At 44.7% G+C, this 57671-nt stretch carries 55 protein-coding genes (1 of these 55 running past the window's edge); 27 read left to right on the top strand and 28 right to left on the bottom strand.

The genetic code is table 11. The annotated features are described in order from the left end of the window. The 5 genes from Xinn_RS09185 to acuI form a co-directional block, all read right to left on the bottom strand. On the bottom strand, window positions 1-117 hold the 5' end (the start) of the coding sequence (locus Xinn_RS09185) for a YhdT family protein (protein ID WP_086954522.1). It extends 126 nt beyond the left edge of the window; only the first 117 of its 243 coding nucleotides appear in the window; its start codon is at window positions 115-117; its stop codon lies beyond the left edge, outside the window. Between the two features lie 191 nt (window positions 118-308). Continuing rightward, window positions 309-1658, bottom strand: coding sequence for an acetyl-CoA carboxylase biotin carboxylase subunit (accC, locus tag Xinn_RS09180; RefSeq protein ID WP_086954521.1), 1350 nt, complete (start codon window positions 1656-1658; stop codon window positions 309-311). A gap of 22 nt (window positions 1659-1680) precedes the next feature. Beyond that, window positions 1681-2133, bottom strand: coding sequence for an acetyl-CoA carboxylase biotin carboxyl carrier protein (gene accB / locus Xinn_RS09175; protein WP_086954520.1), 453 nt, complete (start codon window positions 2131-2133; stop codon window positions 1681-1683). 30 nt (window positions 2134-2163) lie between these two features. Continuing rightward, complete coding sequence (gene aroQ, locus Xinn_RS09170; RefSeq protein ID WP_086954519.1) at window positions 2164-2616, bottom strand: type II 3-dehydroquinate dehydratase; 453 nt, start codon at window positions 2614-2616, stop codon at window positions 2164-2166. 222 nt (window positions 2617-2838) lie between these two features. Beyond that, a complete protein-coding gene (gene acuI, locus Xinn_RS09165) occupies window positions 2839-3813 on the bottom strand; it encodes an acrylyl-CoA reductase (NADPH) (protein ID WP_086954518.1) in 975 nt (324 codons plus the stop codon). Between the two features lie 756 nt (window positions 3814-4569). On the opposite strand from acuI, the gene mreB reads away from it, so the two are divergent. The 10 genes from mreB (at window position 4570) to Xinn_RS09115 (ending at window position 16536) form a co-directional block, all read left to right on the top strand. Then, a complete protein-coding gene (gene mreB / locus Xinn_RS09160; protein ID WP_086954517.1) occupies window positions 4570-5613 on the top strand; it encodes a rod shape-determining protein MreB in 1044 nt (347 codons plus the stop codon). 120 nt (window positions 5614-5733) lie between these two features. Further along, the gene (gene mreC / locus Xinn_RS09155) at window positions 5734-6777 is read left to right on the top strand and encodes a rod shape-determining protein MreC (protein ID WP_086956515.1); all 1044 of its coding nucleotides are present in this window, start codon (window positions 5734-5736) and stop codon (window positions 6775-6777) included. Continuing rightward, window positions 6774-7262, top strand: coding sequence for a rod shape-determining protein MreD (gene mreD, locus Xinn_RS09150; RefSeq protein WP_086954516.1), 489 nt, complete (start codon window positions 6774-6776; stop codon window positions 7260-7262). Before mreC ends, mreD begins: the two co-directional genes overlap by 4 nt. A 78-nt stretch (window positions 7263-7340) precedes the next feature. Then, the gene (locus Xinn_RS09145) at window positions 7341-7928 is read left to right on the top strand and encodes a Maf family protein (protein ID WP_086954515.1); all 588 of its coding nucleotides are present in this window, start codon (window positions 7341-7343) and stop codon (window positions 7926-7928) included. Beyond that, window positions 7925-9394 carry a ribonuclease G gene (gene rng, locus Xinn_RS09140; protein WP_086954514.1) on the top strand — a complete coding sequence of 490 codons (1470 nt, stop codon included), beginning with the start codon at window positions 7925-7927 and terminating at the stop codon, window positions 9392-9394. The genes Xinn_RS09145 and rng overlap by 4 nt, the downstream gene beginning before the upstream one ends. 88 nt (window positions 9395-9482) lie before the next feature. Then, window positions 9483-13316 carry an AsmA2 domain-containing protein YhdP gene (yhdP, locus tag Xinn_RS09135; protein ID WP_086954513.1) on the top strand — a complete coding sequence of 1278 codons (3834 nt, stop codon included), beginning with the start codon at window positions 9483-9485 and terminating at the stop codon, window positions 13314-13316. Beyond that, window positions 13313-14173: a deaminated glutathione amidase gene (gene nit1, locus Xinn_RS09130; protein WP_086954512.1), complete on the top strand. Its 861-nt coding sequence runs from the start codon at window positions 13313-13315 to the stop codon at window positions 14171-14173. Before yhdP ends, nit1 begins: the two co-directional genes overlap by 4 nt. 5 nt (window positions 14174-14178) lie before the next feature. Then, window positions 14179-15624: a metalloprotease TldD gene (gene tldD, locus Xinn_RS09125; RefSeq protein WP_086954511.1), complete on the top strand. Its 1446-nt coding sequence runs from the start codon at window positions 14179-14181 to the stop codon at window positions 15622-15624. A gap of 167 nt (window positions 15625-15791) precedes the next feature. Beyond that, the gene (locus tag Xinn_RS09120) at window positions 15792-16262 is read left to right on the top strand and encodes a ribonuclease domain-containing protein (RefSeq protein ID WP_086954510.1); all 471 of its coding nucleotides are present in this window, start codon (window positions 15792-15794) and stop codon (window positions 16260-16262) included. 4 nt (window positions 16263-16266) lie between these two features. Continuing rightward, window positions 16267-16536 carry a barstar family protein gene (locus tag Xinn_RS09115; protein WP_086954509.1) on the top strand — a complete coding sequence of 90 codons (270 nt, stop codon included), beginning with the start codon at window positions 16267-16269 and terminating at the stop codon, window positions 16534-16536. Window positions 16537-16603: 67 nt separating this feature from the next. Here Xinn_RS09115 and Xinn_RS09110 read toward each other — a convergent pair whose 3' ends face one another. Next, the gene (locus Xinn_RS09110) at window positions 16604-17557 is read right to left on the bottom strand and encodes a D-2-hydroxyacid dehydrogenase family protein (RefSeq protein ID WP_086954508.1); all 954 of its coding nucleotides are present in this window, start codon (window positions 17555-17557) and stop codon (window positions 16604-16606) included. Between the two features lie 320 nt (window positions 17558-17877). Between Xinn_RS09110 and Xinn_RS09105 the strand changes: the two genes are divergently transcribed. Next, complete coding sequence (locus Xinn_RS09105; RefSeq protein WP_086954507.1) at window positions 17878-19578, top strand: FAD-binding protein; 1701 nt, start codon at window positions 17878-17880, stop codon at window positions 19576-19578. 63 nt (window positions 19579-19641) lie between these two features. Here Xinn_RS09105 and yjgA read toward each other — a convergent pair whose 3' ends face one another. Then, entirely contained in the window at window positions 19642-20178 is a 537-nt protein-coding gene (gene yjgA, locus Xinn_RS09100) for a ribosome biogenesis factor YjgA (RefSeq protein ID WP_086954506.1), read from the bottom strand. A 232-nt stretch (window positions 20179-20410) separates the two neighbouring features. Here yjgA and pmbA point away from each other — a divergent pair, with 232 nt between their 5' ends. After that, entirely contained in the window at window positions 20411-21754 is a 1344-nt protein-coding gene (pmbA, locus tag Xinn_RS09095) for a metalloprotease PmbA (protein ID WP_086954505.1), read from the top strand. A 50-nt stretch (window positions 21755-21804) separates the two neighbouring features. Here pmbA and rnk read toward each other — a convergent pair whose 3' ends face one another. From rnk to Xinn_RS09025, 13 genes are all read right to left on the bottom strand, one after another. After that, window positions 21805-22215: a nucleoside diphosphate kinase regulator gene (gene rnk, locus Xinn_RS09090; RefSeq protein WP_086954504.1), complete on the bottom strand. Its 411-nt coding sequence runs from the start codon at window positions 22213-22215 to the stop codon at window positions 21805-21807. Between the two features lie 184 nt (window positions 22216-22399). Continuing rightward, window positions 22400-23632 carry an alanine racemase gene (gene alr / locus Xinn_RS09085; protein ID WP_086954503.1) on the bottom strand — a complete coding sequence of 411 codons (1233 nt, stop codon included), beginning with the start codon at window positions 23630-23632 and terminating at the stop codon, window positions 22400-22402. Between the two features lie 402 nt (window positions 23633-24034). Next, entirely contained in the window at window positions 24035-24307 is a 273-nt protein-coding gene (npr, locus tag Xinn_RS09080) for a PTS phosphocarrier protein NPr (protein ID WP_086954502.1), read from the bottom strand. Between the two features lie 172 nt (window positions 24308-24479). Continuing rightward, on the bottom strand, window positions 24480-25331 hold the full coding sequence (gene rapZ / locus Xinn_RS09075; RefSeq protein WP_086954501.1) for an RNase adapter RapZ: 852 nt from the start codon (window positions 25329-25331) through the stop codon (window positions 24480-24482). 113 nt (window positions 25332-25444) lie between these two features. Continuing rightward, window positions 25445-25912, bottom strand: a complete 468-nt coding sequence (gene ptsN, locus Xinn_RS09065; protein WP_086954500.1) for a PTS IIA-like nitrogen regulatory protein PtsN — start codon at window positions 25910-25912, stop codon at window positions 25445-25447. A gap of 168 nt (window positions 25913-26080) precedes the next feature. Beyond that, the gene (gene hpf / locus Xinn_RS09060) at window positions 26081-26368 is read right to left on the bottom strand and encodes a ribosome hibernation promoting factor (RefSeq protein WP_086954499.1); all 288 of its coding nucleotides are present in this window, start codon (window positions 26366-26368) and stop codon (window positions 26081-26083) included. Between the two features lie 21 nt (window positions 26369-26389). Beyond that, a complete protein-coding gene (rpoN, locus tag Xinn_RS09055) occupies window positions 26390-27829 on the bottom strand; it encodes an RNA polymerase factor sigma-54 (RefSeq protein ID WP_086954498.1) in 1440 nt (479 codons plus the stop codon). Between the two features lie 229 nt (window positions 27830-28058). Further along, the gene (lptB, locus tag Xinn_RS09050) at window positions 28059-28784 is read right to left on the bottom strand and encodes an LPS export ABC transporter ATP-binding protein (protein ID WP_086954497.1); all 726 of its coding nucleotides are present in this window, start codon (window positions 28782-28784) and stop codon (window positions 28059-28061) included. A gap of 6 nt (window positions 28785-28790) precedes the next feature. Further along, window positions 28791-29354: a lipopolysaccharide ABC transporter substrate-binding protein LptA gene (lptA, locus tag Xinn_RS09045; RefSeq protein WP_086954496.1), complete on the bottom strand. Its 564-nt coding sequence runs from the start codon at window positions 29352-29354 to the stop codon at window positions 28791-28793. Beyond that, entirely contained in the window at window positions 29335-29928 is a 594-nt protein-coding gene (lptC, locus tag Xinn_RS09040; RefSeq protein WP_086954495.1) for an LPS export ABC transporter periplasmic protein LptC, read from the bottom strand. The genes lptA and lptC overlap by 20 nt, the downstream gene beginning before the upstream one ends. Window positions 29929-29947: 19 nt before the next feature. Then, window positions 29948-30511: a 3-deoxy-manno-octulosonate-8-phosphatase KdsC gene (gene kdsC / locus Xinn_RS09035; protein ID WP_086954494.1), complete on the bottom strand. Its 564-nt coding sequence runs from the start codon at window positions 30509-30511 to the stop codon at window positions 29948-29950. 70 nt (window positions 30512-30581) lie between these two features. Continuing rightward, window positions 30582-31550, bottom strand: a complete 969-nt coding sequence (kdsD, locus tag Xinn_RS09030) for an arabinose-5-phosphate isomerase KdsD (RefSeq protein ID WP_086954493.1) — start codon at window positions 31548-31550, stop codon at window positions 30582-30584. Between the two features lie 102 nt (window positions 31551-31652). Next, window positions 31653-32621, bottom strand: coding sequence for a calcium/sodium antiporter (locus Xinn_RS09025; protein ID WP_086954492.1), 969 nt, complete (start codon window positions 32619-32621; stop codon window positions 31653-31655). 227 nt (window positions 32622-32848) lie between these two features. On the opposite strand from Xinn_RS09025, the gene mlaF reads away from it, so the two are divergent. From mlaF to murA, 7 genes are all read left to right on the top strand, one after another. Beyond that, window positions 32849-33670 carry a phospholipid ABC transporter ATP-binding protein MlaF gene (gene mlaF / locus Xinn_RS09020; RefSeq protein ID WP_086954491.1) on the top strand — a complete coding sequence of 274 codons (822 nt, stop codon included), beginning with the start codon at window positions 32849-32851 and terminating at the stop codon, window positions 33668-33670. 10 nt (window positions 33671-33680) lie between these two features. Beyond that, window positions 33681-34463 carry a lipid asymmetry maintenance ABC transporter permease subunit MlaE gene (mlaE, locus tag Xinn_RS09015; protein ID WP_086956514.1) on the top strand — a complete coding sequence of 261 codons (783 nt, stop codon included), beginning with the start codon at window positions 33681-33683 and terminating at the stop codon, window positions 34461-34463. Window positions 34464-34467: 4 nt separating this feature from the next. Next, window positions 34468-34980 (top strand): outer membrane lipid asymmetry maintenance protein MlaD, encoded by a 513-nt coding sequence (gene mlaD / locus Xinn_RS09010; protein ID WP_086954490.1) that lies wholly within the window; start codon window positions 34468-34470, stop codon window positions 34978-34980. 33 nt (window positions 34981-35013) lie between these two features. Further along, complete coding sequence (gene mlaC, locus Xinn_RS09005; RefSeq protein WP_086954489.1) at window positions 35014-35643, top strand: phospholipid-binding protein MlaC; 630 nt, start codon at window positions 35014-35016, stop codon at window positions 35641-35643. 15 nt (window positions 35644-35658) lie between these two features. Beyond that, complete coding sequence (gene mlaB, locus Xinn_RS09000) at window positions 35659-36030, top strand: lipid asymmetry maintenance protein MlaB (protein WP_244590174.1); 372 nt, start codon at window positions 35659-35661, stop codon at window positions 36028-36030. Between the two features lie 309 nt (window positions 36031-36339). Then, window positions 36340-36594 carry a BolA family iron metabolism protein IbaG gene (gene ibaG / locus Xinn_RS08995; RefSeq protein WP_086954488.1) on the top strand — a complete coding sequence of 85 codons (255 nt, stop codon included), beginning with the start codon at window positions 36340-36342 and terminating at the stop codon, window positions 36592-36594. A gap of 57 nt (window positions 36595-36651) precedes the next feature. Further along, window positions 36652-37908 (top strand): UDP-N-acetylglucosamine 1-carboxyvinyltransferase, encoded by a 1257-nt coding sequence (murA, locus tag Xinn_RS08990; RefSeq protein WP_086954487.1) that lies wholly within the window; start codon window positions 36652-36654, stop codon window positions 37906-37908. Window positions 37909-38024: 116 nt separating this feature from the next. Here murA and degS read toward each other — a convergent pair whose 3' ends face one another. The 3 genes from degS to zapG form a co-directional block, all read right to left on the bottom strand. After that, the gene (gene degS / locus Xinn_RS08985; RefSeq protein WP_086954486.1) at window positions 38025-39083 is read right to left on the bottom strand and encodes an outer membrane-stress sensor serine endopeptidase DegS; all 1059 of its coding nucleotides are present in this window, start codon (window positions 39081-39083) and stop codon (window positions 38025-38027) included. Between the two features lie 112 nt (window positions 39084-39195). Beyond that, window positions 39196-40578 (bottom strand): serine endoprotease DegQ, encoded by a 1383-nt coding sequence (gene degQ / locus Xinn_RS08980; RefSeq protein ID WP_086954485.1) that lies wholly within the window; start codon window positions 40576-40578, stop codon window positions 39196-39198. Between the two features lie 286 nt (window positions 40579-40864). Further along, window positions 40865-41269: a Z-ring associated protein ZapG gene (gene zapG, locus Xinn_RS08975; protein WP_086954484.1), complete on the bottom strand. Its 405-nt coding sequence runs from the start codon at window positions 41267-41269 to the stop codon at window positions 40865-40867. Window positions 41270-41486: 217 nt separating this feature from the next. On the opposite strand from zapG, the gene zapE reads away from it, so the two are divergent. The 5 genes from zapE (at window position 41487) to sspB (ending at window position 45362) form a co-directional block, all read left to right on the top strand. Beyond that, on the top strand, window positions 41487-42623 hold the full coding sequence (zapE, locus tag Xinn_RS08970; RefSeq protein WP_086954483.1) for a cell division protein ZapE: 1137 nt from the start codon (window positions 41487-41489) through the stop codon (window positions 42621-42623). A 409-nt stretch (window positions 42624-43032) separates the two neighbouring features. Then, a complete protein-coding gene (rplM, locus tag Xinn_RS08965) occupies window positions 43033-43461 on the top strand; it encodes a 50S ribosomal protein L13 (protein WP_086954482.1) in 429 nt (142 codons plus the stop codon). A gap of 15 nt (window positions 43462-43476) precedes the next feature. Continuing rightward, window positions 43477-43869, top strand: coding sequence for a 30S ribosomal protein S9 (rpsI, locus tag Xinn_RS08960; protein ID WP_012990148.1), 393 nt, complete (start codon window positions 43477-43479; stop codon window positions 43867-43869). 359 nt (window positions 43870-44228) lie between these two features. Beyond that, on the top strand, window positions 44229-44870 hold the full coding sequence (gene sspA / locus Xinn_RS08950; RefSeq protein WP_086954480.1) for a stringent starvation protein SspA: 642 nt from the start codon (window positions 44229-44231) through the stop codon (window positions 44868-44870). Between the two features lie 3 nt (window positions 44871-44873). Beyond that, window positions 44874-45362: a ClpXP protease specificity-enhancing factor gene (gene sspB / locus Xinn_RS08945; protein WP_086954479.1), complete on the top strand. Its 489-nt coding sequence runs from the start codon at window positions 44874-44876 to the stop codon at window positions 45360-45362. Between the two features lie 50 nt (window positions 45363-45412). Here the strand turns inward: sspB and Xinn_RS08940 are convergent, their stop codons facing one another. The 4 genes from Xinn_RS08940 to gltB all read right to left on the bottom strand — a co-directional run bounded on the left by Xinn_RS08940 (window position 45413) and on the right by gltB (window position 53062). Next, entirely contained in the window at window positions 45413-45922 is a 510-nt protein-coding gene (locus tag Xinn_RS08940; protein ID WP_244590173.1) for a hypothetical protein, read from the bottom strand. 373 nt (window positions 45923-46295) lie between these two features. Then, complete coding sequence (locus tag Xinn_RS08935; protein ID WP_086954478.1) at window positions 46296-46805, bottom strand: hypothetical protein; 510 nt, start codon at window positions 46803-46805, stop codon at window positions 46296-46298. Window positions 46806-47176: 371 nt separating this feature from the next. Then, window positions 47177-48595: a glutamate synthase small subunit gene (locus Xinn_RS08930; protein WP_086954477.1), complete on the bottom strand. Its 1419-nt coding sequence runs from the start codon at window positions 48593-48595 to the stop codon at window positions 47177-47179. Window positions 48596-48604: 9 nt separating this feature from the next. Then, window positions 48605-53062, bottom strand: a complete 4458-nt coding sequence (gene gltB / locus Xinn_RS08925) for a glutamate synthase large subunit (protein ID WP_086954476.1) — start codon at window positions 53060-53062, stop codon at window positions 48605-48607. Between the two features lie 663 nt (window positions 53063-53725). Between gltB and arcB the strand changes: the two genes are divergently transcribed. The 3 genes from arcB to Xinn_RS08905 all read left to right on the top strand — a co-directional run bounded on the left by arcB (window position 53726) and on the right by Xinn_RS08905 (window position 57205). Further along, window positions 53726-56065 carry an aerobic respiration two-component sensor histidine kinase ArcB gene (gene arcB, locus Xinn_RS08920; RefSeq protein WP_086954475.1) on the top strand — a complete coding sequence of 780 codons (2340 nt, stop codon included), beginning with the start codon at window positions 53726-53728 and terminating at the stop codon, window positions 56063-56065. A 236-nt stretch (window positions 56066-56301) separates the two neighbouring features. After that, window positions 56302-56955 carry an isoprenoid biosynthesis glyoxalase ElbB gene (elbB, locus tag Xinn_RS08910; protein WP_086954474.1) on the top strand — a complete coding sequence of 218 codons (654 nt, stop codon included), beginning with the start codon at window positions 56302-56304 and terminating at the stop codon, window positions 56953-56955. A 37-nt stretch (window positions 56956-56992) separates the two neighbouring features. Further along, window positions 56993-57205 carry a hypothetical protein gene (locus Xinn_RS08905; protein WP_086954473.1) on the top strand — a complete coding sequence of 71 codons (213 nt, stop codon included), beginning with the start codon at window positions 56993-56995 and terminating at the stop codon, window positions 57203-57205. Window positions 57206-57355: 150 nt separating this feature from the next. Here Xinn_RS08905 and Xinn_RS08900 read toward each other — a convergent pair. Next, the coding region (locus tag Xinn_RS08900) for a transposase (RefSeq protein WP_211285986.1) at window positions 57356-57671 on the bottom strand (316 nt) is incomplete at its 5' end.

The following is a 57671-nucleotide window of genomic DNA, read 5'->3' as shown; positions in this document are numbered from 1 at the left end:
TAACCCGCTTGCATTACCGGGTAAATAGGCACTCAGTAGCCAACCCACAAGATAAGCTAACGTCAGGAATACGGCCCAGCGAGCTTCTTTATGAGATTGAACAAATCGTCTGTCCATTCATTCTCCGGGGAAAGTTGATATAAAAATAAAGGAAGGAATTGTACGGTAACAGCCAGATTTATTCAGAAGAAAATGTGCCGTAGTCATGAGAAAACAGCCTGCTACATATGTCATCAAAAATAGGTTATAAAAAATCCCATCCTGAAAAGATGGGATTTTATGCAGAATGGTGAGATCAGAAAAGAGCCTTACTTATCATGTAAACCCAGTTTCTTCTCCAGATAGTGGATATTAGTTCCGCCTTTCTGGAAGTTTTCATCATTCATGATGGACAGTTGCAGATCGATATTGGTTTTAATGCCGTCGATGATCAGCTCTGCCAGAGCATTTTTCATACGTGCAATCGCCACTTCACGGGTTTCTCCATAAGTGATCAGCTTGCCGATCATGGAGTCATAATAAGGCGGTACGGTATATCCGGCATAAATATGGGATTCCCAACGTACGCCAAACCCACCCGGAGAGTGGAAATGGGTGATTTTACCCGGACTTGGCAGGAATGTTTTGGCATCTTCGGCATTAATACGGCATTCGATAGCGTGGCCTTCGATGACAATATCTTCCTGTGTGATGGACAGCGGCAGACCGGAAGCAATACGTAGCTGCTCTTTGATCAGGTCAACGCCGGTAATCATCTCGGTAACAGGATGCTCAACCTGAATACGGGTGTTCATCTCAATGAAATAGAACTCGCCGTTTTCATACAGGAACTCAAACGTACCCGCTCCGCGATAGCCGATTTCGACACAGGCGTTGGCACAGCGTTCACCGATACTGCGACGCAGTTCAGCAGAAATGCCCGGTGCTGGTGCTTCTTCCACAACTTTCTGGTGACGACGCTGCATGGAGCAGTCACGTTCAGCAAGATAGAGAGCATTGCCCTGACCATCAGCCAGTACCTGAATTTCAACGTGACGCGGATTCTCAAGGAATTTTTCCATGTAAACCATGTCATTATTGAAAGCGGCTTTAGCTTCTGCTCGCGTCATGGCAATAGACTGTTCCAGCTCTTTATCACTGCGAACAACACGCATACCACGTCCGCCACCGCCGCCGGAAGCTTTGATGATTACCGGATAACCGATGCGCTGTGCAATGGCCTTGTTCTTTTCAGTATCATCGCCCAATGGGCCGTCAGATCCGGGAACACAAGGGACACCGGCTTTTTTCATGGCGCTGATAGCCGAGACTTTATCACCCATCAGGCGGATAGTTTCTGCTTTCGGGCCGATAAAGATGAAGCCGGAACGCTCCACCTGTTCAGCAAAATCAGCGTTTTCAGACAGGAATCCATAACCCGGATGGATTGCCTGTGCACAGGTGATTTCAGCCGCAGAAATGATAGCCGGAATATTCAGGTAACTTTTTGCTGATGCAGCCGGGCCGATACAGACCGTTTCATCTGCCAGCAGGACGTGTTTCAGATCACGGTCTGCGGCAGAGTGCACAGCAACAGTTTTGATCCCGAGTTCTTTACAGGCTCTCAGGATACGCAGTGCAATTTCACCGCGGTTAGCTATGACTATTTTCTCAAGCATGGGTTTTTCCCGCGTGATGCGCTTATTCGATGATGACCAGTGGCTCGTCAAATTCAACAGGTTGACCGTCTTGTGCCAGAATTGCCTTCACGACACCCGTTTTGTCGGCTTCGATCTGGTTCATCATTTTCATGGCTTCAACGATGCACAGGGTATCGCCCTGATTAACGTGCTGACCGACTTCGATGAAAGGTTTCGCATCCGGGCTTGGAGAGCGGTAGAACGTACCAACCATTGGGGAACGAACGGTATGACCGCTGATTTCTGCTGTAGCTGGTGCTGCTGGCGCAGCCGGTGCCGCAACTTGTGCAGGCTGTTGAACAGGAGCAGAGATGTACTGCTGAGTGATCGGCATGCCCTGAGGAGCCATAGTACGGCTGATGCGAACGGATTCTTCACCTTCGGAAATTTCCAGTTCAGAAATGCCAGATTCTTCAACCAGCTCGATCAGTTTTTTTATCTTACGAATATCCATGAGTGTGATTCCGTACTCTATTTATGTAAATTAGTTGGATTTTGACAAGCGGTTGACCGCTGCCTGTAATGCGAAACTATAACCATCAGCACCCAAACCGCAGATCACGCCAACGGCAATATCAGAAAGATATGAATGATGGCGGAACGGCTCACGAGCATGCACATTAGAGAGGTGGATCTCAATAAAGGGGATATCTACCGCCAGAAGTGCATCACGTAGCGCTACGCTGGTGTGCGTGAATGCCGCAGGATTAATCAGAATAAAATCTGTATTCCCCCGCGCAGTATGAATTCTCTCAATCAGTTCAGACTCTGCATTGGATTGCAGATGGAATAATTGAATATCCGATTGGCGAGCTTCTTTTGACAGTTTGCTGACGATGTCATCAAGCGTTAACTTGCCGTAGGTCTCCGGCTCTCGTGTTCCCAACAGATTCAGGTTGGGGCCATTCAAGAGTAAAATGCGAAACTTGTCTGCCATTGTGCGGGTATCTCCGGCAATCTGTCAACAATCGTTCACGATAACTCGATGACAGCAGTTTGTCATCTTTTTCTATTATCAATATTTGTAAATTTGACGATAAAGCCCGACATTATAAACATATCGTGGCATTTAGCAGCAAAATACTGGTCTTATCAGCTTTCAGGCTTGATTTTATTAGACTTAGTTTTATCGGCATAGTTTCAGGTTATCGGTATAGTTTCAGTGAATCTTTACCACTGCTCTGCCTGTTGCCTGATTGTTGACCAGTTTATTAGCGTATTCGAGCGCCTGATCTAATGAGATTTCGTTTGCAGTCTGTTGATAAAACGATCCCGGCAGCAATTTCTGTAAGCGTTCCCAGATCTCTGGTCTTTTGGTCATCGGCACGATTGAGGATTCAACACCCTGCAAGCGGACATTACGCAGAATAAATGGCATAACAGTGGTAGGCAGGTTGATATCGCTTGCCATACCGCAAGCGGCTACTACGCCGTTGTACGATACCTGAGCCAGCAATTTAGCCAGAATTGTCCCGCCCACTGTATCAATAACACCAGCCCAGCGCTGTTTTTCCAGCGGACGTGTGGGTTGATTGAAGTCTGAAACCGGCAGAATTTCTTTTGCCCCCAGAGAAAGTAAATATTCCTGACTTTCAGGTTTACTGCTGATGGCGACAACAGAGTAACCCAGAAGAGAGAGAAGAGTAATCGCTGTACTGCCTACTCCACCACTGGCACCTGTGACTGCAATTTCACCGCTTTCAGGTGTTACCCCTCCTTGTTCCAGCGCCATAACACATAGCATGGCGGTAAAACCGGCTGTACCGATAATCATGGCCTGTCTGGTACTTAACCCTTCTGGCAATGGTGTCAGCCATTCACCGGAGACTCTGGCCTGCTCTGCCAGCCCGCCCCAATGATTTTCACCTACGCCCCAGCCGGTTAATAAAACCTGTTGACCAACGTGAAAGCGCGGATCTTCCGAGTGGTGAACAACACCAGAAAAGTCGATCCCCGGTATCATCGGAAATTGACGGATGATTTTCCCTTTGCCGGTGATAGCAAGTGCGTCTTTATAGTTGAGGGCTGACCAGTGAATATCGACGGTGACATCACCGGGCGGAAGTTGAGCGGTCTCAATATCCTGAATAGAAGCTGATAATGTATCGTGCTGTTCAAGCAATAACGCTTTCATATTTTCTCCCTTTGAAGATTTTATGTCTGACACCATCTGACTCTTATAATTTGATTTTTTGTGACACTCTCAATATAGATAAAATTGAAAATGCAGAAACGGGCAGTCTGCAATATTGTGATGAGTAGTCGCAAAACAGCGACTCCTTATTTTATTCGGGATAGCATGATGAAAGAATAAAATATCCATGATAATAATTACGATATTTATAATTCATTAATTAATAATATCTTTTTTTATATCTTGTTGGCTCAATAATCAACAGATTTATCTACCGATCATAAGCTTATAATATCGACGAAGAACGATTTCCCTTTCAGTCTCTGAAGAGATCATTGATATTTAATGAGTTTTTTGGTCGGGATTATTTAGCTGTGATAGCAAGGAAAATCAAAATATTTGAGAAAAAATTAATTTTTGTTGAACTTGCTGAAATCATTATAGGTCAACATAGAAAAAGTGAATCAGGAACATCGCGGGACGCACTATATACACTATAATGTTGGTTTTTAGGACATTTGGACATTTTAAGGTTCAGTGACCGGGTTATTGGTCGAATTAACCCATTTTTATGCAGTTTTTTTCTGCTCTGTCAGAAAAAAGTAACGTAGAATATCGTGTTTCTGATGTGAATAACGTAGCCACTTTCATTGAAGTAGTAAAAGTTAGTGAATGATGCGCCTTGTCGCTGCTTCATGTGGTTGGTAGAGTAGACGGAAAACATCCGTCCCCAGCTTGCAGGATTATCCTTTCGTTATGTTAAAGAAATTTCGTGGCATGTTTTCCAATGATTTGTCCATTGACTTGGGTACTGCCAATACCCTTATTTATGTCAAAGGTCAGGGAATTGTCTTGGATCAACCCTCTGTTGTTGCTATCCGACAAGACAGGGCCGGTTCACCAAAAAGCGTTGCAGCCGTAGGGCTGGAAGCAAAACAGATGTTGGGGCGTACTCCGGGCAATATCGCAGCCATCCGTCCAATGAAAGATGGTGTTATTGCTGATTTTTATGTCACGGAAAAAATGTTGCAGCATTTTATTAAACAGGTTCATAACAACAGCTTTATGCGCCCAAGCCCGCGTGTACTGGTTTGTGTGCCGGTCGGTGCAACACAGGTTGAACGCCGGGCCATTAAGGAATCAGCACAAAGTGCTGGTGCCCGTGAAGTCTTTTTAATTGAAGAACCCATGGCAGCCGCAATCGGTGCGGGTTTACCTGTTTCTGAAGCAACGGGTTCTATGGTTGTTGATATCGGTGGTGGTACAACTGAAGTTGCCGTTATCTCCCTCAATGGTGTTGTTTACTCCTCTTCTGTCCGTATTGGTGGGGATCGCTTTGATGAAGCGATTATTAACTATGTCCGCCGCAACTACGGTTCACTGATTGGTGAAGCGACAGCAGAACGTATTAAACATGAGATCGGTTCTGCTTACCCGACAGATGAAGTCCGGGAAATTGAAGTACGTGGCCGTAACCTTGCTGAAGGTGTACCGCGCAGTTTTACACTGAATTCCAATGAAATTCTGGAAGCTCTGCAAGAGCCGCTGACAGGCATCGTCAGTGCCGTTATGGTTGCACTGGAACAGTGTCCGCCAGAACTGGCTTCTGATATTTCAGAACGGGGCATGGTGCTGACTGGTGGTGGAGCACTGTTACGCAATCTTGATCGCCTGCTGATGGAAGAAACCGGCATTCCCGTTATTGTGGCGGAAGATCCACTTACCTGTGTTGCCAGAGGTGGCGGTAAAGCACTGGAAATGATCGACATGCACGGTGGTGATTTATTCAGCGAAGACTGAAAGTAACTCTGCGAGCTGGGGGGCGTTTTTATCGGTGCCTCCTTGCTGTTTATCCGGAAGTGTATCGTTTATGACTCTTTCATTGTTTATGACGCGAAACCGCTCAATAATGCGCAACTTATGAAGCCAATTTTCAGCAGAGGGCCTTCCCTACAATTACGACTCTTTTTTGCTGTTGTTATTGCCATTATTCTGGTTTTGGTAGACAGCAGGTTTGATTTTTTTAATAAAATCCGTAGTCATATGGATACGGCAGTGAGTCCTTTTTATTTTCTTGCCAACGGTCCCCGCCAGTTTTTAGATGGTATTTCTGATTCTTTGACTGCCCGTAAACATCTCGAATTGGAAAATTATTCCCTGCGTAATGAATTGCAGTTGAAGGACAGTAAATTGTTACTTCTGGGCCAATTGAAACATGAAAATGCCCGTTTACGAGAATTACTGGGTTCACCCTTGCGCCGTGATGAACACATGATGGTGACGCAGGTGATCGCCCGTGGTCTGGACCCTTATCGCGATCAAATTGTTATTGATAAAGGCGCGAAAGATGGGGTTTATGAAGGGCAGCCGGTTATCAGTGATCGGGGTGTTGTCGGGCAGGTCGTTTCAGTCAGCCAGCTAAGTAGCCGGGTGTTACTGATTTGCGATCCGATTCACGCCCTGCCGGTTCAGGTATTACGCAATGATATTCGGGTGATTGCCGGTGGCACAGGCTGTACCGATGATCTGCACCTTGAACCCTTACCGAGTGACACGGATATCCGTGTCGGTGATGTACTGGTGACATCGGGTCTGGGAGGGCGATTCCCGGAGGGGTATCCCGTCGCTGTAGTTTCTTCTGTCAGGATAGACAACCAGCGCGCTCATACTGTTATTCACGCCCGTCCTTTAGCTGAATTACGTCGCCTGCGTTATCTTCTGTTGTTATGGGGGGCGGATAATAACCCATCTGAACCGTTGCCGCCTTCCGAAGTATACCGGGCCGCAAATGAGCGAATGATGCAGATGTTGCCACAGGTGTTACCAAATCCGGCGGATGAAAACCCTCATTCTTTGCCAGAGGGTTCAGGCGGAGAAGGCAATGGAAATAAGCCAGTAACCAAACAGCTATCTCCGGCTCCCCCGTCAGGTAATAAACCACTCGTTACGGAGAACCGCCGATGAGTCAGTATCAAGGGCGTGGCCTCTGGGTAGTCTGGTTATCTTTTTTGATAGCAATGGTTTTGCAGAGTATGCCGTGGCCGGAACAAGTCGATATATTCCGGCCGACTTTGCCTGTGCTATGCCTCATCTATTGGCTGCTGGCGATTCCCCATCGTGTCAGTGTCGGTACTGGTTTTATTCTGGGTATTCTGATTGATTTATTACAGGGCAGTATCCTTGGTGCGCATGCACTGGCTTTTAGCCTCGTGAGTTTTTTGGTTGCGTTCAAATTTCAGCTCATTCGCAATATGGCACTCTGGCAACAATCACTCATTGTGATGGTACTCTCAACATTGATAAACCTCTGTGTTTTTCTGGCGCATGTGCTGGTTCTACAGACGGTTTTCCATTCGGAAGTATTCTGGAATGGCCTGGTCAATGGTATTCTCTGGCCCTGGCTATTCTTATTAATGCGGAAAATCCGCCGTCAATTTTCAGTTCGTTAAAGGCGGGTTCTACTTTTTAATGAACAGCTTTTATATAAATGAACCGCTTTTAAATGAACTGATAAAGGATGACTCACTATGAAAACTCTTTACTTGGCTTCTGGCTCACCACGGCGGCGTGAGCTGGTGGCACTGCTGGATTTTAATTTTCAGATCCTGACACCACAGGTTGAAGAGAAATGGCAGGAAGGAGAGTCTCCGCAGCAGTATGTCGAACGATTAGCCAGAGAAAAATCAAAAGCGGGTGTGGCAATTGCACCGGACGACTTCCCTGTTCTGGGCGCTGATACGATTGTTGTGCTGAATAATCGTATTCTGGAAAAACCCCATAATGAACAACATGCAGCTGAAATGTTACAGGCGTTATCAGGCCAGCATCATCAGGTCATAACGGCTGTTGCTTTATCGAACAGTCAGCATATCTTAAGTGAGTTAGTCATTACAGATGTGATATTTCGCCATTTATCTCAGCGTGAAATACAGGAATATATTGCAACTGGGGAACCAATGGATAAAGCCGGCGCTTACGGTATTCAGGGTAAAGGCGGTTGTTTTGTCAGAAAGGTTAACGGCAGTTACCATGCTGTTGTCGGCTTGCCACTGGTGGAAACGTATGAATTAATCACACGGTTTTTAGCGTTAGCTGATGGGAAGGAGTACTCATGACAGCAGAGTTATTAGTCAATGTAACACCATCCGAAACGCGCGTTGCTTATGTTGATGGCGGTATTTTGCAGGAAGTTCATATCGAACGGGAAGCTAAACGGGGAATCGTCGGTAATATATATAAAGGCCGTATCAGCCGGGTTCTTCCCGGTATGCAGGCGGCTTTTGTTGATATCGGGCTGGAAAAAGCCGCCTTTCTGCATGCTTCAGATATTATGCCTCACACGGAATGTATCGCCGGTGAGGAACGGAAAAACTTTAACGTCAGAGATATTGCTCAACTGGTCAGTCAGGGGCAGGATCTGCTTGTTCAGGTTGTCAAAGATCCTCTCGGTACTAAAGGGGCACGTCTGACAACCGATATCACTCTGCCTTCACGTTATCTGGTTTTTATGCCGGGGGCTTCCCATGTTGGTGTTTCTCAGCGAATTGAGAGCGCAGAAGAGCGTGATCGTCTGAAATCCATCGTGATGGATTATTGTGATGAACATGGCGGGTTTATTATCCGCACTGCCGCAGAAGGGGTAAGAAAAGAGGAAATTGCGCAGGATGCTGCATTTTTGAAGCGCCTGTGGGGCAAGGTCATTGAACGTAAAAAACGGAATATCACTAAAACTAAAGTATATGGTGAGCTGGCATTAGCGCAGCGTATTTTACGTGATTTTGCCAGAGATTCTCTTGACCGCATCCGGGTTGATTCCCGCCAGACTTATTTGCAGGTTCAGGAATTTATTGATGAATACATTCCTGAAATGACCGCTAAACTGGAACATTATCAGGGCAATCAGCCCATATTCGATCTCTGCGGTGTGGAACATGAAATTCAGCGCGCACTGGAGCGCAAAGTAGAATTAAAGTCGGGTGGCTATCTGATTATTGATCAAACCGAAGCCATGACGACCATTGATATTAATACCGGCGCTTTTGTTGGGCACAGGAATTTAGAAGAGACTATCTTTAATACTAATATTGAAGCGACTCAGGCAATTGCCCGTCAGTTGAGGCTGCGTAATCTGGGCGGGATTATTATCATCGATTTTATCGACATGGGGGATGGGGAACACCGCCGCCGTGTACTGGCTTCTTTGGAGCTGGCACTCAGTAAAGACCGCGTAAAAACGACCATTAATGGTTTTTCTCAGCTTGGGCTGGTGGAAATGACACGTAAACGCACCCGGGAAAGCCTTGAACATATTTTATGTGACAGTTGCCCGACTTGTCAGGGGCGCGGCACAGTGAAATCGGTTGAAACGGTATGTTATGAAATTTTACGGGAAATTGTCCGTGTTCATCGTGCCATTAATGCAGATCGTTTTCTGGTCTATTCTTCCCATGCCGTGAGTGAATCCCTGAAAGGGGAACACGCTCATGCTCTGGCTGAGGTGGAGATCTTTGTTGGGAAGCCGGTAAAAGTACAGGCTGAACAGTTCTACAGTCAGGAACAATTTGATGTTGTGATGATGTGACCGAATGTAGCCAACAAAGAGGCAATTTGAAATACGAAGTGTATAAACCTTTTGAGTAAATAGCGTGCTGACAATCAAGGAGAAATGAGTGAGGCGACTGCTCGGGATATTATTAGCGACAGCCGCAATAATCATTATCATTGTGGCTTTGTTTGTCAGCGGGTTACGTTTTTTCCTGCCTCACATTAATGATTATCGCCAGCAACTGGCCCGCCAGATCTCAGCCGTGACAGATGTTTCCGTCAATATAGGCTATATCAGCGGTAGCTGGGAGCCATTTGGCCCGCAGTTGGAAATCCGGGATCTTCACGCAACAACCGAAGAAACCGACATTAAAGCGAAGAAAGTGATGCTTTCTCTGGATGTCTGGCGCTCGTTGTTACAACGACGCTGGCATTTCCGTGACCTCTCTTTTTATCAGCTTCAGGTTGATTATGATAAGCCGTTGTTTGACGGCGAAAGTGAACACCAGTTCCCCAAACCAGACAAGTTATCTTCCCTGTTTCTCGAACGTTTTAATTATTTTGATTTGCATGACAGCAGCCTGACTTTCCCGACGCCATCGGGAGAGAAAGTCACGCTGGTATTGCCGCAGCTGGCATGGCTGAATAAAGACAACCGCCATCGTGCCGAGGGGCATATTAACCTGTCTTCGATTAATGGGCAGGAAGGTGTTGTCCAGATTAAGTTTGACCTGAAAGATATTAACCGTGTTTTAGATAGCGGCACTATTTATCTACAGGCTGACGATATTGATATGCGGTTGTGGTTCAGCCGATGGTTAAAAGACAGTACCGGGCTGGAAAATGCCCGTTTTAGTCTGGCGAACTGGTTTACCCTGAAAAACGGCAGAATCGAGAGCGGGCATTTACAACTTAAGCGCGGGCATGCCAACTGGCATGTGGGGGCTGAAAAACATCAACTCACCGTTCATGACTTACTTTTGCAAATGCGTCGTCAGGGAGAAGGGTGGCTGTTCGATATTCCGACTCTGGAAAGCCTGAAAACTAATGGTGAACAGTGGCCCGCAGGCCGTATTGCCGCTTTATATATTACAAAGGCCAAGCAATATCAGGGCAAAGATCACTGGCGTATTCGTGCTGAAAATATTCAGCTTGAACGGCTGAATGGTATGTTGCCGGTCATTTCGTCTGTGACTCCTGAGATCGTCAATGACTGGCAGCACCGGCAGCCAAAAGGAATAATTCACAGCTTTGCCCTTGATGTCACGCCTGAACTGGCTGACAGCATGAATATTGCTGCCAAATGGCAGGATGTCAGTTGGTCTCGCTGGAACGAACTGCCTTCAGTTAATGATTTTAGCGGCATGCTGGTGGGTAATAAGCAGAAAGGAAACTTCATCTTTGAATTGAAAAACAGCCGTATTGATTACCGGACAATGTTTCAGGCACCCTTCGATATTGCCAGTGGGGCAGGGAAAATCGAATGGAAAAATGATCAGGATGGTTTGAAAATATGGAGTCAGGGGCTGGATGTACAGGCCAATTCATTGTGGGTTAATGGTGATTTTAATTATACAGAACCCCCGAATAAACCGCCGATGCTGGAAATGCTGGCAGGAGTCCGCCTTGATGACGCTGGCGAAGCATGGCGTTATTTTCCCAAACCCCTGTTGGGAGAATCGCTGACAAATTATCTGACGGCAGCGTTAATTAAGGGAAAAGTAGATAATGCCACGCTGATTTTTCAGGGTAATCCTCATGACTTCCCCTTCATGCATAACAATGGTCAGTTTCAGGTATGGGTTCCTCTGCGCAACGCAACATTTCAGTACCAACCTGATTGGCCAGCCCTGTTTGACCTGAATGTTAACCTTAATTTCCGCAATAACGGATTATGGATACAGGCAGATAAAGCGAAACTGGGTAACGTTGATGCCTCCCGGATCTCTGCGGTGATTTCTGATTACAATAAAGAAAAACTTTTAATTGATGCTGAAATCGCCGGAGACGGGAAAGATATTCACGAGTATTTTCATCGCAGTTCATTGTCTGAAACAGTCGGAAGTGCGCTGGATAATTTACAGATTAGTGGCAAGGTTGATGGCAGGCTTCACTTGGATATCGATCTGGCTGATGGCACAACTGCTGCCCGTGGCGAGGTGGCGTTGAAAGACACGGAACTGTTTATTAAGCCACTGAACAGCAGAATGGAGCATCTTAGCGGGAAATTTCGTTTTGATAACGGTGACTTGCAAAGTGATAGCCTCGCCACGGACTGGTTTGGTCATCCTTTATCATTGCGGTTTACGACGCAGGATTTACCGGAACATTATCAGGTCAATATCGATCTGAATGCTGGCTGGCCTGTGGCAACACTACCGGAATTACCGGCAGAAATTCGTCATCAGCTATCGGGGCAGCTCAACTGGCAGGGAAAAGTGAATGTTACTATCCCTTCGCACGATGAAGTTTTACAACATGAATCATCGCAGCCGGGGGCAAAATATCAGGTTGCAATAAACGCTGATTTGTCACACATCAACAGTACACTGAACGGGCTGGAAACAGCATCTTTGCAGGAATTGAATGACATCAATATTCAGGCCGAAGGAGATACTAATCAGTTCCGGCTTACGGGTTCATTAGGGGACAGATATAGGTTCAACAGCCAATGGTTACTGGGGAAAGATTATACCCGTTTACAGCGTGGTATTCTGAAGACGGACAATAGTGGCATACCGGCGTTACCTGAAAAATCACGGCTGGTGCTTAACTTGCCCGATATTGAGGGGGATAAATGGCTGGCACTGTTTGGAACACTGGGAAAACAATCTGGAACGGGTGGTGCGTTCAGGTGGCCTGAATCATTTGAAATAACAACCCCCGCTTTGGATATCGGCGGACAGCGTTGGCATAATCTTATACTGAGTATTACCGAGCAATTTGATAGTTTGCATATTAATGCGCTTGGAGCAGAAATTGACGGTGATTTGCGGATTTATACCGATGGGATATGGCAGGGAGCGCTTAATTATCTCTATTATAATCCGATGTTGCCGGGTCACTCTGCTGATGATAATAACTCGCCGACTTCAACCACAATGGATAAGCCAAAATATGATTTGAGCCATTGGCCAACGCTTAATGTGAGATGTAATGAATGCTGGTTGGCCGGATTAAATATCGGAAAGATTTCAGGCACAGTAAAACCGGAAGGCAATTCACTGGTACTGACTGATGGTCGGGTAGAAAATAGTGCCGGTAAATTGACATTATCCGGTCATTGGCGTGAAAGTAATGCAGGAAACTATACCTGGGCTAAAGGCCAGATATCAGGGGGAAGTTTCGATGATATGGCAGCCTATCTCGGGCTTGTTGTTCCCATTACAGGCGCCCCATTTAAGTTTGATTTTGATCTGAACTGGAAGGATACGCCGTGGACTCCCGATATCAAAACGCTCAATGGCAGCCTGACGGGAGCGCTGGGGAAAGGCGCAATAGCTAAACTGGGCGCTGGCAGAGCAGGGCAATTGCTGAGGCTGGTCAGCTTTGATGCTCTGTTACGTAAATTACAGTTGGATTTCAGTGACACATTCAGTGATGATTTTAACTTTGATTCTATACGTGGCGATGCACAGCTAAAAAATGGGGTTATGCATACCGATAATTTCCATATTGATGGGCTGGAAGCGGATATTGATGCAAAAGGCCAGATAAACTTTATTCAGCGTCAGCTCAACATGGAGTTGGTTATCACGCCGGAAATCTCAGCAACCGTAGGCGTGGCGACAGCTTTTGCAGTTAACCCTATGGCAGGTGCTGCGGTGTTTGCTGCGGCGAAAGTGTTAGGCCCGTTATGGAGCAAGATCTCAGTCATTCGCTATCGGCTAACAGGTAGTCTGGAACAACCTAAAATTGATGAAGTCTTACGTCAGCTTAAGGAGAATAAAGGGTCATGAGAAATGTCAATGTTGCACTCTTACAATTATGCAGTGGTACAAACATCAAACATAATTTAGCGCAAATTGAACAGCAAATTAAGCAATTACCTAAAACTGTCAAGTTGGTTCTGACCCCGGAAAACGCCCTGCTGTTTGCAGATGCTGATGCTTATCGCGAACATGCAGAAGAGCAGGGAGAAGGCCCGTTACAGCAGGCAGTGCGTGAACTCGCACAGCATTATGGTATCTGGTTATTGATTGGCTCAATGCCGATGATCAGCCGGGAAGATCCGAACCGTATTACCAGCAGTAGCTTATTATTTGATGATCAGGGTGAAATCCGCGCCCGTTATGACAAAATCCATATGTTTGATGTCGATATCAAGGATGAACACGGTTCTTATAACGAATCCTCCATTTATCAACGTGGGGAGCACATCACGGTTGTTGATACACCTGTGGGCCGTTTGGGTATGACTATCTGCTATGATCTGCGTTTTCCCGGCCTGTTTCAGGCGCTGCGGGAGCAGGGCGCAGAACTGATTTCTGTGCCAGCCGCTTTTACCCGACTGACGGGGAAAGCGCACTGGGAGCCACTTTTGCGCGCCCGCGCAATTGAGAATCAATGTATCATACTGGCTCCTGCACAGGTCGGTGTGCACGGTACCCGCAGAACATGGGGGCACTCGATGGCGGTGAGCGGCTGGGGTGAAATTATCAAGAAAAATTCTTTGAGTGTCAGCGCATTACAGCTCAATATCCGGCGGGACAGTCTGACTCTCATGCGTGAACAAATCAGAGTAGTGAAACATAATCGCTTCCGTCCACAACTGACTTCTTTGATAAAAAAGAATACAAATTTAGATAAAGAGTAGACACTATGAGTTTAACTGATGTCAGTGAACATTTACTGACTAACAATGGCCTGAATCATAACGACTTGTTTTCTGTATTGGGGCAACTGGCAGAACGCCGCCTCGATTATGCTGATCTCTATTTCCAGTCCAGCTACCACGAAACATGGGTATTGGAAGATCGCATCATCAAAGATGGCTCCTATAATATTGATCAGGGGGTAGGCGTCCGGGCAGTCAGCGGAGAGAAAACCGGTTTTGCCTATGCTGATCAGATCACCCTGAATGCTTTGCAGCAAAGTGCTCAGGCGGCGCGCAGTATTGTAAGAGAAATGGGAAATGGCACTGCACATACACTGGGAGCCGTAACACATCATGCTTTGTATCCGACGGTAGATCCGCTGCAAAGCATGAGTAGGGAAGATAAAATCGCCCTGCTGCATCATGTGGATAAAATTGCCCGTGCGGAAGACCAGAGAGTACAGGAAGTTAATGCCAGCCTGAGCGGCGTTTATGAACAGGTATTGGTTGCTGCAACAGATGGCACACTGGCTGCTGATATTCGTCCGCTGGTGCGTCTTTCTGTCAGTGTATTGGTCGAAGAAGATGGCAAACGCGAGCGTGGCTCCAGTGGTGGCGGTGCCCGCTATGGTTATGAATATTTTCTGCAAGCGACTGACGGACAGACACTGGCAGAACAGTTTGCCCGTGAAGCGGTTCGTATGGCATTAGTGAATCTTTCTGCTGTTGCTGCTCCGGCGGGAACAATGCCGGTTGTACTGGGCGCAGGCTGGCCGGGTGTTTTATTACATGAAGCGGTTGGTCATGGTCTGGAAGGTGATTTCAACCGTCGTGGCACATCGGTTTTCTCTGGGCAGATTGGGCAGAAAGTTGCCTCTGAACTCTGTACGGTGGTTGATGATGGTACGATTGAAGGCCGCCGTGGTTCATTATCTATTGATGATGAGGGCGTTCCGGGACAATACAATGTTCTGATTGAGAACGGCATTTTAAAAGGTTACATGCAGGACAAACTTAATGCACGTCTGATGGGAGCCGCTCCGACGGGGAACGGGCGTCGTGAATCTTATGCTCACTTGCCTATGCCACGTATGACTAATACCTATATGCTGGCGGGTAACTCTACACCAGAAGAAATCATTGCCAGTGTTGATCGTGGCCTGTATGCGCCGAACTTTGGCGGTGGTCAGGTGGATATCACATCAGGTAAGTTTGTATTCTCAACATCAGAAGCGTATTTGATTGAAAATGGCAGGATCACCAAACCGGTAAAAGGTGCAACTCTGATTGGCTCAGGTATTGAGGCGATGCAGCAGATTTCAATGGTTGGTAATGATTTAGCCCTTGATAAAGGTGTTGGTGTATGTGGTAAAGAGGGTCAAAGTGTTCCCGTAGGAGTTGGGCAGCCTACATTGAAACTGGATAACCTGACCGTAGGCGGAACAGCTTGACACTTTTTTGAGTGATTTAATCAATTAAGTGTATACACAATGGGTTTCAAGATGCATCGCGGCGGCAAGGGAGTCAATCCCCGGGAGCATAGATCACTATGTGACCGGGATGAACGAGCGTAGCCAACAAAGAGGCAGCTTGAAAGACGAAGTGTATAGAGGTCGTTATGAAAAAGAGCGCACAGATAGGTTTATTGCTGCTTCTGGCTGTTATCTTGATTGTTTTTATGAAAGATACAGGGCTACCCGGTGGTAAAGATACACCAAAAAATACGGTAGTAGCAGAAGAGAGCGCCTCTCAGCAGATTGATGTTCTGACTGAACAGCACCGGGTTGTGGATTATCTGCATCAGCATCACAAATTGCCTGATTATTACATTACGAAAAAACAGGCCCGTCAGCTTGGCTGGGAACCTCGTAAAGGGAATTTATGTGAAGTTATACCGGGAAAAGCCATTGGTGGGGATCGGTTCACCAACCGTGAACATAAGCTACCCGATGAAGCCGGACGCCAGTGGTTTGAAGCAGATGTGAATTATAACTGTGGGCATCGGGGTAGTGACCGATTAATCTATTCTAGCGATGGTCTTATCTACCTGACGCTTGATCATTATAACAATTTCACAAGGCTGGAATGATCATATGAAAAAAGTGGAATTCGATTTTGACCATATCCCTGATTTAGCAACTTTCTATAATCAGTTCAAGGAGCGTTTCGAACTTAGCGACTATTTCGGTGCTAATCTGGATGCTCTATGGGATGCGGTAACAAGTGAAATTGAGTTGCCTGTTGATATTTCCTTTATCCATCTGGATGTGCAGAAACAGCCACATTTTGCAGCATTGGTGCTTTTATTTAAAGAAGCCGAAGAAGAGTTGGAAGGAGAGCTACAGTTTAATGTGGTGAATTAATTTCTTCCTTCTCATTATGCCGCTACATTTCAGTCAATGTAGCGGCGTTTTTATGGAGATTCATCCGTTATTTATTAACAACATGGCTTTCATCGCCAGAAAAATATTTCTCAACATTCTTAAATGCACTGTCAAAATAGATGTCATAACAGCTTTTTGTAACATAGCCAATATGCGGACTACACAGAACATTATCCCGTCCTAATAGTGTGTGGCTGGCATCCCAAATCGGTTCCACATCAAAAACATCCAATGCAGCAAAACCCGGAGTACCCACATCGAGGGCTTTCTCCAGCGCTCCAGCTTCTATCAGCGCAGATCTGGCTGTATTCACTAATACCGCACTGTTTTTCATATGGGTAAGATCAACAAATGTGACATTACCTGTCGTTTCTTTAACCAGACGCTGATGCAGGGTAATAACATCCGATGTTTTAAAGAAATCTTCCCGTGAGTGAGGAACAATCAAACCATCCTGACGAGCCTGTTCCCGCGAGCGTTCTGAACCCCATACCTGAACCTTCATACCAAATGCGCGTGCATATCCGGCAACCATCTGGCCTATTTTTCCATAGCCGAGAATACCAAGGGTCTTACCGGCTACAGTATCACCAAGTTCAGTCTGCCAGTGGCCTTGCTTCATCGCCTCGACTAACACAACGAATTTACGGATGGAACTTTGAATCAACAGCCAGGTTAATTCTGCTGCGGCAACAGGAGAGCCAGTACCTTCGACAACAGCGATTCCCCGCTGTTTGCACAATTCCAGATCGATATTGTAAGCCACTTTGCCCGTTTGACTAATCAGTTTTAAATTAGGTGTCTTAGACAAAAATTCCTCATTAATTAATGTTCTTTCACGGATCAGAATGAGTGCATCAGCCTTTGATAACAGCTCATCGGCTTTTGGATCGCGATCAATGGCACCGAGGCTGATAACTTCAAAATCACTGTTTTGATATAAAGCCTGAATCTGTTTTGTTGCAGATTGATAATCATCTGGAATAATAATTAATGGCATTTAAAAATATCCTTTTATAAGTCTGAGGGTACGGATAAATAATTTTATATTGTAGACTGATTGTATTATAAATATGGGAAATATTAACAAAAAATTAAATAATTTGGCCTTGGTCAATGTGATGTTATTAAGCAAAGGAAAGTTATGTTCAAAAAACAACCTGTCTGCGTTATTTTTGAATGTATGAAAACGGAATCATTATATTTATATTGAATAATTATTATCTTTAAATAATTAATTTTATCGTGAGAATAAATATCCTGAAATTATTAAGATTATTCTATTGTTTTCAATAAAAATGATTTCATCAGGAGGTAATAATGCCAATAAAGTATGTAACTAAGAAAGATATTCAATATAGTGCAGTAAAAAAAGGATTTAATCTTAGGTGGCCTGATAAAGATAATAGTGTTCACGGAATTTACATTTGTGATCATGAAAATGATGTGGTCGAAACAGCAGCTCAGGCATATAATGATGGGCAACGAATTACCGTTCGCAGTGGGGGGCATTGTTATGAGGGGTTTGTCAGTAATAATACCTTCAGAGGTAATGAAAATGAACAGGATACGGTTATTATTGATATAGGAGGGCTATCTGGTTTTGAATATAATATTCTTGCAGGAATTCATTCTGAATATGATAGTGGTGACGAAGCGATAAGATATACTTTTAAAGTTGCGGCGGGAAATCAAAACTGGGATAGTTATTTAAATCTCTATAAAGCATCAGGGAAAACAATACCAGGAGGTTCCTGTTATTCTGTCGGTTTAGGAGGGCATATTACAGGAGGTGGATACGGATTACTTTCGCGAAAACATGGTCTAACGGTTGACTGGCTTTCGGGTATTGACATTATTGTTCCTGATGAGCAGGAGATTTTTAAAACGATTCATGTCAGTAAATATAGCCATAATGGGGATCATAAAAAATTATTTAAGGCCTGTTGTGGTGCTGGTGGTGGTAATTTTGGTATTATCCTGAATTATTACTTTAAAGATCTTCCTGATGCCCCAAGTACTGCCGGGTTGATCAGGATAACTTATCCGTGGGATAAAATTTCCGATAAAAATGTATTTAGTAAATTCGTTAATGCCTATTTTTCATGGTTTAAAGATAATGACCAATATTGGAATGACGAAGATGAAACTAAATGCAATGGGGGGTTGTTTTCTTTATTAAAACTTCAACATAAAGCCACAGGCGATATTGAACTTATTATTCAATATACCGGAAAGGATGGTTTTTATACGACAGGGAAAAATGATGCTCCGTTATTAGATTTTATTAAGACTATGAATACGGCTGCAAATGGTAATCTTTATACTTATGAATCAGTAGATTTATCCACAATACATGGGCCATTAGAAAAAAAGCCGGGAAAAATATCTTTAAGTCAGTTTTATGATGATAATAATAACTTGACAGGATTACCTGTTAAGGTGATGGACTGGCTGTATTTAACTCAGACTATTAATGGTTCTGGCGAAAATCAATATGGAAAATACAAATCAGCCTATCAAAAAGGCGAATTTCCATATTTAGGATTAGTTAGAATGTATCAAGACTTAGTATATGATACAGGTAAATCCAATGTTAAACAGGCTTTAATACAGATAGATTCATATGGTGGCTGTATAAATCAGGCTGATAAAAATCAGGAAACATCGGTTTATCAAAGAAGCTCTCTACTTAAATTACAATTTCAAAGTTATTGGAGGGATCCCAACCTGAGCGACGATTGTGTCAAGTGGCTACGGGATGTTTACTCTAGAGTTTTTAAAGAATCTAAGGGAAAGCCATATGAAGTCTATGGATCATTTCAGGGGTGTTATATAAATTATCCAGATACTGATATGAAATACCTCGGTCGTGGGCAGAACTTTATAGATCAGTATTGGCTAACACTCTATTACGGTGAGAAAATTTCTAACGAACTGATTGAAGTGAAAAATATATTTGATAAAAATAATATTTTCCGCCATGAGATGTCTATTCCTTTAAAATCCCCTTTGAAATAATATTGTTATGTTTTACGTTTTTTTAAATAACCGCCATTTCTTAAAGAGATGGCGGGCTGAATATTATACTGTTCCAGATAGTTCTTTCAAATACTGAAAAATCTGTCGGTAGGATTTTGGTGGTTTATTTGCTGCTTTCTCTTTTTTGGCATTACGCACTAGCGTCCGCAGTTGCTGACGGTCGGTGTGTGGATAGAGAGTCACAACTTCTTCAAACGCATTGTCACTTTCCAGCAATTTATCCCGCAACTCTTCCAGTTTATGCAGTACTACAACCTGCTGATTATGCCGGTTTTTCAGTTTATCCAGAGCGGTAGTAATCGGCTCCGGATCGCGGGCACGTAACATTTTGCCGATTAACTGTAACTGACGGCGGCGGCCTTCACGCTTGATTCTTTGTGCCAGTTCAATAGCGGCCAGCAAATCTTCATCCAATGGAATACGTTCCAGTTCGCTTTTGCTCAGTTCAACCAGCTCTGCGCCCAGTTTTTTGAGTTCCTCCGCATCCCGCTTGATTTCACTTTTACTGACCCAGATTATCTCTTCTTCTTCCTCTTCAGCAGGATAATTGTCGAGCCAGTCTTCAGGCTGTTTTGCCATAATTGTTTTCCTTCTAAAAAGGCCGGATATACACTTTGGATTTCAAGCCTCATTGTGTAGTTAGGTGCACTTTGGAACATGACCTATTTCCCGGTGGGTGTTAACATCTTCTAATATTGTCTATTGTAACTGGGAAAATTGTCTGATTACCACTCGGCATTGATACTGAAAGCCGGAATATAGCACTTTCCCTGATAAATTCCCTTTTAATTTAAATGGTTATGGTTAATTAATGATAGTTACCAATCAACAAATTACGGAGCAGCGCAAGCAACTGGAAGAAGCTGTTTCTCACGCTCTGGAATTAGCGAAAGCAGGTTGCGATGCTGCGGAAGTTGCTGTGAATAAAACAACGGGGATCAGCGTCAGTACCCGTTTCAGTGAAGTTGAAAATGTAGAATTTAACAGTGATGGTGCATTGGGGATCACTGTTTATAACCAGCAGCGCAAAGGCAGCGCATCTTCTACCGATTTAAGTCCAGAAGCTATTGCCCGTACAGTACAAGCCGCTATTGATATTGCCCGTTATACTTCGCCTGATCCTTGTGCAGGCCCGGCAGACAAAGAATTACTGGCGTTTGAAGCCCCTGATCTGGATTTGTTCCACACGGCTGATTTGGATGCTGATAAGGCGATTGAACTGGCAGCCCGTGCAGAGCAGGCGGCATTACAGGCAGATCAGCGCATTACCAATACTGAAGGTGGCAGTTTTAATGCTCATTATGGCATCCGGGTCTTTGGTAATAGCCACGGTATGTTGCAAAGTTACTGCTCAAGCCGTTATTCCACCTCGAGCTGTGTGATTGCAGAACAAAACGGCAATATGGAGCGTGATTATGCCTATACCGTGAACCGTCGCTTTGATGAATTGCACTCACCGGAGTGGGTCGGACAGGAGAGTGCGCAGCGTACATTGTCTCGCTTAGGGGCACGTAAACTCTCAACGATGAAAGCGCCTGTGATCTTTTCCGCAGAGGTGGCTACCGGTCTGTTTGGTCATTTGGTCGGCGCAATTAGTGGCAGCAGTATTTATCGAAAATCTTCTTTCCTGCTGGATAGTCTGGGTAAACAAATTCTGCCTTCATGGCTGACAATTGAAGAGCGGCCTCATTTGTTGAGAGGGCTGGCTTCAACACCTTTCGACAGTGAAGGTGTGTGTACACTTCCACGTGAAATTATTAAGGATGGTGTATTACAGTCGTGGCTGATGACTTCATATTCTGCCCGTAAACTGGGTCTGGCAAGTACAGGTCATGCGGGAGGCATTCATAACTGGCATATCGCAGGGCAGGGGCTGGATTTCAACGGGCTGTTACGGGAAATGGGCACGGGTCTGATAGTGACTGAGCTGATGGGACAGGGGGTCAGCGCAATAACGGGGGATTACTCTCGTGGTGCTGCTGGTTTTTGGGTCGAAAATGGTGAAATTCAGTATCCGGTCAGTGAGATAACCATCGCAGGTAACCTGAAGGATATGTGGGCAAATATGGTAACTATTGGTAATGATATTGAAACACGCAGTAATATTCAGTGTGGTTCAGTCCTGTTGCCGGAAATGAGTATCGCCGGTCAATAAGGGATACTCAATCAACAACAGCCAGTCTGATCTACTGGGCTGGCTGTGAGTTAACGGTGGTATTCGCCCGCTGCTTCGGGTTGGTAAAGTATCTCCAATACTTTTATCCGGGTTTTTTCACCATTCGGCAATTCCCATGTGATTTCATCGTTAATCCGCAGACCTAAAAGTGCAGCGCCTAAAGGTGCCATGACGGATAGCTGTTTTGTGCTGTCCTGTAGTGATGCCGGATAAACGAGAGTACGGATGCGTTCCTCATTGTTGCTAAAATCAATGAATTTAATTTCACTGTTCATAGTAACAACATCAGCAGGGATTTCTGTCGGCGGTACGATTTCCGCTCTATCCAGTTCATCGTTCAATGCATCTGCAATGCTGGTGTTGGCAAATGCCGCCTGTTCTAACAGAGAATCTAAACGTTCTGCATCTAATTCATTAATAATGATTTTTGGTTTTTTCATACCACGCTCCAAATTAGGCTCAATACAAAATAACACCCCGCAACGCAAGGAGGGGGGTGTTATTTTCAAAGTGATTAAAGTGATATTAGGCTGTTCTGCCATGAAAATAAAGAGATCATGATCACGAACTGTTTGGTGTTGCTAATGAAACAAGTACCAGCCAGATATTATGACAGGTTAGAAATTATAAGCCAGTGACGGTAATCTTCGGGTTAGTTTCTCCCCAGATCGAAGTCAGTTCAACAATGTGCATTCCGCTCCATTTCTGAATCTCAGCCTGAGTAATTTCCTCGTTACCTTGCTTACCGAAAAGCACGACTTCATCACCACTCTTAACTTCAGGCAGATCAGTGACATCAACCATAACGGTGTTCATGGAAACGCGACCAACAACCGGAGCACGGTGACCGTTAATCAGAACATAAGCTTTATTTGACATGGTAGTGCTGAAACCATCAGAGAAACCTACCGGCAGATTAGCAAGTACAGAATCACGTTTCAGGGTGTAGGTATTGTCGTAGCTGACACCATTGCCTTTAGGGTATGGTTTAACAGATGCCACGCGGGTTTTCACCTGAATCAGAGGCTTGAACTCAGGGTGGCTGGCTGGCAGTATGCCGTACAGTGCGCTGCCAACGCGAGCCATATCAAACTGAGCTTCTGGAATGCTCAGTGATGCAAATGAGCTGGAGGCGTGCAGCGTGATTTCGTCTCTTTTCAGATTTGCTGCTTTGATCAGCCAGGCCGTTTGTTCGTTGAAATTTTTAATACTGTCGCGGATCACATCCAGATCAGTAAGAGCATGGTGGCTCATGATGCCAACCAGTTTCAGGTTTGGTAACTGAGTAATTTGCAGTGCTTCTTGTTTGCCCTGCTCAGTCTTCATTTCCAGCCCATTACGGCTCATCAGGCCGGTGTTCAGCGCTAAATGAACACGAATCTCTTTACCGTGTTTTTTAGCCAGAGCGTCAATGGCTTTGGCGCTTTCCAGATCACCTACCACTTCTTCCATGTCATAATTCAGAGTGTTCTCGATTTCATCTACCATCGCTGCGCGGACACGTACAAGCTGACCGGTGAAACCGCTGTCACGCACGATGCGGGCTTCTTCATTACTGGTGATACCGACACAAGGTACTCCGGTTTTAATAATTGATGGCATCAGTAGACCGAGACCATGACCGTAAGCATCACCTTTCAGAATTGCACATATTCTGGTGTCTTTGTTCAGCGTTTTTTTCAGGGTGTGGATATTGTTTTCGAAAGTGGTGGTGTTGATTTCCACCCAGGCATTGTTGCTGGCGGCAATACGTTCTGCCTGTGTATTATCTAAAGAAAGTACGGGTGCTGCCTGAGCTACTCCCTGACATAAAGTTAGTCCAAGAAAGATAGCCAATGTAGTCTTATTAAAACGCATGAAGTAAATCTCCAGTTTATGAACTGTACATATAATTCTTTGTGTATTAAATCCCGCTAATGATAAGTTTTTTCTAAACTAATTTCATTGGGTTAAATTATTGATATGTAACATTTATTGCCATATGGAGACTATTTATAAATAGTCAGAACATTTAATCTATCTAATTAAAATATCTTCTCAATATTTCTTTGTTCAGGTATTTATAATCAGAATATATGAATGTTATTTTATCTTTTGTTGGTTTTAAATATGGTGTTTGTTTCTGTTCTTGTAGGTTGGCAGGCAGTATTAAGAGAAGAAAGGAAGTCAGGTGTTATTAACTGAATGAGAAAAAAGAGAAAAAATGGAGAAAATCGGGATAGTGAAACGCTATGCTACAGGGGATAAAGTTGTGTAAGTTTATTCTTCATCAAAACCGGAATTGAATAATGCCACAATAGCTGACAGAGCCTGTTGTTCATCAACTCCGGTTGCTTCAACGTCAATATAACTTCCCTGCTCGGAATCCAGCATCAGCATGGCTATGACACTGTGAGCTTCAGCCTGAACATTGTTGCTGTTGCGCAGAATAACCTGAGACTGAAACTGTTGCACGAGGTCATGCAGTTTCATGGCAGGCCGGGCATGCATCCCGAGCCGGTTTTTAATCTCAAGTCTCTGTTTGACGGTCATGGCCTGCCTTATATTCGGCTACTTATACCCGTCGTCTTTCAAGTTGCTTCTTTGTTGGCTGCGCTCATTCACCCCAGTCACATAGTTACCTATGCTCCCGGGGATTTGTTCCCTTGCCGCCGCGATGCATCTTGAAATCCATAGGGTATAGTTATTAGGTTACTTATTCAGGTTACTTACGTTTTTCCAATGTGCGGTGACGTGACTGAACGTTCTTACCACGGGAGCGGAAGTAATCAGCCAACTGCTCTGCGACATAAACTGAGCGATGTTTACCACCGGTACAGCCAATGGCAACTGTCAGATAACTACGGTTATTGGTTTCCAGCATCGGCAGCCAGAGTTCAAGATAACTACGGGTCTGGTAAATAAAGTTATGAACTTCGGTATGACGATCCAAAAACGCAGCCACCGGGCGATCCAACCCGGTCATAGGGCGAAGTTTTGGGTCCCAGTGCGGGTTTGGCAGGAAACGCACATCGAAAACATAATCGGCATCAATTGGAATACCATGCTTGAAGCCGAAAGATTCGAATACCATGGTCAGTTCACGCTCACGTTTGCCCAATAAGCGCGTCCTGAGCATTTCAGCCAGTTCATGAACTGACATCTCAGAAGTATCAATAATCAGATCTGCCCGGGAACGCAGAGGCTCAAGTAAATCACTCTCTTTGTCGATGGCACTTTCCAGTGACAGGTTTTTGCTTGAGAGCGGATGCAGACGACGGGTATCACTGTAACGACGGATCAGTGTGTTACGATCTGCATCAAGAAACAGAAGCTGTGGTGAAAAACTGTTCGGTAATTTTGTCAGTGCTTCTTCGAAAATTTCTGGGGATTCCGGCATATTTCGTACATCAATACTGACTGCCGCTGAAATATCACGTTCAGCCAGTGTATTGGCCAGCTCTGGAAGGAGTACTACCGGCAGATTATCCACACAGTAGAACCCCATATCTTCCAGAGCACGCAGGGCTACGGATTTACCAGAACCAGAACGACCGCTGACTATCATCAGCACCATGAAATGACTCCCCTTTGTGTCTCTGTGGCTCATCAGAGCCATCGGCGTTTTTTTATACCTTTCGGGTATATTGTTTTTCAACAATCAATTGTAACGGTAATTATAATTGTTATTTATTCAGTAATGATTTTGTATAGATCTTCATCACTTTGTGCTGCGCGCAGGCGACGACAGAGATTTTTATCTGAAAGACGCTTTGCAATCAATGAAAGTGAATGTAAGTGTACCTGACATTGATTAGATGGAACCAATAAAGCAAACAGCAAGTCAACAGGCTGATTATCAATAGCATCAAAAGTAATCGGTTGTTCCAGATGTAAAAATACACCAACAGCATTATTTGAATCTTCGGCTTCCAGTTTGCCGTGAGGAATGGCGATCCCGTTGCCAATACCGGTTGTCCCTACTTTCTCACGGGAAAGAATGGCGTCAAATACGGCATTCTCTGGCAAATTAAGCTGCTTTGATGCCAGCTCGCTGATAATCTCTAAGGCGCGCTTCTTACTCGAACAGGGTACGTTATTACGCGTACACTCGGATGAAAGCACTGAGCTTAGTGGTAAATCTGTTTCGTTGTTCATTTCTTTATTCGCTTTGGGCGTTAATACCGGATGCCTGAGTCCAGACACGGGTACTGAGACACTGTTTATTAGCGTTAAGCCTTCAGGTGCACAGGCAGCCTGAAGGCCATTTGTTGGTTGCAGATAGAACAGTGAAAATCTTATGACAGCCCTGTTGTCTGAAAGCTATTAATGTTGTCTTAATTTACTTTTGTGTTTGGTCAATTGACGAGTCAGTTTATCAACAAGTGCATCAATTGCCGCATACATGTCTTCATGCTCTGAACTTGCATGCAACTCACCTCCATTGACATGCACCGTGGCTTCAGCGATTTTCTGTACTTTTTCCACCCGGAGGATGACCTGAATAAGGTTAATCTTATCGAAATATTGAACCAGTTTGCCGCATTTCGTATTCACAATGTTGCGTAGTGCATCAGTGATTTCAATATTGTGACCGGTGATATTGAGTTGCATAGTGTGCTTCTCCATTATTGTTCAAACCAGTTTTTTGCGCTGGTTCGAAGGCGGGATGGATAACGACTCTCTGTACTTGGCGACAGTCCGACGTGCCACCTGAATACCCTGTTCGGTAAGCAGGCTGGTCAGTTTACTGTCACTCAGTGGTTTGGCCGGGTTTTCTGCCGCGACCAGTTTTTTCACCAGTGCCCGTATTGCTGTAGAAGAGGCTTCGCCTCCGCTATCAGTATTAACGTGACTGGAGAAAAAATATTTCAATTCAAAAATTCCCCGAGGGCTATGCAAATATTTCTGAGTTGTCACACGGGAAATGGTAGATTCATGCATATCAACCTGATAGGCAATATCTGCCAGTACCAGTGGTTTCATGTACTCTGCGCCATGCTCAAAGAAATCCTGTTGCCACTCCACAATGCAGTTACTGACTTTTAGTAATGTCTCATTGCGGCTCTCAAGACTTTTTATCAGCCACTTGGCTTCCTGTAGATTATTGCGGATAAACAGGCTGTCATCCTCGCTCTGAGATCGCTGCCCCAGTGCCGCATAATGCTGGTTAATGCACAGACGGGGAATGCTATCTGTATTCAGCCTGACCTGCCAGCGTTCATTTTCTTTCTGAACGAGTACATCGGGGATCACGTATTCGGATTCACCGGTATTTACCATCAAGCCGGGTCGTGGCTCCAGTGACTGTATGATAGCAATGGCTTCTTTCAGTGCGCTTTCTTTTAATTTGCTCTGGCGCAATAAATTTCGGAAGTCCCGGTTGCCCAACAGTTCAAGATATTTGTTAGTAACCAGTTTTGCTTCGTTCAGGTAGGGCGTTTCTATCGGCAACAACGAAAGCTGGATTAGCAGGCATTCCCGCAAATCACGAGCTGCGACCCCGATAGGGTCAAAATGTTGTATACGTTTGAGTACGGCTTCGATTTCTTCCGGCATCAGCTCATCATTGCCGATGCTGATAAGAATATCTTCGACAGAAGCGGTCAGGTAGCCGGTTTCGTCAATAGCATCAATGATTGAGGTGGCAATGGCTGCATCGGTTTCAGTAAAGGGGGTCAGCGCAGCCTGCCACGTCAGATAGTCTTGCAGTGTCTGGGTGGTTTCCCCCTGATAAACGGGAAAATCATCCGCACTGTAGTCATTTCGGATTCCCGAAGATGGGCCTGCGCTGTAAATTTCATCCCAACTGGTATCGAGGGGTAATTCCTCAGGCATATTTTTTTGTTCAAGGGCTTCGCGGGTATCCATAACCGCTGTTTCGGTATCAGAATAATCCTGAGTATCAATTTCCTGAAGTGTCTCTTCCTGTTCAAGCAGGGGGTTTGTTTCCAAAGCCTGTTGGATCTCCTGCTGAAGTTCAAGTGTAGAAAGTTGCAACAAACGGATTGCCTGCTGAAGTTGTGGCGTCATCGTCAATTGTTGACTGAGTTTGAGTTGCAAACTTTGCTTCATAGCGTTTTCACTTCCTCCTGAACTGAATCCCCCTTCGTCTTTCAAGCCGCCTTTTTGTTGGCTGCGCTCGTTTACCCCAATTACATAGTTATCTATGCTCTTGGGGATTTACTCCCTTGCCGCCACGATGCATCTTGAAATCCATTGGGTATTAGTGCCCTTGAACTGCTATTTAACTACTATTTTTCTTAAACTGCTTATTTTCCTGAATTTTAACTGACAATCAGTCTTAAAGACGGAAGCCTTCACCCAGATAAACGCGTTTAACCTGTTCATTGTTAAGGATGTCTTCTGGTGTGCCGTGAGCAATCAGATGCCCCTGACTGACAATATAAGCGCGCTCACAAACATCCAGTGTTTCACGAACATTATGGTCAGTAATCAGGACACCCAGACCGTAATCCCGCAGATGCTGAATGATCTTTTTAATATCAAGGACGGAAATTGGGTCAACACCTGCAAAAGGTTCATCCAGCAGAATAAATTTAGGGTTTGCTGCCAGAGCACGGGCGATTTCCACGCGGCGACGTTCACCACCGGATAATGATTGACCAAGATTGTTACGCAAATGGGAAATATGAAACTCTTCCATCAGCTCTTCAGCGCGCTCTTTACGTTGTTGCTGATTGATATCCTTACGGATTTCAAGAACAGCCATTAAGTTATCGTATACGCTCAGCCGCCGGAAGATGGAAGCTTCCTGAGGTAAGTAGCCGATGCCCCGGCGGGCACGTTCATGCAGAGGTAGCAGGCTGATATCTTCGTGATCAATGGTAATTGTACCTGCATCACGTGGCACGATACCAACGACCATATAGAAAGTTGTAGTTTTACCTGCACCATTCGGCCCAAGCAGGCCCACAATTTCACCTGATTTGACTTTCAGGCTGACATCCTCAACAACCTTACGGCCTTTATAGGACTTTGCCAGATTGTCTGCGTTTAATATTGCCATACGTCGTTATTTACTCTTTTTCTGAACTTCAGTGCTGTTAGCACCGGTATTGTTAACACCTGGGCCTTTTTCCTGTAACTGAGAAGGCAACAGGACGGTGGTAACATGCTTACCTTTATCGCTAAAGGCTTCCATTTGCTGTGTCGGCACTAAATAGGTGATTTTATCGCCTTTAATATTACTGTCGAGCTGTTCAAGGTAAGCATCACCTGTTAGCGTAATCAGCTCATTATCCATTTCGTAGCGCATCTTCGAGGCATGGCCTTTGATAGGTTTTCCATCATCCTGCAATTGATAAAATGTTGCCGGATTACCATAGGCTTCAATAACCGTTTTTTTTGAATCTCCGTCAGGACGGGTGACAACAACCTTATCAGCATGAATATCAATTGAACCCTGCTTTACAATAACATTATCCGTAAATGTGGCAATGTTCCCGGTCAGATCCAGTGATTGTCTGGCGGAATCAATGGTAATGGGCTTTTTGGTATCATCTTTCAGTGCCAGTGCAGGCAGGCTGACTGCAACCAGCGTACTGGCAATAAAGGTATTACGGATTAGGTTCTTCATGTGGAATCTCATATTGAGTTGTCACCTTGTCAATCAATTCGGCAGTTTTATCTCGCAGATTGCCGCGCATTTTCATACCAACAGATTTCAGACCGACACCTTCTAATGTGACTTTATCATCGGATGCCACGTCCTGAGTCACAAGATTGACGGTCGCGTTTTCTGTTGTGATACGTTTAAGCTGTGATGCATCGTTCAGGCTATCTACCTGAACATCGCCATATAAGTAGAGCATATTATCATGGGTAAGTTTTGCTTTATTGGCTTGTACTGTCCATGTTTCCGGTGGTGGTGTGGGTTGACTGTTAGCATCAAAAGTTGTTAATACCGGCTTGGTAAACCAGGTCAGCTTTGTTTCTGTATAATTCTTAACATCATCTGCCTCCAGCTTATAAACCAGTTTACCCTCCGGATCATAAACAAAGGTAGTGGCTTCCTGTGTTTGGTAGGTAGGATAACCCTCATCCAAAACAGGTGATGAGGTGTCTTCATTTGAATTGGATAAATTCCAGCCAATCAATGCAAGCACGATTAAAGTCAGTATTGCGATCAGCCAGGATTGAGTTCTGCTCATTCTTTTTTCAGTTCATGTTTTATATGGATAAACCTTTGGCATCTTCCAGCTTGTTCTGAGCAAAAAGCACCAAATCACAAAGTTCTCTGACTGCACCACGACCACCGGCAATCCGAGTTACATAATCCGCTCTGGGCAGCAGTAGCGGGTGGGCATCTGCTACGGCAACAGATAAGCCGACTTTCGCCATTACGGGCCAATCAATAAGGTCATCGCCGATATAGGCAACCTGTTCAGGCTGAAGCGCTAGTTTATCCAACAGTTCCTGATACGCCAAAACCTTATCGTTCTGACCTTGGTAAAGATGTGTAATACCAAGAGTTTTTGCACGATCTTCCAGCAGTTTAGCCTGACGGCCGGTAATAATGGCAACTTCGATGCCGGAAGTGATTAAACAGCGAATGCCGTAACCATCACGTACATTAAAGGCTTTCAGTTCTTCACCCTGATTACCCATGTATATCAGGCCATCTGACATCACACCATCAACATCACAGATCAACAGACGTATTTTACTGGCTTTTTCGATAACTGTTGCATTAACCGGGCCATAACAGGTATCCAGATAGGTGCTTTGATTCATTTAGACATTTCTCTATTCATAGTCTGCGACAGACCCGGATTACAGGTCTGTTAGATTTATATGACGGTTTTTATACAACGCCAGCCTGTAACAGATCGTGCATATGTAATACGCCGAGTAGTGTGTCACCTTCTGTGACCAGCAGGGAGGTGATATGGCGTGATTGCATCAGATTCAGAGCATCAACGGCCAGAGTATTAGGCTTGATACGAATCCCGCCCGTCGTCATCACGTCAGAAATTCTGGCATTATTCAAATCAATCCCCATATCAAACACCCGGCGCAGATCCCCGTCAGTGAAAATACCGTCGATCTGCATATCATCACCGCAAATAACCGTCATACCCAGTTTTTTCCGGGTGATTTCTATCAGCCCTTCACGCAGGCTGGCTGTGCGGGGAACGCGGGGAATATCGTCTCCGGTAGTCATTAATTCACTGGTCAGCAACAGCAATTTACGCCCGAGTGCACCGCCTGGATGAGAAAGTGCAAAATCTTCGGGAGTAAAACCACGGGCTTCCAGCAGGGCAATAGCCAGTGCATCACCCATAACAAGTGTTGCTGTTGTGCTGGTGGTAGGAGCTAACCCCAGCGGGCAGGCTTCCTGCGGGGTTTTGATGCACAGATGCACATCAGCGGCTTTGCCCATATTACTGTTGCAGTTATTTGTCATACAAATAAGAGCAACTTTTTGCCGCTTGAGTACCGGAATAAGTGCGAGGATTTCATTAGATTCGCCTGAGTTGGAGATAGCCAGTACGATATCTTTTGGTGTCACCATACCCAGATCACCATGACTGGCTTCGCCGGGATGGACAAAGAATGAAGGTGTTCCGGTGCTGGCAAAGGTTGCCGCGATTTTCCGTCCGATATGGCCGGATTTCCCCATCCCCATTACAATGACTTTACCTTCACAACTAAACATGAGTTCGCAGGCTCTGCTGAAATCATCATTGATGTATTGCTCTAATTCCGCTAATCCTTCGAGTTCGAGATGTAATACTCTTTTACCTGCTTGCTGAAAATCGATCTTAGGCATTTCTACTCCCACTTATTCCCATTACAACCGGTAATTACTCAGTACATTAACTATCAAATACTGATCATCAAATAACGTTCACCAAACATTCATCACCGGATATTAATCACCCTGCATCACAAAAAGCGTAATAAAATACGCGATAAAACAGCTGAGTAATAGTGCACCGCTCAACCGATTAAACCGATGTTTTCTTCTCACACAGAATACCGTGAATAGTACACTTGCTGCCATCATGATCCAAAAATCCCGGGAAAAGGCATAGGATGAAATAACGCTGGGTGAAAATACGCCGGAAATACCTAATACAAGGGTAATGTTGAAAATATTAGAGCCAATAATATTGCCCATTGCCATATCATTCTCACCTTTAATGGCTGCGGCAATAGATGTAGCCAGTTCTGGCAGGCTTGTCCCCACCGCCAGTATCGTTAACCCGATTACCAGATCGCTGACACCGTAAATTCGTGCAATGACGGAAGCATTATCAATGACCATTCTGGTGGATATCGGTAGGAGAAGCAGACCCAGTACAACCCAAAGCAGCGCGATACCGTTATTACCTTCGGTGGGCAGTTCTGCATCTCTTTCCTGTGTATAACTGTCGACATCATCAGATTGGGTACTGGCTGTCATTTTTATCATTATTGATATAAAAAACAGGGCAGTTAGTAATAGAAAAATCCCATCCAGACGACTCAGATAGTTATCAGACAGCAGATAACCAACAAATGCCATGATTAGCAACATTAGGGGTAATTCCCGCCGCAGAATTTCCGATTGTACTGTGATTGGGCGGATCAGTGCCACCGCGCCGGTAATCAGTAGCAGATTCGTGATATTGGAACCGATTGCGTTACCTACCGCCATGTCTGGTAATCCATTCAGACTCGCGGTTACAGAAATCATCAGTTCCGGCAGAGAAGTGCCGATGCCCATAATTACCAGACCGATAATAAAAGAAGGGACTTTTAATGTACGGGCAAATATCGCAGCACCATATACTAATCTGTCAGAACCATACACCAGTAAAATCAACCCGGTAATGAGCAGTAAAATAGTCAGAAACATGTTGTGTTCCTTAAAGAAAATTCATTTGAGCACAATGACAGCGTCGGTTGATTTTTAAACAAAAATATTTGTTGAGTCAGATTTATATATTCTGAAGGCCGAAAGGTAAAAAGTAAAATTTGCTATCACTTTGCTGACGCAAATTGGAAAAATTTTTTGTAGTATGCATTACTGATTATTAAGAAACAGCAAGAAATCCGTTTATCAACGATTAAGGGCTATCAATAATGAGTCAACGAACAGAAAATCTCATTGAAATCTGCGGCATGTCTTTCACCCGTGGTCAACGCCCGATCTTTTCTGATATCAATCTGACCGTTCCGAAAGGGAAAATAACAGCCATCATGGGGCCTTCCGGCATTGGAAAAACGACTCTGTTACGCTTGATGGGCGGGCAGATTCATCCTGAGCGCGGTGAAATCTGGTTTGATGGCGATAATATTCCGGCATTGTCCCGCCAGCGTCTTTATGAAGTCCGTAAGAAGATGAGCATGTTATTTCAGTCAGGCGCATTGTTTACGGATTTGAATGTGTTCGACAATGTTGCCTTTCCTTTGCGTGAGCATACTCATCTACCCGAAGAGTTAATTTACACTACAGTAATGATGAAACTGGAAGCTGTCGGGCTGCGTGGCGCGGCTCAACTGATGCCATCAGAGCTGTCGGGAGGTATGGCAAGGCGGGCGGCACTGGCGAGGGCAATTGCGCTTGACCCTGATTTAATCATGTTTGATGAGCCATTTGTTGGTCAGGACCCGATCACGATGGGGGTGTTGGTTAAGTTGATCGATGAATTGAATCATGCGCTCGGTGTCACCTGTGTTGTGGTTTCTCATGATGTCCCTGAGGTACTGAGCATTGCTGATTATGCTTATATTGTGGCTGAAAAAAAAGTTATTGCAGAAGGGACACCTGAACAACTGAGAATGAATCAGGATCAGCGGGTACGGCAGTTTCTTGATGGTATTGCTGACGGGCCGGTGCCTTTCCGTTTCCCGGCGGGGGATTATAAAACCGAGTTATTAACTAATAAATCGTTACTAGGATAATTGAATGTCGATGTTAACACGGGCGCTGACAACATTGGGCAGGCGTGCGATTGAAGTTGTTGCTTCATTCGGTCGGGCCGGTTTTATGCTGTTCAGTGCAATCATTGGTAAGCCTGAGCCTGCTAAGCAGTGGCTGTTATTGCGTCAGCAGCTTTACAATATCGGTGTACAGTCACTACTGATTATAGTGGTTTCCGGTTTGTTTATCGGTATGGTTCTGGCGTTACAGGGCTATTTGGTGCTGAGGACTTTCAGTGCGGAAGGCAGCCTTGGCATGATGGTGGCTTTATCGCTGTTGCGGGAATTAGGTCCGGTAGTGACTGCACTGTTATTTGCCGGTCGTGCCGGTTCTGCGCTGACCGCAGAGATTGGCCTGATGAAAGCGACAGAACAGATTTCCAGTCTGGAAATGATGGCAGTAGATCCGTTGCGCAGGGTAATTGCACCGCGTTTTTGGGCGGGTTTTATCAGTATGCCTTTGCTATCGTTGATCTTTGTGGCAGTCGGTATTCTGGGCGGAGCAATGGTCGGTGTTGACTGGAAAGGGATAGATGGTGGTTTTTTCTGGTCTTCCATGCAATCAGCGGTGGAATTGCAGAAAGATATACTCAACTGTTTTATTAAGAGTTTAGCTTTCGCTATCACGGTTACATGGATCGCTCTGTTTAATGGGTATGATGCTGTCCCGACATCAGAAGGGATCAGCAGGGCAACGACGCGTACAGTGGTTCATGCATCGTTGGCAGTATTGGGTTTGGATTTTGTGCTGACGGCACTGATGTTTGGGAACTAATTCGATGCAAAGCAAGAAAAATGAAATTTGGGTTGGAAGTTTTATCTTAATTGCACTGGCCGCAATCATTTTTTTATGCCTGAAGGTCGCTAATGTCCGATCTTTGGGCAGTCAGACTACTTATCATGTCATTGCTGCATTTGACAATATAGGCGGGTTAAAAGAGCGTTCTCCAGTCAAAGTCGGAGGAGTGGTCATTGGTCGGGTAGGGAAAATCTGGCTCGATAAGAAAACTTATACTCCACAGGTTGAACTGAATATTTTTACGCAGTACGACAATATTCCGAATTCCAGTTCGCTTTCTATCCGGACTTCGGGCCTGTTGGGTGAACAATATGTTGCGTTGAATGTCGGGTTTGATGATCCTGATTTGGGGATCACCATGCTGAAAAATGGCGATCGTGTTGAGGACACCAAGCCTGCAATGGTTCTTGAAGACTTAATTGGTCAGTTCCTGTACAAAAGCGGAAGTGGCGATCATCAGAAATCATCTGAGCCTTCCGCACAGGTACACTAACCCGCAATCCACTGTTTAGGAGAAATAGCAATTATGTTTAAGCGATTACTTATGGCTGCCTTACTGGTGATTGCACCATTTGCCAGTGCTGTTGATCAGACTAACCCTTATGCTTTGATGAAAGACGCGGCAGAAAAAACCTTCTCACGTCTGAAAAGCGAACAGCCACAGATTCGGGCAAATCCGGAATTATTGCCCCAGATTGTGCGTCAGGAGCTATTACCTTATGTTCAGGTAAAATATGCAGGCGCACTGGTTTTGGGGCCTTACTATAAACAGGCGACACCAGAACAGCGTGACGCTTATTTTAAGGCATTTGAGGATTATCTGGCACAGGCTTACGGTCAGGCTCTGGCAATGTATCACGGGCAGAATTATCAGATTGCTCCCGAGCAGCCGTTAGAAGGTAAAAATATTGTCGCTATTCGTGTCACTATCACAGACCCTAACGGTCAGCCTCCTGTGCGTCTGGATTTTCAGTGGCGTAAAAACAGTAAAACCGGATATTGGCAGGCTTACGACATGATAGCTGAAGGTGTGAGTATGATTACTACCAAGCAGAATGAGTGGTCGGAAATCCTGCGTCAGAAAGGTATCGATGGCTTGACTGAACAGCTGAAAATCAGTGCACAGGCTCCAATCACTTTGGAAAAGCGCAAGTGATACGGAAATAGTGATATGGAAAATGGTGAAATGAAAAACCGGCAGATGATTCAATCCTCTGACAGAATACCACTTAGCTGGAAACAGGCAGGGAGTACCCTGTTTTTGCAAGGTACACTGGATCGCGATAGTTTGCTGCCTCTTTGGCAGCAAAAGGACAGTCTGCTGGCACAAATTGAAAATATTGACGTCTCAGGCCTTGAACATGTGGATTCAACGGGAATGGCCTTATTTGTCCGCATAAAAGGTGACTGGCAGCAAAGTGGTAAGGCGCTGATATTTTCTGGCATAGGGGAGCGGCTGAAAATACTGATTGCGCTCTATGGTCTGCAAAGTATCTTTGCTGATAATTCGCCTGAGAAAGGACGTTCACCAGAAGAAATGTAATGTTTTCATCCTGTACCTGACAGATTTCAGAGCGTTGTTGATAACTCTGTTACCTGAAAGGCAGATATATACACAATGGATTTCAAGATGCGTCGCGGCGGCAAGGGAGTAAATCCCCGGGAGCATAGATCACTATGTGACTGGGGTGAGCGAGCGTAGCCAACAAAGAGGCAGCTTGAAAGACGAAGTGTATAATTATCGCCCTTATGAGTCATTGTCTTATAAGGGCGTTTTTCTTGGTTTAAGAGTCGTCTGGATTCCATTAGGATAGGCATCTACTATTACTTTAACGACGAATGTGAGCAAGATATGGATACTAATGAGATTAAACAGGTATTAATGGAAAAATTGATACTTGATGAAGTGATTGTCAGCGGCGATGGCAGCCATTTTCAGGTCATTGCTGTAGGTGAAATTTTTGCTGAGCTGAGCCGGGTAAAACAACAACAGGCAGTTTATGCACCTCTGATGGAATACATTGCTGATAATCGTATCCACGCCCTGTCAATTAAGACTTACACACCAGCACAATGGCAACGTGACCGCAAACTCCAGGGATTTTGAGGTTGTTTGCTTCGCCGCGAACAGCACACTTTGAATTAAATAAGAGAATTATGACAGATGGATAAATTTCGAGTGAAAGGCCCGACCTGCTTGTCAGGAGAGGTGACTATTTCCGGGGCAAAAAATGCCGCATTACCAATTCTGTTCGCAGCGTTGCTGGCGGAAGAGCCAGTTGAATTACAGAATGTTCCAGAACTGAAAGATATTGATACCACCATCAAACTGTTGAATCGTCTGGGAACGAAAGTGGAACGCGTTAAGGGTTCCGTATTTGTTGATGCCAGCGCTGTCGATGAATACTGTGCCCCTTATGAGCTGGTCAAAACCATGCGTGCTTCTATCTGGGCACTGGGGCCATTAGTGGCTCGTTTTGGTCAGGGACAGGTTTCTTTACCCGGAGGTTGTGCTATTGGTGCTCGTCCTGTTGATCTCCATATCACCGGTCTGGAGCAGCTTGGCGCAAAAATCGTGCTGGATGAGGGTTATGTTAAGGCATCCGTGGATGGTCGCTTAAAAGGAGCCAGCATCGTCATGGACAAAGTCAGTGTCGGTGCAACGGTTACTATTATGGCAGCAGCAACGCTGGCGGAAGGTAAAACCACCATTGAGAATGCGGCACGTGAGCCAGAAATCGAAGATACGGCCAATTTCCTGAATACGCTGGGTGCAAAAATTACCGGAGCAGGTACGGATCGCATCGTGATTGAAGGCGTAGAGCGTCTGGGTGGCGGTGTTTATCGCGTATTGCCTGATCGCATTGAAACAGGTACTTTCCTGATCGCAGCGGCTGTTTCACGCGGAAAGATTATCTGTCGTCAGGCCAAGCCCGATACACTGGATGCCGTGCTGGCCAAATTACGTGAAGCGGGTGCTGACATTCAGACCGGTGATGACTGGATTAGCCTTGATATGCATGGTAAGCGGCCAAAAGCAGTCACATTCCGCACCGCACCACATCCGGGTTTTCCTACCGATATGCAGGCACAGTTCAGCTTACTGAATATTGTTGCTGAAGGTGCAGGGATGATCACAGAAACTATTTTTGAAAACCGTTTTATGCATATCCCTGAGTTGATTCGCATGGGAGCACATGCCGAGATTGAAAGTAATTCTGTACTCTGCCACGGCGTTGAAAAGTTATCAGGTGCTCAGGTGATGGCGACAGATCTGCGAGCTTCCGCAAGTCTGGTTATTGCTGGCTGTATTGCAGAAGGAACAACCATCGTCGATCGTATTTATCATATTGATCGGGGCTATGAGCATATCGAAGATAAGCTGCGTGGTCTGGGAGCCAATATCGAACGTATTAAGTAATATCTCTTTTGCTTTTTGAGCCGTCTCTTTGGTGGCCACACTTATTTTTTACCCTCCGGTAACGTAGCTACTAATATCGTGTTAGCTACGTTACCAGGAATTACTCTGATGCTGTTTCAGTATTCCTCAAATTCTTCAATCGTAACGTTGAAGGTAAGTGTCTGTCCATCACGCAAAACGGTAACAGGAACGACTGTGCCGGGGGGGATTTCTGCAACCTGATCCATTATTTCGGCAGGTGAAAGCGCAGGTTTGTGGTTAAGACTGATGATAATATCACCCACTTGTATCCCTGCTTTCTTGGCAGGACTTCCCGGTAAAAGCTGAAAAACACGTACTCCCTGAATCTGATGGATTTGGGTATCTGACGAACGAATATTCGGTAGCTCTTTTGTTGAAATACCGATATATCCTCTGATAACCCGGCCATCACGGATTAGCTTCTGCATAATTTTCGTTGCCAGTGCAGTGGGAATAGCAAATCCTAATCCTTCAGGTGTAGAGCCAAATTCGGACTTATCAAACGATAGAGTATTGATGCCGACCAGTTCCCCTAATGTATTAACCAGCGCGCCGCCGGAGCTGCCCTTATTGATTGAGGCATCAGTTTGCAGGAAATTCTGGCGTCGTGTCGGACTCAGCCCGACTCTTCCGGTAGCACTGATAATACCCTGAGTAATTGTTTGCCCTAAGTTATAAGGATTGCCGATTGCCAGCACAATATCTCCGACATGAGGAGCCCTTTTCAGATTAATAGGAATAATCGGCAGATTTTCAGCATTTATCTTGAGTACCGCCAGATCGGTCGGGCCATCAGAGCCTACCAGTAACGCTTCGTAGAAACGCCCGTCCTGCAATGCCACGATAATAGAACCCACTTTGTTAATAACGTGTTTATTGGTGAGTATGTAACCCTGCTCAGTCATTATGACACCGGAACCTAATGGCAACAGTTCGCGGGGTTCGTGGGAGAAACTACCTATACTGGTGCTATAAATATTAACAACAGCAGGTGCTGCCCGACGAACACCCTGACTATAACTGGATGGCTTTTCGCTATTATCGCTGTACAGGAGATTATTTAACTTACCCGGTCGCAGTGAGGGTATGGCAACCAGTAAAATTGCTGCAATAAGTAATCCCGCCAATATGGAGCGCAGTAATTTAATCAACATAACAGTGTTCAGTAATCAATAAGTTCAAAAAGCATAGCACATAAGCAAGCAGACACAGCCTGTGCTGTGTCTGCTTTTGGTGTACTGCATCAGAAAAATAATGGCGTATTGGTTAATTGTTCAATAACAGGTAAATATTGTCACCACCACGCAGGATATTCAGCGCGATAACCGATGGCTTCCCTTCAAGTACCTTTTGTAGTTGGCTGATATTCTTAACCCGAACATTATTAGCACCGATGATCAAATCATTTTTCTGCAAACCGCCCATTGCGGCTGGTGAATTTTTGGCAACTGTATCGACTTTCACGCCGGGAGTATTATTCACTATGCTGGTGCTCAGATTGGCACCCTGTAGAGCGATACTGAGTTTTTCTGCCTTAGTGGATGGGGATTCACTATTTTCCAGAACAACAGATACCTCCATGGGTTTCCCTTTACGCAGCAAACCTACTTTGATTTCTTTACCTGGTGCAGTAGTACCGATTTTGGCTCTTAACTCAGCAAAGCTATTAATTTTTTTACCATCAATGGAGGTCAGTACATCTCCGGGTTTAATGCCCGCTTTAGCCGCAGCAGACTTAGGCACCACTTCACTGACAAAGGCACCCTGTTGAGCGTCAATATTCAGTGCCTTGGCGATCTCCGCTGACATTTCAGTACCTTTGATACCAAGCAGGCCACGTTTTACTTCGCCATGAGCGATTAGCTGGTCTGCCAGATTTCTGGCCATGTTACTTGGGATCGCAAAACCAATACCCACGTTGCCGCCGCTGGGTGCAACAATTGCGGTATTAATGCCGACCAATTCCCCTTTTAAGTTAATCAGGGCACCACCAGAGTTACCCCGGTTAATTGAGGCATCGGTCTGAATAAAGTTTTCCAGACCTTCCAGATTCAGGCCGCTACGGCCAAGGGCTGAAATGATCCCTGAAGTCACGGTCTGCCCCAGCCCGAATGGGTTACCGATAGCAACAGCATAATCACCAACGCGAAGCTGATCCGAATTGGCAAATTTAATCGCTGTCAGGTTCTTAGCATCTTTTAATTGCAAAAGCGCGATATCAGTCTGTGGATCACGGCCGATAAGTTTGGCTGAATATTCACGCCCGTCATTCAGCTGGACTTTAATTTTATCCGCGTTATTGATGACATGATTGTTAGTCAGTACGTACCCTTTTTCGGCATTAATAATAACACCAGACCCTAAGCCCTGAAATGGGCGGCTTCTTTGCTGTTCCATTGGCGGAAAGCCCGGACCAAAGAAGAATTGAAAATCTTCTGGCAGCTGGAGCTGCTGAGTCTGGACTTCAGTACCGGCAACATGAATGGTAACAACGGAAGGAAGGACTTTTTCTAACATTGGAGCAAGGCTCGGTAATTCCTGAGAGGCCATAGCTGCGGGTAAAGCCGCATTACTTACCATGGGTACCGAAGCTAAAGATAAACCAATACTGATCGCTAATGCGCTGAGCAATGTGTTTTTACTTTTCATTGAATACGTTCTCTTACATACCTAAGCCAGAAAAAGAAATCGTACTTAAAGCACCGAACCTATAAGGATATTTCGTTTTTCAGAGAAACAACACTTATCGGAACAGGTCTCAAGCATAATTGTTTCGTTGCAGTTATGACTACCAAGTATTCAGCAAAGTTCACTAATAATGTCGTTTTGTCGAATGTCTTTACAGGGATTTACCTGAGTAAAAATAAAAAAACACTAAAATACAATGAGATAAAAATTACTGCCGTGGCACGTATCATGACCACGGCAAGAAACATTACTGTTTTTGTTCCTGAGCGGGACGAAATAGCCCGGATGCGCCTTCAGAATAGTCTCGAGGAGGCATATCTGTGACAACTTGATTGGTATCGTTCTTAGATTCGTTAAGACGATAATTAAAGGGATTTTCCTGTATTGGCATATCTGGCATTAATTCATTGGAGCTTTTAGCCATATGCTGGTAAAGCTGGCGATAATCCCGGGCCATATTATCCAGCAACTCAGCGCTGTGGGCAAAATGGCTGACCAGCTCTTTGCGATATTCTTCAAGCTCTGCCCGGTTTTTCTCCAGTTCGGCCTGTGCTGCACTCTGCTGACGCAGTTTTGTGCTGCCAAAGCGGACAACCAGTGCTCCGATGATAAAACCAACAATTAATCCGATCAGTGCGTATTCCCAAGTCATGGCAACTCCTTTCTTAACATCATAGCTACCACTATAACCGCTAATTCAGTCAGAGTGGAATATTGATTATTATTTAATTAATTTATCTATCACCTGAGGTGTTAATTTTATACGAATTTGTCATGATAGGCTGTGAGTTATACCTAATGTATATACTCAATTGAAATCTATTGAGTATATATGGCGGGAATAAAAATTTTTAAGGATTATTATATTAATGTCACCGATTACACCTTCGTCTCTTTACCAGATGGCATTATCCGAGGGGCAGTATCAGCCTGATGAAGTGCAGCGTAATACTGTCGCCCGTCTGGATATGATTCACCATGAACTCTTACAGACTGCTGCCAGAAATACCGGGCGTTCAGATAATTCAGGCGGACTGAAAAGCCTGTGGAGTAAACTATTAGGGCGTTCATCAGAAGAATATATCCGGCCTGTGCAGGGGCTTTATATGTGGGGTGGTGTAGGGCGGGGGAAAACATGGCTTATGGATATGTTTTTCCAGAGCTTACCCACTGAAAGGAAGCTGCGCCTGCATTTCCACCGTTTCATGCTGCGGGTACATGAAGAATTAACTGAGTTACAAGGACATGAAAATCCGCTGGAAATTGTAGCTGATGGTTTCAAGGCTCAAACCGATGTGCTTTGCTTTGATGAATTTTTTGTTTCTGATATTACCGATGCGATGATCCTCGGTACGTTGCTAGAAGCATTATTCAGGCGGGGAATTGCTTTAGTGGCAACATCAAATATTCCTCCAGATCAACTGTATCGTAACGGTTTGCAGCGAGCCCGCTTTCTGCCAGCCATTGAGCAGATCAAAAAATATTGTGATGTCATGAATGTGGATGCGGGTATCGATTATCGTCTGAGAACGTTGACTCAGGCTCATATTTATCTGACGCCGTTATCGGAAGAGAATCGACAGGAGATGCATCAGGTTTTCCTGCGTCTGGCTGGACGGGAAGGGGAACCGGCTCTGGTACTGGAAGTCAACCATCGTGATATGCCAGTGATAAACAGTGTCGATGGTGTTTTGGCAATCAGTTTTAAAACACTGTGCGAAGATCCCCGCAGCCAACGGGATTATATTGCTCTGTCTAAAATTTATCATACCGTGTTACTGCATGACGTACCGGTTATGACCAAGCTGGATGAAAGCTCAGCACGGCGATTTATTGCACTGGTTGATGAATTCTATGAACGCCATGTGAAACTCATCATCAATGCCGAAGCGCCAATGGAAACGATTTATCAGGGAGAGTTACTCCGTTTTGAATATCAGCGTTGCCTGTCCCGTTTACAGGAGATGCAGAGTGAGGAGTATCTACAGCGCCCGCATTTACCCTGACAATACCCATCGTCTTTCAAGCTGCTTCTTTGTTGGCTGCACTCATTCATCCCGGTCACATAGCTATCTATGCTTCCGGGATTTATTCCTTTTCCGCCGCGATGCACCTCGAAATCCATAGGGTATATATCCGTCGTCTTTTTGGTTGGCTTTTGAGTAGTGAATATATGGTGTATCGTCAACGGATAAGATAATTATTGAATTTGGGGTCGATTTTTTATAGCGACTTCTCTATAATCTTGCGACCCCACGTTACAGCAAGATTTTTTATTTCCCAAAAAACTTGCATTAGTGCCGGCATAGGCTATTCGAAGGGGTAGGTTTGCTGGACATGAGTCGTGTGAACCTCAACAAAGTTTCTGAACCTCGAGCGTTCACCAACGTGTAACTTATAATTGGGTAAGCTTTAATGAAAACTTTTACAGCTAAACCAGAAACCGTAAAACGCGACTGGTATGTTGTTGACGCAGATGGCAAAACTCTAGGCCGTCTTGCAACTGAAATAGCTCGTCGCCTGCGCGGCAAGCACAAAGCGGAATATACTCCGCACGTTGATACTGGTGATTACATCATTATTGTTAACGCAGAGAAAGTTGCTGTAACCGGCAACAAACGTGCTGACAAAATCTATTATCACCACACTGGCCACATCGGTGGTATCAAGCAAGCGACCTTTGAAGAGATGATTGCCCGCCGTCCTGAGCGTGTCATTGAAATCGCGGTTAAAGGCATGCTGCCAAAAGGGCCTCTGGGTCGTGCAATGTACCGTAAAATGAAAGTTTACGCGGGCAGCGAGCACAACCACGCGGCACAGCAACCACAAGTTCTGGACATTTAATCGGGATTATAGGCAATGGCTGAAAATCAATACTACGGCACTGGTCGCCGCAAAAGCTCATCCGCTCGTGTCTTCATTAAGCCAGGTAGCGGTAACATCGTAATCAACCAACGCAGCCTCGAAGTTTACTTCGGTCGTGAAACTGCGCGCATGGTTGTTCGTCAGCCACTTGAGCTGGTTGACATGCTGGGCAAACTGGATCTGTACATCACTGTTAAAGGTGGTGGTATCTCTGGTCAAGCAGGCGCAATCCGTCACGGTATCACCCGTGCACTGATGGCTTATGACGAGACTCTGCGTTCTGATCTGCGCAAAGCTGGCTTCGTTACTCGCGATGCCCGTGAAGTTGAACGTAAGAAAGTGGGTCTGCGTAAAGCACGTCGTCGTCCACAGTTCTCCAAGCGTTAATTTTCTGTCACTATGGTGGCATTGGATTAATGTTGAAACCCGTCATTTTTATGGCGGGTTTTTTATTTCCGGGTTTTATTTTCTTGGTGAATGCACTTTTTTTGCAGAAAAAAAAGCATATTACAGAGATAAATCCCTGAACTCCGATATATCATCATTAATTCTCAATCTACTTCCCCACAAAATGTTCAAAATCTGGTAGACTAGTGACAATTTTTTGCCTTATCCATGCGTTTGCCTGACTTGTTTTATAATCTTCGGATAAATAAGTGCGAAGCCGGATGAGAATATGAGCGAGAATAGCCATTGTGCATTGAAGGGCTGTTCGTTCCTTTTTTAAGATAAACTTGGAGGTTTTCATGGCTGTCGCTGCCAACAAACGTTCGGTAATGACTCTGTTTTCCGGCCCGACCGACATTTTTAGCCATCAAGTGCGAATTGTACTGGCGGAAAAAGGGGTCAGCGTTGAGATAGAACACGTTGAAGCAGGCAATTTGCCTCAGGATCTGATTGATCTGAACCCTTATCAAACGGTTCCTACCCTCGTAGATCGTGAGCTGACTCTTTATGATTCTCGCATCATAATGGAATATCTGGATGAGCGTTTTCCGCATCCGCCGCTCATGCCGGTATATCCTGTTGCACGTGGCTCCAGTCGTCTGATGATGCACCGAATTGAAAAAGACTGGTATTCCCTGATGTATAAAATTCAGGAAGGAAGTGCTCAGGAAGCCAACGCTGCGCGGAAACGTCTTGCTGAAGAGTTGCTGGCAATCGCACCGATTTTCAGAGAAATGCCTTTCTTCATGAGTGATGAGTTCAGTCTGGTGGACTGCTATCTTTCTCCACTGTTGTGGCGTTTGCCTGTGCTGGGCGTTGAGTTGTCCGGCCCGGGAGCCAAAGATCTTCAGGTTTATATGCAGCGTGTATTTGAGCGTGACGCATTTCTGGCTTCATTGACAGAAGCAGAGCGTGAAATACGTTTACAGTCACGGGGTTAATGTATGGATATGACTCAAATGTCACCCCGCCGACCTTATCTACTGCGTGCGCACTATGAGTGGCTGCTGGATAATGATTTGACACCGCATATCGTTGTGGATGTGACTCAATATGGTGTCAACGTCCCGATGGAGTATGCGCAGGAAGGGCAAATAATCCTGAATATTGCTCCGCGGGCGGTTGGTAATCTGGAATTGGCTGATGACGAAGTTCGTTTTAATGCCCGTTTCGGAGGCGTTGCGCGTCAGGTGTCTGTGCCTATGTCTGCTGTGATTGCGGTTTACGCCCGTGAAAATGGTGCCGGGATGATGTTTGAACCAGAAGTTGCCTATGAAACGGATCATGAGCAGGAAGACTCAGAGTCTCCGGTAGCTGATAATCTGGTCTTGATTCGTGATACGAGAAAGTCTCATGATGATAATTCACCGGATGATGAGCCACCACCTCCTCAGCCTCCCAAAGGTCGTCCGATGTTGCGTGTTGTAAAATAAATATCGGTAAGATTGATAAAAGAATAGAGGAGAGAATTTCTCCTCTATTCTTATAAATATGTAGTGTAAGACTTATTCAGTTCTAACTGACACCATTCTATATTCTCTTCATCTTTTCTGTTTGCTACTTTCTTGGCTGTTTTTAAACTTGTGGATACATCCCGAACAAATTTTTCTTTGTTATTTATTCCTGTCAGTGTTGATGGAATATTACAGATGTTATGGGCCGAAGATAGCTGGTATTTATTTGCCATGGCTAAAACTTCAACCGGATTATTTATTAGAGCAAAAGATAATGAATTGAGGATTTGGCTGGAAAAGTCGTGATGGATGCTCGGAGTTAATTGAAAAGCAACTTCCAACCACTCAGAATCTCCGGTAGTAATGAAGTCAGCGATTTCTTCTCTTTTTTTTCTTTCACCTATCTCAGCAACAACAGAATTTACCCCCCTTTCTTTTACCTGCTGAATAATTTCTTTTGGTGTAGATAAATCAGCGACAGAAGGTGAACTAATCAAGAATAGGAAAGAGAGCAGGGATATTTTAGTTAGTAAACGCATTTATCTCTCCCAATTATTATATCTATTGTTTTTCAATTTACAGCTTTGCTGTCTGCATTTTGAAATTAATAGGATATATCAGTGAATGAATTTTTAATTGGTTATTATTTAATGTTGTTCCACCCATTTTACTTAAAAGTTAGAGAGTCAAATCTGTAATTTGCGTATGAAATAGTATCTTATTTCACTAATACTCTATGTTATGAGCCGTTTTTTTAAAATTTCACAGCCTGAATGAGAAATTAAATTTTAAAAATTGGAATGTTATTTAAGATGACTCTCGTTAAAAAAACGGAAGAAATAATTAGGTTATAAACTAAATTACACTTCACTGATACTTGGTAAAGTGTATTCCTAACCATTTAGGAGTATATTAAAAATATCCGGGATATGTCTGGTTAAACTTCAAAATACAACTTTCTATATTTTCTTTATCTTTTCTTTTGGCTGATTTTTCAGCAGCCTTTAAACTGGCAACTATCTCCTGAATAAACTTAGGTTTTTTTCTCTCTTGTATCGATGTCAGTGAAGGATGACATATGTTATTTGTTAAGTCAGGTCTGTGTTTTTTTGCCTGAGCCAAGACTTCAACCGGGTTAGTGATCAGGGCAAGCGATAATGAATTCAGGAGCTGATTGGAAAAATCTCGATGGATGTTGGGTGTCAATTGAAAAGCAACTTTTAACCAATCAGGATCTCCGCTAGTAATAAATTTCGCAATTTCATTTGCTTCGTTTTTTTCACCTATTTCAGCAACAACAGAACTCGCACCTCTTTCTTTAATTTGTTGAATAATCTCTTTTGGTGTGGATAAACCGGCAACAGAGGGAAAACTCATCAAGAGTATGAAAGAAAACAGGGATATTTTAGTTAATAAACGCATTTATTTCTCTCGGTTATTATATCTTCCAGTTTTCAAGTGCAGTCTTGTCTTCTGCATATTGAAATCCTGTTCAATTAATTATTATTCAATCGATAGCAAAAGCAGATTTTAAATCTGTTATTTGAGGGATAATCATGGTGTTGTTTTTTAGGTATGTTTTTATCCTGAATTTTAAAAAAATGGGCGAATTGTTTTTGGTTGTTTTCAGGGTATTAAATTTGAATATTTGTTTTTGGGATATAGGAATAGTCGCATAATGTAAAAAAATACAATCATTATGGTAGTGAAAGGATAATAAAACGCGAGTAGAAGTTATTTAGCAGGATTTTCTCCGGCCAAAAGGCCGGAGAAGGATTCAGAAAAAAATAAAATTACACTTCAAGATAGTCGAGAATACCGGAGGCTGCTTTTCTGCCTTCAGCAATGGCGGTCACGACTAAGTCGGAACCCCTGACAGCATCTCCGCCAGCAAAAATTTTAGGGTTACTGGTCTGGAAAGGGAGAGCACTGGAATCAGGAGCAATGATACGCCCTTGCCGGTCAAGATTGACCTGATGCTCACTCAGCCATTTCATGGTATGTGGTTTGAAACCAAAGGCCATAACGACAGCATCGGCATCAATGACAAATTCCGAATCAGGGATGATTTCCGCCTGACGACGTCCGTTTGCATCCATTTCGCCTAATTGTGTCTGAGCCATTCTGACTCCACGAACATGCCCGTTATTATTGGTTTCAACTCTGATTGGCTGAAGGTTGAACTGGAAGTTGACACCTTCTTCCCGGGCGTTCTTCACTTCACGGCGGGAACCCGGCATATTGTCTTCATCCCGCCGATAGGCGCAAATCACATGACTGGCTCCCTGACGAACCGCAGTACGTACGCAATCCATCGCGGTATCACCTCCCCCCAGAACCAGAACCCGCTTGCCTTTCATATCAATATAGGGCTGTTCAGGTGACTCTTCATAGCCCATTAAATGGCGGGTATTGGCGATGAGAAAAGGCAGTGCATCATATACGCCGATGGCATTCTCATTTTCAAGCCCGGCATGAATAGACTGATAAGTTCCGACTCCCAAAAAAACGGCATCAAATTGTTTTGTCAGTTCAGTCAGAGTGACATCTTTACCTATTTCGGTATTTAAGCAGAACTCAATACCCATTCCGGTGAAAATCTCACGGCGACGACTCATCACTTCTTTTTCCAGCTTGAACGCCGGGATACCAAACGTCAGTAAACCACCAATTTCAGGATGACGATCATAAACGACAGCCTGTACGCCGTTGCGTGCCAGTACATCAGCACAGGCCAGTCCCGCCGGGCCAGCTCCGATGACAGCAACGCGTTTACCGGTCGGGATCACATGTGACATATCGGGTGTCCAGCCCATAGCAATGGCGGTGTCGTTGATATAACGCTCAATATTACCGATAGTGACAGCGCCAAAATCGTCATTCAGCGTGCAGGCACCTTCACACAGACGATCCTGTGGACAAACCCGTCCACAGACTTCCGGTAGGCTGTTGGTCTGATGAGATAATTCTGCGGCTTCAATGATGCGCCCTTCATTGGCTAATTTCAGCCAGTTCGGAATATAGTTATGTACCGGGCATTTCCATTCGCAGTAAGGATTTCCGCAGGCAATGCAGCGATCAGCCTGTGCCTGTGCCTGAATTTCAGAGAAAGGTTCATAAATTTCCACAAATTCTATTTTGCGGATTTTCAGCGCTTTTTTCGGCGGATCGATGCGCTGTAGGTCGATAAACTGATAAATATTCTGACTCATGCCTGACTCCTACTGTGCCTGAACCCGTAATTCAGCGGTGGAACGGCTACGATGCCCCAGCAGCGCACTGACATCACTGGATTTAGGTTTAACCAGCGCAAATTTATTGACCCACTGTGACCAGTTTTCCAGAATACTTTCACCCTGTTGGGAGCCTGTCAGGCGTACGTGTTCAGTGATTAATCCGCGCAGATGTTCTTTATGAATGGAAAGGGTATCGATTGAGAGCACTTCGACTAATTCAGGGTTAACCCGTTTGCGGAAGTCATCAGATTCATCGAGGACATAGGCGAAGCCTCCGGTCATGCCTGCACCGAAATTGACGCCAGTGTTACCCAACACGCAGACTATCCCGCCGGTCATATATTCACAGCCATTATCGCCGATACCTTCAACCACAGTGATAGTGCCTGAATTCCGTACGGCAAAGCGCTCACCGGCACATCCGGCAGCAAACAGTTTGCCGCCTGTTGCACCGTAAAGACAGGTATTGCCGATAATTGTGGCTTCATGACTTTTGAATGCTGAACCAACCGGAGGCTGGATGACAATTTGTCCACCAGCCATTCCTTTGCCAACGTAATCATTAGCGTCACCAGTGAGTGTCAGTTCAAGCCCACCCGCATTCCAGACCCCAAAACTTTGCCCGGCTGTTCCTGAAAAATGCAGTTTTATCGGGTTGCCAGCCAGCCCCTGATCACCGTGCATTGTCGCTATTATTCCAGACAATGATGCGCCGACAGAGCGATCGGTATTCTGGATATCAAAATAGAACGCTTTACTCTGTGATTTTTCTACATAAGGCAGAGCTTGTCTGATAATAGCCTGATTCAGGATACCCTGATCAAAAGAAGGGTTATCTTCTGTACAGTGTTGTGCTTTACCTTCGTGAGGCTGAACTGTTTCCAGCAGAGGCTCAAGGTTGAGTTTACTTTGTTTGGCAGAGATCCCTTCCAGTATTTCAAGTAAATCGGTACGCCCAATCAGATCCGTTAACTTTCGGACTCCCAGTTGCGCCAGAATTTCACGTGTTTCCTGCGCAATAAAACGAAAATAATTCATGACCCGTTCCGGCAGACCATGATAATGGGACTGACGCAGTTTCTCATCCTGCGTTGCTACTCCGGTAGCACAATTATTGAGGTGGCAGATCCTCAGATATTTACAGCCGAGAGCTACCATCGGCCCTGTACCAAAACCAAAGCTTTCTGCCCCTAAAATAGCGGCCTTGATAATATCGACTCCGGTTTTTAATCCTCCATCCACCTGAAGACGGATTTTATGGCGCAGACCATTTGCAACCAGTGCCTGCTGGGTTTCTACCAATCCCAGTTCCCACGGACAACCGGCATATTTGACAGAGGAAAGAGGGCTTGCGCCGGTTCCGCCATCATAACCGGCGATAGTGATAAGATCCGCATAGGCTTTGGCTACTCCGGTAGCAATAGTTCCCACTCCCGGCTCTGAAACCAGCTTGACGGAAATCAGTGCTCTGGGGTTGATTTGCTTCAGGTCGAAAATGAGCTGAGCTAAATCTTCGATAGAATAAATGTCATGATGGGGTGGTGGTGAAATAAGTGTCACACCGGGAATGGAATAGCGTAGTCTGGCAATATAAGGGGTGACTTTATCCCCCGGTAATTGCCCGCCTTCACCGGGTTTCGCCCCTTGAGCCACTTTAATCTGAATAACATCGGCGCTGCTTAAATAAGCGGGAGTCACACCAAAGCGTCCAGAGGCAACCTGCTTAATGCGGGAGACCTTATTCGTTCCATAACGGGCAGGATCTTCTCCGCCTTCCCCTGAGTTGGAGAAACCACCTAATGTGTTCATTGCTTCAGCCAGCGATTCATGAGCTTCAGGGCTCAGAGCACCAATTGACATGGCGGCGGTATCAAAACGCTTAAACAGCTCTTCTGCTGGCTCAACTTCTTCGATGGGAACTGGTTGATCTTTTGGTGAGATCGCCAGTAAATCCCGCAGGGTTGTCACAGGGCGACCATTGACCAATTGTGAGTATTTCTGGTAATCGCTGTAATGGCCGCTGTGGACGGCAGCCTGCAATGTGCTGACAACATCAGGGTTATACGCATGATATTCTCCATCGTGGACATATTTCAGCAGCCCGCCCTGATCGATGGTGTGGCGGTGCAGCCAGGCTCGTTTGGAGAGATTATGCAGATCCTGCTCAAAATCACTGAAATCAGCGCCTTCAATCCGGCTGACAACGCCATTGAAGCAGATATCTGTCACCTCGGAATGCAATCCGACAGTTTCAAATAACTTAGAGCAGCGATAGGAAGAGATTGTAGAAATACCCATTTTAGACATGATTTTATATAACCCTTTATTGATGCCATTACGATAGTTCAGCATCACGCGGGCATATGGCATATTGAGGGTTCCGTCATCAATCATTTTACCCAGCGATTCGTATGCCAGATAAGGGTAAACCGCAGTAGCCCCAAAACCAAGCAGGACGGCGAAGTGGTGAGGATCGCGGGCACTGGCGGTTTCAACGATTAGATTGGCATCGCAACGCAGGCTTTTTTCCACCAGACAGTGCTGGATAGCGCCAACGGCCATTGGTGCAGGGATCGGTAATTTTTCAGGAGAAATATTACGGTCAGACAACACCAGCAAGACGGCACCGTCACGAACCAGTTTCTCGGCCTGTTCACACAGGGCTGAGACGGCTTTTTTGAGACTGATTTCTTGTGGGTTAAACGTTAAATCCAGCGTTTCTGCCGGATAATAAGATTCCTGCTGCTTTGTCAGTTGCAAAAAATCAGGATAAAGCAGTACCGGAGATTCAAAACTGAGGCGGTGAGCCTGACCTTCTGCTTCGCAAAATACATTCATTTCCCTGCCTATGCGGGTGGAGAGTGACATGACATGTGCTTCGCGCAGCGGATCAATAGGGGGATTGGTGACTTGAGCGAACTGCTGGCGGAAATAGTCATAGATGATACGCGGACGGCTGGAAAGAACGGCAAATGGTGTGTCATCACCCATTGAACCGGTTGCTTCCTGCCCATTCTCACCGAGTACGCGGATAATCTGATCCAGCTCTTCATTACTGTAGGCAAACTGTTTTTGATAGGTTGCCAGCATATGATCATCCAAATCTCGCTTGCCAACCTGCTCTTCCGGTAATTTCTCGAATGGTGTCAGATGCCTGACATTTTTTTCCAGCCACTCCTTATAAGGGTGACGGTTTTTTAAATCGTTATCTGTTTCCGCAGAATGCAGGATACGGCCTTTGCGGGTATCGATCACCATCAATTCTCCCGGCCCGACACGTCCTTTCTCCACAACTTCATCGGGCTGGTAATCCCATATTCCGACTTCGGAAGCACAGGTAATCAGCTTATCTTTGGTAATGACGTAACGTGCCGGACGTAAACCGTTTCGATCAAGATTACAGGCTGCATAGCGTCCGTCAGAAATAACAATACCCGCAGGGCCATCCCACGGCTCCATATGCATGGAGTTAAAATCAAAAAAGGCGCGCAGATCGTCATCCATATCTGGATTGTTCTGCCATGCTGGTGGGACAAGCAAACGCATCGCGCGGATTAAATCCATCCCGCCATTGAGAAACAGTTCCAGCATATTATCCAACGAACTGGAATCGGAGCCTGTTTCATTGACAAAAGGTGCCGCAGTTTGTAAATCAGGAATCAATGGCGTGCGGAATTTGTAAGCCCTTGCTCTTGCCCACTCGCGGTTTCCGGTGATCGTATTGATTTCTCCGTTGTGAGCCAGATAGCGGAATGGTTGAGCCAGCGGCCAGCGGGGAACAGTATTGGTGGAAAACCGCTGGTGGAACAGGCAGATCGCGGATTCCATCCGCAAATCAGCGAGATCCGGGTAGAAGCGTGGCAAATCCGCTGCCATACATAGCCCTTTATAAATAGTGACTACGTTGGAAAGGCTGCAAATATAGAAATCTTCATCAGTAATGCGTTTTTCCACGCGCCGCCGAACCATGAACAGCCTGCGCTCTAAGTCCTGAGATCGCCATCCGGCCGGAGCATTCACAAAGATTTGTTCAATGCGGGGAAGGCTGGATAAGGCGATATTTCCTAAAATATCCTGATTGATGGGAACTTCCCGCCATCCGGCGATAGACAAAGTTTCGTGTTCTAATTCCTGCTCAATAATATTACGACATGCTTGAGCGATTTGGCTGTCCTGACTCAGAAACAGCATACCGACAGCGTAGTTTTTTGCCAGCCGCCACGATTGTTCATTAGCAAGCATCTGGAAAAACCGGTCGGGTTTTTGCATTAATAAGCCACAGCCGTCACCGGTTTTCCCATCTGCCAGAATCGCTCCCCGATGTTGCATTCTGGCTAGTGCATGTATCGCTGTACGCACCACTTTGTGGCTCGGTTCTCCTTCAATATGTGCGATTAGCCCAAAGCCACAGTTGTCTTTTTCCTGTAATTTGTCATACAACATGGTAAAGCTCCCAAATTCTGTCCGACTCTCACATCAATTACGAGATGATATAGTTAGTTATTTCTACAGGCGTCTGAAGTGCGCCCTCAGTCTAATATTGCTTGTCTGAAGCGGTAGTACTCCGCTAATAACAAACAGCAAAGTGATGGTTGTGTTTCTGTATAAGGACACTGCATAAATATGAGCTGAGTAAATGACCAGCGACTGATTTTCAGTGGATTCCCAACTTAACGAGAAAAATAAAACAGGTCAAATAATGTTAAATTATGTTTTTAATAATAAAAATAAAGTTAATTAATTGAATTAATATGAGTTATTTGTTGATGAACTGTTTTGCGGCCTATGCTGTAGAGTAGGTTTAATGTGATTTATATCACTGTTTTACCCCTAATATACTTTTTGAACATGCTTTAAAACTGTATTTTTATGGTTTATTAAACTTAATTTATATAAATTTAAAGAATATAATAATGTATTTTATATCCGTTAAGAATAAATTCTTGTTTGTTTTTTAATCTCTTATAGGTAATTAAAATCAAATTTGATTTATTATTCTGTTTTTTTGCTTTTTTATTATTTTTTGGAATTGGCAATAATATCCCTTAACGAAGTCCGGCTTTTTTTAGGCTATGATGCAGTCTGGTGATTTTACTTGGAGCTGTTATGAAGTTTATCAGGGGGCTTGCCCAATATTACGTTGATTTAATGATGAAACTCGGGCTGGTGCGTTTTTCATTACTGCTGGCGTCTGTTCTGGTAATTCTGGCAATGACGATGCAAATGGCCGTAACTTTCGTCTTGCATGGGGAAGTGCAACGTATTGACCTCATCCGTTCTATTTTTTTTGGTTTATTAATTACACCGTGGGCTGTCTATTTTCTCTCTATTGTGGTGGAGCAGCTTGAAGAGTCGCGCCAGCGTTTATCCAGTCTGGTGGCAAAGCTGGAGGAAATGCGCCAGCGTGATGCCGAGCTGAATCAACAGTTAAAAGACAATATTACTCAGCTGAATCAGGAAATCAGTGAACGCGAAAAAGCGGAGCAGGCACATCTGGTACTGCTGGATAAATTAAAATTAGAAATGGAGCACCGTGAAAAAACGCAGATTGAACTTGAGCAGCAGTCAGTTCTGTTACGCTCATTCCTTGATGCTTCACCTGATCTGGTTTATTACCGCAACGAAGATAATGAATTTTCCGGTTGTAACCGCGCAATGGAACTGTTGACCGGTAAAAGTGAAAAGCAACTGATTGGCCTGACACCCACAGAAGTCTACGATAAAGAAATTGCCAACAAGGTCATGGAGACGGATGAAAAAGTCTTCCGCCATAATGTCTCGCTGACCTATGAACAGTGGCTGGTTTACCCTGATGGACGCAAGGCCTGTTTTGAGCTGAGAAAAGTTCCTTTTTATGACCGCATCGGCAAGCGGCATGGTCTGATGGGATTTGGCCGCGATATCACGGAGCGTAAGCGCTATCAGGATGCGCTGGAGAATGCCAGCAGGGATAAAACCACCTTCATTTCTACGATTAGCCATGAGCTTCGTACGCCTTTAAATGGCATTGTCGGTTTAAGCCGTATTCTGATGGATACTCATCTGACCCCAGAACAGGGTAATTATCTGAAAACAATCCATGTCAGCGCCATCACGCTGGGTAATATTTTCAATGATATTATTGAGTTGGATAAGATTGAGCGCCGTAAAGTCCAGCTTGATAGCCAGCACATTGATTTTACCAGTTTTATGGCGGATTTGGAGAACATATCCGGATTGCTGGCGCAGCCAAAAGGGCTCCGTTTTGTACTGGAACCTGAGTTACCACTGCCTGCCAGAATACTGGCTGACGGAACCCGTCTGCGTCAGATCCTGTGGAATCTCATTGGTAATGCTGTGAAATTTACCCAGACGGGAGAGATCAAAGTTCGCATCTGGCGAGAAAAAGGTGATTGCCTGCTATTTGAAGTGACTGATTCCGGTATTGGTATACCGGCTGATGAATTAGAAAAAATCTTCGCCATGTATTATCAGGTAAGAGACAGTGCTGGTGGCCGTCCGGCAACAGGAACAGGGATCGGGTTGGCAGTTTCTAAGCGGCTTGCACAAGCCATGGGTGGCGATATTACAGTTGATAGCACAGTCGGAAAAGGCTCCTGCTTTACCCTTTCAATCATCGCTCCTGCGATTGATGAAAATCAGCCAGGGGTGGAAGAAGAAGATGCGTTACCACTGCCAGCCCTTAATATTCTGCTGGTTGAGGATATTGAACTGAATGTGATTGTTGCCCGTTCTGTTCTGGAAAAGCTCGGCAATAGTGTGGATGTGGCTATGAATGGCGCTGATGCTCTCGATATGTTTGATCCGGATGAATATGATTTGGTACTGCTTGATATTCAGTTACCGGATATGACCGGATTGGATGTGGCCCGCGAATTACATCAACGTTACCCGAATCACTCTCTTCCTCCTCTGATCGCTCTGACTGCTAATGTATTGAAAGACAAAAAAGAATATCTTGATGCGGGCATGGATGAGGTACTCAGTAAGCCTCTTTCGGTTAAAGAACTGACTGCGGTAATGGAAAAATTCTGGGGTAAGTCCACGGAAGCTAAGACTGTATTAGCCGAATTCATTGAGCCGAAGAAAGATGAAGAGCTACTCGATACTGAGATGCTTAATCAGTATATCGATCTAGTCGGGCCAGAAATGATAATTGATAACCTGACAATCTTTGAAAATATGATGCCGGGCTACCTTGCCTTATTGGGTTCAAATATGACGGCGAGAGATCAAAAAGGGATTACAGAAGAGGCTCATAAAATTAAAGGTGCTGCTGGCTCTGTCGGATTACGTCATCTGCAACAATTAGCACAACAGATCCAGTCACCGGATTTGCCAGCATGGTGGGATAACGTACAAGAGTGGGTCGATGAGTTAAATCTGGAGTGGAAGAATGATACAGAAACATTGAGAAACTGGTTAACAGGCGTTACAAAAAAATAACCCCAACCGAAGTTGGGGTGCGCGAATACTGCGCCAACACCAGGGAAACTTGTTTGCCCGCTTATCTAAGATTTTTTTCAGGCGCGAGCAATTAGAGAATTCTTTTACACAGAACACAAGTACCAACATAGCAAAGATAAGATTTTTTGTTACAAGATTCATTAAAATCTGTGATGAAGATTGGTGTTTAACCCTCTAAGGGGTTAAGCATTAATCTACTACAAATGGAGATAAATATGAAATCTGTTGCAGTGATATTAAGTGGGTGTGGTGTCTATGACGGTAGTGAAATACATGAATCAGTCCTAACTATGCTCTCTTTGAGCCGTTTAGGCACTGAAGTGTCTTTTTTTTCTCCAAGTGAGTCACAACATCATGTAATTAATCACCTTAATGGAGAGGAAAAACAAGAAATACGTCACATAATGGAGGAGTCAGCCCGTATAACAAGAGGTAATATTCAGCCATTATCTGAAATTAATACGGATACATTGGATGCACTAATTGTTCCCGGTGGTTTTGGCGCAGCTAAAAATTTATCTAATTTCGCATTTAAAGGGTTTGAATGTGAAATAAATAAACAATTTTTAAGTATTGTGCGTAATATGCACAAAAAGGGTAAGCCGATGGGATTTATGTGTATTGCTCCTGTGATGGTGCCTAAAATATTAGGCAAACCGATAAAGGTTACTGTAGGTAATGATCCTGAAACGGTATCACAGATAGAGAAAATGGGCGGGATACATATTGAATGTCCGGTTGACGATATTGTTATTGATTTTGAAAACAAAATTGTAACAACCCCAGCATATATGCTTGCTCAATCCCTGGCTGAGGCTGAAATAGGAATCGATAAATTAGTCAGAAAAGTATTGGAAATGATTGAGTAATAGGATGTGAAATCCTTTTTTAATATTATGGCACTGGTTGAATAAAATTGTGCTTACGATCACCTTTTTATGGTTTGTTGCTGTAATCACATTTTCATTTTTGCCAGCGCCGTTTTCTATGGTGATGCCGGAAAGGCAGGCAGGCGCGCTAATCTCAATTAATTTATCTTATGTTTTTTGCTCTATCTGGGGGCAAGATCAAATTTCACCTTATACAGGATTTGCCGTGATTACTACCGAAGATCAGTGAGTTCTGAAATAGTGATGACGATTTTTCTGCAATAAAATGGCGGTTGAATACAATAAAAAATGTCAGAAGCGTATATACACAATGTATTTCAAGATGCGTTGCGACGGCAAGGGAATGAGTCCCTAGTGGTGTATTCTGCAATTAATGACATCACTTTGTATTCCCACGGTAAAGCCACTTAAAAGGTTTAGCTAATACCCGGTTGTAATATTCGATATATTTTAAAATGCATGTCCGTAATATCGCTTTGCTGCTGACGGAAAGCCGCCTGAGCAAATGTCGGGAGACCAGACTGAACCAACATTCAATTTGATTTAACCAGGAAGCGTGTTTGGGGGTATAAACGAATCGGATCCGATGTGTCGGGTCTGATAGAAACTGCATGCGTGTCTCCATGGATTGAAGCGTTCCCCACTGGCCTTTCACTCCCAGTCCCTCATTAAGACCACAGGCTTCGGCAATGAAT

It is taken from the genome of Xenorhabdus innexi, from assembly GCF_002632485.1.
Taxonomy (GTDB): Bacteria; Pseudomonadota; Gammaproteobacteria; order Enterobacterales; family Enterobacteriaceae; genus Xenorhabdus; species Xenorhabdus innexi.
This window is presented reverse-complemented; position numbering and strand designations above follow the sequence as displayed.

What these genes read in the sequence shown, in the direction of transcription:
- mlaF (WP_086954491.1), top strand. Translation starts at nt 32,849, where the DNA reads ATGAGTCAACGAACAGAAAATCTCATTGAAATCTGCGGCATGTCTTTC.
- hpf (WP_086954499.1), bottom strand. Translation starts at nt 26,368, where the DNA reads ATGCAACTCAATATCACCGGTCACAATATTGAAATCACTGATGCACTA.
- Xinn_RS09110 (WP_086954508.1), bottom strand. Translation starts at nt 17,557, where the DNA reads ATGCCATTAATTATTATTCCAGATGATTATCAATCTGCAACAAAACAG.
- rplM (WP_086954482.1), top strand. Translation starts at nt 43,033, where the DNA reads ATGAAAACTTTTACAGCTAAACCAGAAACCGTAAAACGCGACTGGTAT.
- accB (WP_086954520.1), bottom strand. Translation starts at nt 2,133, where the DNA reads ATGGATATTCGTAAGATAAAAAAACTGATCGAGCTGGTTGAAGAATCT.
- Xinn_RS09025 (WP_086954492.1), bottom strand. Translation starts at nt 32,621, where the DNA reads ATGTTTCTGACTATTTTACTGCTCATTACCGGGTTGATTTTACTGGTG.
- rapZ (WP_086954501.1), bottom strand. Translation starts at nt 25,331, where the DNA reads ATGGTGCTGATGATAGTCAGCGGTCGTTCTGGTTCTGGTAAATCCGTA.
- accC (WP_086954521.1), bottom strand. Translation starts at nt 1,658, where the DNA reads ATGCTTGAGAAAATAGTCATAGCTAACCGCGGTGAAATTGCACTGCGT.
- zapE (WP_086954483.1), top strand. Translation starts at nt 41,487, where the DNA reads ATGTCACCGATTACACCTTCGTCTCTTTACCAGATGGCATTATCCGAG.
- alr (WP_086954503.1), bottom strand. Translation starts at nt 23,632, where the DNA reads ATGCGTTTTAATAAGACTACATTGGCTATCTTTCTTGGACTAACTTTA.
- arcB (WP_086954475.1), top strand. Translation starts at nt 53,726, where the DNA reads ATGAAGTTTATCAGGGGGCTTGCCCAATATTACGTTGATTTAATGATG.
- lptA (WP_086954496.1), bottom strand. Translation starts at nt 29,354, where the DNA reads ATGAAGAACCTAATCCGTAATACCTTTATTGCCAGTACGCTGGTTGCA.
- Xinn_RS08940 (WP_244590173.1), bottom strand. Translation starts at nt 45,922, where the DNA reads ATGCGTTTACTAACTAAAATATCCCTGCTCTCTTTCCTATTCTTGATT.
- kdsD (WP_086954493.1), bottom strand. Translation starts at nt 31,550, where the DNA reads ATGCCTAAGATCGATTTTCAGCAAGCAGGTAAAAGAGTATTACATCTC.
- sspA (WP_086954480.1), top strand. Translation starts at nt 44,229, where the DNA reads ATGGCTGTCGCTGCCAACAAACGTTCGGTAATGACTCTGTTTTCCGGC.
- mreC (WP_086956515.1), top strand. Translation starts at nt 5,734, where the DNA reads ATGAAGCCAATTTTCAGCAGAGGGCCTTCCCTACAATTACGACTCTTT.
- mreD (WP_086954516.1), top strand. Translation starts at nt 6,774, where the DNA reads ATGAGTCAGTATCAAGGGCGTGGCCTCTGGGTAGTCTGGTTATCTTTT.
- Xinn_RS08930 (WP_086954477.1), bottom strand. Translation starts at nt 48,595, where the DNA reads ATGAGTCAGAATATTTATCAGTTTATCGACCTACAGCGCATCGATCCG.
- Xinn_RS09105 (WP_086954507.1), top strand. Translation starts at nt 17,878, where the DNA reads ATGCCAATAAAGTATGTAACTAAGAAAGATATTCAATATAGTGCAGTA.
- mlaE (WP_086956514.1), top strand. Translation starts at nt 33,681, where the DNA reads ATGTTAACACGGGCGCTGACAACATTGGGCAGGCGTGCGATTGAAGTT.
- Xinn_RS09120 (WP_086954510.1), top strand. Translation starts at nt 15,792, where the DNA reads ATGAAAAAGAGCGCACAGATAGGTTTATTGCTGCTTCTGGCTGTTATC.
- rpsI (WP_012990148.1), top strand. Translation starts at nt 43,477, where the DNA reads ATGGCTGAAAATCAATACTACGGCACTGGTCGCCGCAAAAGCTCATCC.
- mlaC (WP_086954489.1), top strand. Translation starts at nt 35,014, where the DNA reads ATGTTTAAGCGATTACTTATGGCTGCCTTACTGGTGATTGCACCATTT.
- degQ (WP_086954485.1), bottom strand. Translation starts at nt 40,578, where the DNA reads ATGAAAAGTAAAAACACATTGCTCAGCGCATTAGCGATCAGTATTGGT.
- tldD (WP_086954511.1), top strand. Translation starts at nt 14,179, where the DNA reads ATGAGTTTAACTGATGTCAGTGAACATTTACTGACTAACAATGGCCTG.
- aroQ (WP_086954519.1), bottom strand. Translation starts at nt 2,616, where the DNA reads ATGGCAGACAAGTTTCGCATTTTACTCTTGAATGGCCCCAACCTGAAT.
- kdsC (WP_086954494.1), bottom strand. Translation starts at nt 30,511, where the DNA reads ATGAATCAAAGCACCTATCTGGATACCTGTTATGGCCCGGTTAATGCA.
- pmbA (WP_086954505.1), top strand. Translation starts at nt 20,411, where the DNA reads ATGATAGTTACCAATCAACAAATTACGGAGCAGCGCAAGCAACTGGAA.
- Xinn_RS09115 (WP_086954509.1), top strand. Translation starts at nt 16,267, where the DNA reads ATGAAAAAAGTGGAATTCGATTTTGACCATATCCCTGATTTAGCAACT.
- lptB (WP_086954497.1), bottom strand. Translation starts at nt 28,784, where the DNA reads ATGGCAATATTAAACGCAGACAATCTGGCAAAGTCCTATAAAGGCCGT.
- rpoN (WP_086954498.1), bottom strand. Translation starts at nt 27,829, where the DNA reads ATGAAGCAAAGTTTGCAACTCAAACTCAGTCAACAATTGACGATGACG.
- yjgA (WP_086954506.1), bottom strand. Translation starts at nt 20,178, where the DNA reads ATGGCAAAACAGCCTGAAGACTGGCTCGACAATTATCCTGCTGAAGAG.
- nit1 (WP_086954512.1), top strand. Translation starts at nt 13,313, where the DNA reads ATGAGAAATGTCAATGTTGCACTCTTACAATTATGCAGTGGTACAAAC.
- elbB (WP_086954474.1), top strand. Translation starts at nt 56,302, where the DNA reads ATGAAATCTGTTGCAGTGATATTAAGTGGGTGTGGTGTCTATGACGGT.
- rnk (WP_086954504.1), bottom strand. Translation starts at nt 22,215, where the DNA reads ATGAAAAAACCAAAAATCATTATTAATGAATTAGATGCAGAACGTTTA.
- Xinn_RS08935 (WP_086954478.1), bottom strand. Translation starts at nt 46,805, where the DNA reads ATGCGTTTATTAACTAAAATATCCCTGTTTTCTTTCATACTCTTGATG.
- sspB (WP_086954479.1), top strand. Translation starts at nt 44,874, where the DNA reads ATGGATATGACTCAAATGTCACCCCGCCGACCTTATCTACTGCGTGCG.
- acuI (WP_086954518.1), bottom strand. Translation starts at nt 3,813, where the DNA reads ATGAAAGCGTTATTGCTTGAACAGCACGATACATTATCAGCTTCTATT.
- Xinn_RS09145 (WP_086954515.1), top strand. Translation starts at nt 7,341, where the DNA reads ATGAAAACTCTTTACTTGGCTTCTGGCTCACCACGGCGGCGTGAGCTG.
- murA (WP_086954487.1), top strand. Translation starts at nt 36,652, where the DNA reads ATGGATAAATTTCGAGTGAAAGGCCCGACCTGCTTGTCAGGAGAGGTG.
- lptC (WP_086954495.1), bottom strand. Translation starts at nt 29,928, where the DNA reads ATGAGCAGAACTCAATCCTGGCTGATCGCAATACTGACTTTAATCGTG.
- ptsN (WP_086954500.1), bottom strand. Translation starts at nt 25,912, where the DNA reads ATGAACAACGAAACAGATTTACCACTAAGCTCAGTGCTTTCATCCGAG.
- rng (WP_086954514.1), top strand. Translation starts at nt 7,925, where the DNA reads ATGACAGCAGAGTTATTAGTCAATGTAACACCATCCGAAACGCGCGTT.
- degS (WP_086954486.1), bottom strand. Translation starts at nt 39,083, where the DNA reads ATGTTGATTAAATTACTGCGCTCCATATTGGCGGGATTACTTATTGCA.
- npr (WP_086954502.1), bottom strand. Translation starts at nt 24,307, where the DNA reads ATGACCGTCAAACAGAGACTTGAGATTAAAAACCGGCTCGGGATGCAT.
- mlaB (WP_244590174.1), top strand. Translation starts at nt 35,659, where the DNA reads ATGGAAAATGGTGAAATGAAAAACCGGCAGATGATTCAATCCTCTGAC.
- zapG (WP_086954484.1), bottom strand. Translation starts at nt 41,269, where the DNA reads ATGACTTGGGAATACGCACTGATCGGATTAATTGTTGGTTTTATCATC.
- mlaD (WP_086954490.1), top strand. Translation starts at nt 34,468, where the DNA reads ATGCAAAGCAAGAAAAATGAAATTTGGGTTGGAAGTTTTATCTTAATT.
- ibaG (WP_086954488.1), top strand. Translation starts at nt 36,340, where the DNA reads ATGGATACTAATGAGATTAAACAGGTATTAATGGAAAAATTGATACTT.
- gltB (WP_086954476.1), bottom strand. Translation starts at nt 53,062, where the DNA reads ATGTTGTATGACAAATTACAGGAAAAAGACAACTGTGGCTTTGGGCTA.
- mreB (WP_086954517.1), top strand. Translation starts at nt 4,570, where the DNA reads ATGTTAAAGAAATTTCGTGGCATGTTTTCCAATGATTTGTCCATTGAC.